The 45,573-nt window shown below is 74.9% G+C and carries 42 protein-coding genes and 1 pseudogene; 17 read left to right on the top strand and 26 right to left on the bottom strand.

The window, feature by feature from the left end; all coding sequences use genetic code 11:
• The 6 genes and pseudogenes from ACGIF2_RS16915 to ACGIF2_RS16890 all read right to left on the bottom strand — a co-directional run.
• Positions 1-296: pseudogene (locus tag ACGIF2_RS16915) on the bottom strand (hypothetical protein); the annotation flags it as partial.
• Between the two features lie 74 nt (positions 297-370).
• The gene (gene pstA / locus ACGIF2_RS16910; RefSeq protein ID WP_396048280.1) at positions 371-1,513 is read right to left on the bottom strand and encodes a phosphate ABC transporter permease PstA; all 1,143 of its coding nucleotides are present in this window, start codon (positions 1,511-1,513) and stop codon (positions 371-373) included.
• Complete coding sequence (gene pstC, locus ACGIF2_RS16905; protein WP_396048278.1) at positions 1,513-2,526, bottom strand: phosphate ABC transporter permease subunit PstC; 1,014 nt, start codon at positions 2,524-2,526, stop codon at positions 1,513-1,515. Before pstC ends, pstA begins: the two co-directional genes overlap by 1 nt.
• 151 nt (positions 2,527-2,677) lie before the next feature.
• Complete coding sequence (locus ACGIF2_RS16900) at positions 2,678-3,076, bottom strand: hypothetical protein (protein ID WP_396048276.1); 399 nt, start codon at positions 3,074-3,076, stop codon at positions 2,678-2,680.
• A gap of 201 nt (positions 3,077-3,277) precedes the next feature.
• The gene (locus ACGIF2_RS16895; RefSeq protein ID WP_396048274.1) at positions 3,278-5,107 is read right to left on the bottom strand and encodes a protein kinase; all 1,830 of its coding nucleotides are present in this window, start codon (positions 5,105-5,107) and stop codon (positions 3,278-3,280) included.
• The gene (locus tag ACGIF2_RS16890; protein WP_396048272.1) at positions 5,104-5,991 is read right to left on the bottom strand and encodes a lytic transglycosylase domain-containing protein; all 888 of its coding nucleotides are present in this window, start codon (positions 5,989-5,991) and stop codon (positions 5,104-5,106) included. The genes ACGIF2_RS16895 and ACGIF2_RS16890 overlap by 4 nt, the downstream gene beginning before the upstream one ends.
• A 357-nt stretch (positions 5,992-6,348) precedes the next feature.
• Here ACGIF2_RS16890 and ACGIF2_RS16885 point away from each other — a divergent pair, with 357 nt between their 5' ends.
• The 5 genes from ACGIF2_RS16885 (at position 6,349) to ACGIF2_RS16865 (ending at position 11,922) form a co-directional block, all read left to right on the top strand.
• Entirely contained in the window at positions 6,349-7,665 is a 1,317-nt protein-coding gene (locus ACGIF2_RS16885) for a bifunctional o-acetylhomoserine/o-acetylserine sulfhydrylase (RefSeq protein ID WP_396048270.1), read from the top strand.
• A 109-nt stretch (positions 7,666-7,774) separates the two neighbouring features.
• Positions 7,775-8,986: a homoserine O-acetyltransferase gene (locus ACGIF2_RS16880; protein WP_396048268.1), complete on the top strand. Its 1,212-nt coding sequence runs from the start codon at positions 7,775-7,777 to the stop codon at positions 8,984-8,986.
• A 57-nt stretch (positions 8,987-9,043) separates the two neighbouring features.
• Positions 9,044-9,853, top strand: a complete 810-nt coding sequence (locus ACGIF2_RS16875; protein WP_396048266.1) for a maleylpyruvate isomerase N-terminal domain-containing protein — start codon at positions 9,044-9,046, stop codon at positions 9,851-9,853.
• A gap of 82 nt (positions 9,854-9,935) precedes the next feature.
• Entirely contained in the window at positions 9,936-10,898 is a 963-nt protein-coding gene (locus ACGIF2_RS16870) for a zinc-binding dehydrogenase (RefSeq protein ID WP_396048264.1), read from the top strand.
• 55 nt (positions 10,899-10,953) lie between these two features.
• Positions 10,954-11,922 (top strand): alpha/beta hydrolase, encoded by a 969-nt coding sequence (locus ACGIF2_RS16865; protein WP_396048262.1) that lies wholly within the window; start codon positions 10,954-10,956, stop codon positions 11,920-11,922.
• A 38-nt stretch (positions 11,923-11,960) separates the two neighbouring features.
• Here the strand turns inward: ACGIF2_RS16865 and ACGIF2_RS16860 are convergent, their stop codons facing one another.
• The 3 genes from ACGIF2_RS16860 to ACGIF2_RS16850 form a co-directional block, all read right to left on the bottom strand.
• A complete protein-coding gene (locus tag ACGIF2_RS16860; protein WP_396048260.1) occupies positions 11,961-13,640 on the bottom strand; it encodes a hypothetical protein in 1,680 nt (559 codons plus the stop codon).
• A gap of 250 nt (positions 13,641-13,890) precedes the next feature.
• Positions 13,891-14,187, bottom strand: coding sequence for an MTH1187 family thiamine-binding protein (locus ACGIF2_RS16855; protein ID WP_396048258.1), 297 nt, complete (start codon positions 14,185-14,187; stop codon positions 13,891-13,893).
• A 144-nt stretch (positions 14,188-14,331) separates the two neighbouring features.
• The gene (locus ACGIF2_RS16850) at positions 14,332-17,262 is read right to left on the bottom strand and encodes an FAD-binding and (Fe-S)-binding domain-containing protein (protein WP_396048256.1); all 2,931 of its coding nucleotides are present in this window, start codon (positions 17,260-17,262) and stop codon (positions 14,332-14,334) included.
• Between the two features lie 143 nt (positions 17,263-17,405).
• On the opposite strand from ACGIF2_RS16850, the gene ACGIF2_RS16845 reads away from it, so the two are divergent.
• Positions 17,406-17,957, top strand: coding sequence for a hypothetical protein (locus ACGIF2_RS16845; RefSeq protein ID WP_396048255.1), 552 nt, complete (start codon positions 17,406-17,408; stop codon positions 17,955-17,957).
• Positions 17,958-17,981: 24 nt separating this feature from the next.
• On the opposite strand, the gene ACGIF2_RS16840 is transcribed toward ACGIF2_RS16845, so the two are convergent.
• The 5 genes from ACGIF2_RS16840 to ACGIF2_RS16820 form a co-directional block, all read right to left on the bottom strand.
• Entirely contained in the window at positions 17,982-18,236 is a 255-nt protein-coding gene (locus ACGIF2_RS16840; RefSeq protein ID WP_396048253.1) for a hypothetical protein, read from the bottom strand.
• Positions 18,233-20,449 (bottom strand): ferrous iron transport protein B, encoded by a 2,217-nt coding sequence (feoB, locus tag ACGIF2_RS16835; protein WP_396048251.1) that lies wholly within the window; start codon positions 20,447-20,449, stop codon positions 18,233-18,235. Before feoB ends, ACGIF2_RS16840 begins: the two co-directional genes overlap by 4 nt.
• A complete protein-coding gene (locus tag ACGIF2_RS16830; RefSeq protein ID WP_396048249.1) occupies positions 20,446-20,694 on the bottom strand; it encodes a ferrous iron transport protein A in 249 nt (82 codons plus the stop codon). Before ACGIF2_RS16830 ends, feoB begins: the two co-directional genes overlap by 4 nt.
• 102 nt (positions 20,695-20,796) lie before the next feature.
• On the bottom strand, positions 20,797-21,234 hold the full coding sequence (locus ACGIF2_RS16825) for an OsmC family peroxiredoxin (protein WP_396048247.1): 438 nt from the start codon (positions 21,232-21,234) through the stop codon (positions 20,797-20,799).
• Between the two features lie 184 nt (positions 21,235-21,418).
• Positions 21,419-23,146 carry a D-alanyl-D-alanine carboxypeptidase family protein gene (locus ACGIF2_RS16820; protein WP_396048245.1) on the bottom strand — a complete coding sequence of 576 codons (1,728 nt, stop codon included), beginning with the start codon at positions 23,144-23,146 and terminating at the stop codon, positions 21,419-21,421.
• A gap of 137 nt (positions 23,147-23,283) precedes the next feature.
• Here ACGIF2_RS16820 and ACGIF2_RS16815 point away from each other — a divergent pair, with 137 nt between their 5' ends.
• From ACGIF2_RS16815 to ACGIF2_RS16805, 3 genes are all read left to right on the top strand, one after another.
• Positions 23,284-23,616 (top strand): hypothetical protein, encoded by a 333-nt coding sequence (locus tag ACGIF2_RS16815; RefSeq protein WP_396048243.1) that lies wholly within the window; start codon positions 23,284-23,286, stop codon positions 23,614-23,616.
• A 16-nt stretch (positions 23,617-23,632) separates the two neighbouring features.
• Positions 23,633-24,208: a protein-L-isoaspartate O-methyltransferase gene (locus tag ACGIF2_RS16810; protein ID WP_396048241.1), complete on the top strand. Its 576-nt coding sequence runs from the start codon at positions 23,633-23,635 to the stop codon at positions 24,206-24,208.
• A 184-nt stretch (positions 24,209-24,392) separates the two neighbouring features.
• On the top strand, positions 24,393-28,556 hold the full coding sequence (locus ACGIF2_RS16805; RefSeq protein ID WP_396048239.1) for a S8 family serine peptidase: 4,164 nt from the start codon (positions 24,393-24,395) through the stop codon (positions 28,554-28,556).
• Between the two features lie 101 nt (positions 28,557-28,657).
• Here ACGIF2_RS16805 and ACGIF2_RS16800 read toward each other — a convergent pair whose 3' ends face one another.
• A complete protein-coding gene (locus ACGIF2_RS16800; protein WP_396048237.1) occupies positions 28,658-29,146 on the bottom strand; it encodes a ribonuclease H in 489 nt (162 codons plus the stop codon).
• A gap of 80 nt (positions 29,147-29,226) precedes the next feature.
• A complete protein-coding gene (locus tag ACGIF2_RS16795; RefSeq protein WP_396048234.1) occupies positions 29,227-30,183 on the bottom strand; it encodes a 5'-3' exonuclease H3TH domain-containing protein in 957 nt (318 codons plus the stop codon).
• 144 nt (positions 30,184-30,327) lie between these two features.
• On the opposite strand from ACGIF2_RS16795, the gene ACGIF2_RS16790 reads away from it, so the two are divergent.
• On the top strand, positions 30,328-30,576 hold the full coding sequence (locus tag ACGIF2_RS16790) for a hypothetical protein (RefSeq protein ID WP_396048233.1): 249 nt from the start codon (positions 30,328-30,330) through the stop codon (positions 30,574-30,576).
• Positions 30,577-30,606: 30 nt separating this feature from the next.
• Here the strand turns inward: ACGIF2_RS16790 and ACGIF2_RS16785 are convergent, their stop codons facing one another.
• The 4 genes from ACGIF2_RS16785 to ACGIF2_RS16770 form a co-directional block, all read right to left on the bottom strand.
• Complete coding sequence (locus ACGIF2_RS16785; RefSeq protein ID WP_396048231.1) at positions 30,607-31,059, bottom strand: hypothetical protein; 453 nt, start codon at positions 31,057-31,059, stop codon at positions 30,607-30,609.
• Between the two features lie 105 nt (positions 31,060-31,164).
• Positions 31,165-32,574 (bottom strand): hypothetical protein, encoded by a 1,410-nt coding sequence (locus tag ACGIF2_RS16780; RefSeq protein WP_396048229.1) that lies wholly within the window; start codon positions 32,572-32,574, stop codon positions 31,165-31,167.
• Between the two features lie 95 nt (positions 32,575-32,669).
• Positions 32,670-33,203 carry an RNA polymerase sigma factor gene (locus ACGIF2_RS16775; protein WP_396048227.1) on the bottom strand — a complete coding sequence of 178 codons (534 nt, stop codon included), beginning with the start codon at positions 33,201-33,203 and terminating at the stop codon, positions 32,670-32,672.
• A 165-nt stretch (positions 33,204-33,368) separates the two neighbouring features.
• Positions 33,369-34,718 carry a MinD/ParA family protein gene (locus ACGIF2_RS16770; RefSeq protein ID WP_396048225.1) on the bottom strand — a complete coding sequence of 450 codons (1,350 nt, stop codon included), beginning with the start codon at positions 34,716-34,718 and terminating at the stop codon, positions 33,369-33,371.
• Positions 34,719-34,854: 136 nt separating this feature from the next.
• On the opposite strand from ACGIF2_RS16770, the gene ACGIF2_RS16765 reads away from it, so the two are divergent.
• Positions 34,855-35,583: a glutamine amidotransferase gene (locus ACGIF2_RS16765; RefSeq protein WP_396048223.1), complete on the top strand. Its 729-nt coding sequence runs from the start codon at positions 34,855-34,857 to the stop codon at positions 35,581-35,583.
• 50 nt (positions 35,584-35,633) lie between these two features.
• On the opposite strand, the gene ACGIF2_RS16760 is transcribed toward ACGIF2_RS16765, so the two are convergent.
• Positions 35,634-36,305 (bottom strand): hypothetical protein, encoded by a 672-nt coding sequence (locus ACGIF2_RS16760; RefSeq protein ID WP_396048221.1) that lies wholly within the window; start codon positions 36,303-36,305, stop codon positions 35,634-35,636.
• 58 nt (positions 36,306-36,363) lie between these two features.
• Here ACGIF2_RS16760 and ACGIF2_RS16755 point away from each other — a divergent pair, with 58 nt between their 5' ends.
• Complete coding sequence (locus ACGIF2_RS16755) at positions 36,364-37,143, top strand: endonuclease/exonuclease/phosphatase family protein (protein WP_396048220.1); 780 nt, start codon at positions 36,364-36,366, stop codon at positions 37,141-37,143.
• Here ACGIF2_RS16755 and ACGIF2_RS16750 read toward each other — a convergent pair.
• A complete protein-coding gene (locus ACGIF2_RS16750; RefSeq protein ID WP_396048218.1) occupies positions 37,121-37,564 on the bottom strand; it encodes an ATP-binding protein in 444 nt (147 codons plus the stop codon). The genes ACGIF2_RS16755 and ACGIF2_RS16750 overlap by 23 nt on opposite strands.
• Before the next feature lie 283 nt (positions 37,565-37,847).
• Between ACGIF2_RS16750 and ACGIF2_RS16745 the strand changes: the two genes are divergently transcribed.
• Positions 37,848-39,263: a DHA2 family efflux MFS transporter permease subunit gene (locus ACGIF2_RS16745; RefSeq protein ID WP_396048216.1), complete on the top strand. Its 1,416-nt coding sequence runs from the start codon at positions 37,848-37,850 to the stop codon at positions 39,261-39,263.
• 14 nt (positions 39,264-39,277) lie between these two features.
• Entirely contained in the window at positions 39,278-39,529 is a 252-nt protein-coding gene (locus ACGIF2_RS16740) for a hypothetical protein (RefSeq protein WP_396048214.1), read from the top strand.
• Positions 39,530-39,553: 24 nt separating this feature from the next.
• Here ACGIF2_RS16740 and ACGIF2_RS16735 read toward each other — a convergent pair whose 3' ends face one another.
• From ACGIF2_RS16735 to ACGIF2_RS16720, 4 genes are all read right to left on the bottom strand, one after another.
• Positions 39,554-39,808 carry a PspC domain-containing protein gene (locus ACGIF2_RS16735; RefSeq protein ID WP_396048212.1) on the bottom strand — a complete coding sequence of 85 codons (255 nt, stop codon included), beginning with the start codon at positions 39,806-39,808 and terminating at the stop codon, positions 39,554-39,556.
• A 202-nt stretch (positions 39,809-40,010) separates the two neighbouring features.
• Positions 40,011-40,142, bottom strand: a complete 132-nt coding sequence (locus ACGIF2_RS16730; protein WP_396048210.1) for a hypothetical protein — start codon at positions 40,140-40,142, stop codon at positions 40,011-40,013.
• Between the two features lie 201 nt (positions 40,143-40,343).
• Positions 40,344-40,643 carry a hypothetical protein gene (locus tag ACGIF2_RS16725; RefSeq protein ID WP_396048208.1) on the bottom strand — a complete coding sequence of 100 codons (300 nt, stop codon included), beginning with the start codon at positions 40,641-40,643 and terminating at the stop codon, positions 40,344-40,346.
• Between the two features lie 28 nt (positions 40,644-40,671).
• Complete coding sequence (locus ACGIF2_RS16720) at positions 40,672-41,382, bottom strand: HAD-IA family hydrolase (protein WP_396048206.1); 711 nt, start codon at positions 41,380-41,382, stop codon at positions 40,672-40,674.
• Between the two features lie 242 nt (positions 41,383-41,624).
• Between ACGIF2_RS16720 and ACGIF2_RS16715 the strand changes: the two genes are divergently transcribed.
• The 3 genes from ACGIF2_RS16715 (at position 41,625) to ACGIF2_RS16705 (ending at position 45,551) form a co-directional block, all read left to right on the top strand.
• Complete coding sequence (locus ACGIF2_RS16715; RefSeq protein ID WP_396048204.1) at positions 41,625-41,804, top strand: hypothetical protein; 180 nt, start codon at positions 41,625-41,627, stop codon at positions 41,802-41,804.
• Between the two features lie 20 nt (positions 41,805-41,824).
• On the top strand, positions 41,825-44,749 hold the full coding sequence (locus ACGIF2_RS16710; RefSeq protein ID WP_396048202.1) for an AAA family ATPase: 2,925 nt from the start codon (positions 41,825-41,827) through the stop codon (positions 44,747-44,749).
• Between the two features lie 73 nt (positions 44,750-44,822).
• Positions 44,823-45,551: a DUF5701 family protein gene (locus tag ACGIF2_RS16705; protein WP_396048200.1), complete on the top strand. Its 729-nt coding sequence runs from the start codon at positions 44,823-44,825 to the stop codon at positions 45,549-45,551.
• Positions 45,552-45,573 lie beyond the last annotated feature (22 nt).

The following is a 45,573-nucleotide window of genomic DNA, read 5'->3' as shown; positions in this document are numbered from 1 at the left end:
TACGGGATCTCACTGATCGCGAAGTCGTCCGTCGAGTTCGCGAAGCTCTTACGACCCACCGACGACCCACCACCCGAGTACACGACCTGGATCCCGTTCGCAGCCACGTCCGACACCCACTGGTTGAAGATCACCTGGCTCCACGTCGACCCGTCCCCCTCGATCAGGCCGTAGTCGGCGAACGCCGGCGCCGCACCCCCCGCCAGGACGCCCACCAGCGCGACGACGGCCACCCACGCCGATCGGCGCGCCCGCGATCGTCGCGTGCGCGTGCGTGGTTCCGTCTGCGGGCTCATCTGCGTTCTCCATCGACGTGCGAACTGGCGGGGTGACACGAGGAGTCGCACGCGGGCGGCGTGCCGGGGACCGCTCATCTGCTCGAGCGCTGTCGGGCGAGCAGGCGCGCGACGACGAAGAGCACCAGCACGAGCGCGAGGAGGACCGTTGCCGCCGCGAACCCGCGCTGGATGTAGAGCGGCTCACCGCTGCGCACCGTCGTGAAGACGAAGAGCGGCAAGGAGTTCATCGCGTTGGAGAAGGGGTCGGTCACGAGGTAGGTCGAGGCACCGGAGGTCAGGAGCACCGGGGACGTCTCACCGACGCCGCGTGCGACGCCGAGGATCAGCGCGGTCGCGAGCCCGGGGCGTGCGGTCGGCAGGACGACGTGCCACACCGTGCGCCACCGTGACGCACCGAGCGCGAGGCTCGCCTCGCGCAGCCCGCTCGGCACCACCCGCAGGACGACATCGGCAGCGCGGGCGATGATCGGGAGCATCATCACCGCGAGCGCCATCGAGGCTGCGAACCCCGATCGCGGGATGCCGAGACCGAGGATCAGCACCGTGTAGATGAACAGGCCGGCGACGATCGACGGCAGCGCCGTCATCGCCTCGACGACGGTACGGACGACCCGGGCGAACCGGCCGCCGACCTCCGTCATGAACACTGCCGTTCCGAGCGCGAGCGGCACGGTGACCACCACGGCGATGCCGACCTGGATGAGCGATCCGACGATCGCATGCACGATGCCGCCCTGGGTCAGAGGGTCGCGCGGCCCCGTGCGGGACATGTCCTGCGTGAACATGTTGAGATGGGGCAGGGCGCCCATGCCCCGCACGAACGTGAACACGACGGTCGTGACGAGGGCCAGACCGACCACGGCGGCACCCCCGGTGACGAGCGCACCCGCCAGCCGATCGGCGACCGCGGGCCCCGGGCTGACGGTGACCGTGGTGACCGTCACGACCGCCAGGAAGAGCACGAACGCCACGAGGGTGAGTGCCAGCGGGCTTCCCCAGGGCAGCAGCCGGAAGCACAGCACCCACGCGAGCGCCAGGGCGGCCACCATCGAGCCGAGCAGGATGACCCGGTCTTCCGCGGTCGCGCTCGACGGGCTGCGGCGCCGCGGCGGGGGGCCTGACGGCAGGTCCTCGATCGAGCGCACCCACGTTCGTGGGGCGTCTCCCTCCGGGGTGTGCGAGCGGTCCGAGGAGACCAGGGTCACCGTGCTCATCAGATGTCCGTCCCTGCGCCCGAGCGGCTTCGGCCGACGATCAGCGACGCGATCGTGTTGATGACGAGCGTGATGACGAACAGCACGAAGCCGGCCGTCAGCAATGCTGCGAGCTGCGACGTCGACGCCTCGCCGAACCGACCCGCGATCAGCGCGGAGATGGTGTTGGTCCCGATCTCGAGGGGTCGGAGCTTGAGGTCGAACGCGGGCGAGATGATGAGCACCACGGCGATGGTCTCGCCGAGCGCCCGCCCCATCCCGAGCATCGTCCCGCCGATGATGCCCCCGCGGCCGAACGGGAGCACGACCGCGCGGATGACCCCCCAGCGCGTCGAACCGAGCGCGATCGCCCCCTCACGCTCACCAGGGGGCGCCTGCGAGAACACCTCCCGCATGACCGACGACGCCATCGGGAGCACCATCATCGCCACGGCGATGCCGGCGATGAAGGCCGACGCGGTGTAGCGCGTCTGCTCCCACATCGCGGCGTGCGGGTCGGTGTCCACCTTGAAGAACGGGAGGAAGCCGAGGTTGGTGTGGAGCCACCGCGCGATCCTGCTCGCATACGGCTGGAGCAGGAAGAAGCCCCAGAGCCCGTAGATGATGCTGGGCACCGCGGCCATGAGGTCGACCATCGACACGAGCGTCGACCTGAGGCGTGGGGGGGCGTACTCGCTGATGTACAGCGCCGTGGCGAGCGCGAGCGGGAACGCGAAGGCCATGGCGACGAGTGCCACCGTGAGCGTTCCCAGCAGCACCGAGGCGATGCCCACGGTGTCGACCTCCGGCTGCCACTCGCTCGTCGTGAAGAAGCTGAACCCGTAGTGCCGCAACGTCGGCACCGCCTGGAGCGCCAGGAACAGGCCGATGCCCCCGGTGATGGCCAGCACCGTGCCGCCGACGGTGCGGGCGCCGATCGCGAAGACCCGGTCGCTGCCGCTCTCGGTGCGCGCGAGCTTGCGGGGCTTCGCGGCGGTCACCGAGGGCTCCTCGACGCGGACGGTGGTGCTCACGGTCGGACACGCCCTCTCGAGTCGTCGGGCATCAGGCCAGCAGACGCGGACCGGGTGCAGGCCCCGCAGCGCGGGACGACGTGATCGAACCGCGCCCCGGAGACCGCGGGGCCCCCACGCGGTGAACGAGGGACGAACGGGGCGAACAGGCTCACACCGACCCCCGCAGCGACATCAGCCGGGGCTCGCCGGCGATTCGAAAGGTGTGCACGACGGGGTCGACCGAGGCCGTCGGCGCGAGGCTCACGAAGTTCCGCCACGCGTGGTCGCAGCGCACCCGCCTGTCGAGGTCCCCGGCGCTCTCGACGAGGGGCTGGCCGTCGAGGCAGAGGGTCCAGCGCCAGCGCGCACGCTCCGTGAGCCGCAACGACGCCTCGAGCTGGTCGACGCGGAGCCGGACGACCGCGATCGCCACGTGCGCGGCGTCGACCGTCGCGTGCGGGGCGACGGTGCGCGCGAGCCCGCGGCCGTTCGGGCTGACCATGCGCCACCAGACGGGCTGGTCGGCACTCAATCGGTACACCTGGAACACGGGTGCGACCGCGCGCATCGGATCCGTCCTTGTCATCCCGGCAGCGGCGCGGCGGGTGACGCACCTCACGGATCAAAGGGCCGCCAGGCAGCCTGGGAACCCCCTCCGGGTGTCCTGAGGATGAATGGATGCCGCGTTCGTCCGGTAGTGGTAGCGTTTCACCCGTTTGCCTGGCCCGGACGGGTGAACTGGCACTGCTCGCCTGCGCCGCGCCGCGCCTCAGGAGGATCCCTCGGTCGCCGCGCCGCTCGGGTACGGCACGGCGGACGGGCCGGGCGCGGTCGCGGTGGGCACCGGCACGGGCACGGGTGCGATGACGCGTTCGACGAGCACGACCACACCCCCACCGAACACGGCGCGCCCACCCGCGGTCGGCATCGTGCCGGTCACGCGGGGCGCGGGCGCGTCACCCGTCGCACGCGCGACCACTGTCGTCTCGCGCTCGGAGACCACGAGCCCGGCGGACTCCAGGAGGACCCGCGCAGCGACCGGTCCGAGACCGACCGCGTCGGGCACCACGACGTCGCCCGACGCGAGGACGAGGTCGACCGCACTTCCGGGGGCAGCCCGGCCACCGGTTCCGGGCGCGGCGCTCAGCACCGTGTCCAAGGGCGCCGGGGCATCCGAGCGCGCGAGGACGCCGACCGCGAGACCGGCCTCGGCGAGCGCCCGAGACGCGGCCTCGAACGTCAGCCCGACGACCGACGGCACGTCCACCAGCTCGACCGCCGGCTCGGACGAGGGCGTCGGCACGGTCGCGCTCGACGCGTCGGACGTCGGGATGCTCGGGGATCCGGCCGGGGACGGGGCCGCAGCCATGACGACCGGGCCGGGCTGGGCGGATGCGTCGCCCTCCCCGGTCTGCTGCCACGCGACCACCGCCCCGACCACGAGCGTGAGCGCGACGAGCAGTCCGACCACTCCCCCACCGGTGCGCGCGTCGTCGACCTCTCGTGGTTCGGGGCGCGGGCCCCGGTGATCGGTGTCGCCGGGTCCGACACCCGACGCTCCGCCCGGCACGCCGCCCGGCACGCCGCCCGGCGCCGCCGCACGCGCCGTCACGACGGGAACGGGCACGCGGATCGGCGACGGCCCGGGCCCCCTCCCACCCGCCGGCGGAAGCTCGAGCGTCGACCCGCCCGGGCGGTCGGGGTCCAGGGCCGCCCGGCAGCGCACGACAGCGACCCGCATCTCCTCGGCCGTCGCGAACCGGTCCCGCGGGGACTTCTCGAGCGCGCGCAGGACGAGCACGTCGAGGTCGCGCGGCACGCCGCGGCGACGCGCCGACGGCGGGACCGGGACGGTGTGCACGTGCGCCTCGAGCACGGCCCGCGGGTCGACGCCGTCGAAGGGCGGCGCGCCCGTGAGCATGAGGTGCACGAGCGCGCCGACCGCGTAGAGGTCGCCGCGCGCGTCTGTCGGCAGGCCCTGCGCCGCCTCGGGGGACGCGTAGTGCGGGCTCACGCGGACGAGCGGTGTCGGGCCACCCCCGACGAGCGTGGGGGCACCGGGCTCCGGCGGCGCGCCGACGTCGAGCACGAGGGCCCCACCGAGGTCGAGGCCCGCGTCCCCGCGCGGCACCATGACGTTCGTCGGCGAGAGGTCCCGGTGCACGACGCCGTGCGCGTGCGCGTGCGCGAGCCCCGCGAGCACCGCGGCGGCCACGTCGAGCGCGTCCTCGCACCGCATCGGCCCTGCGTCAGCGACGAGAGCCGCGAGCGTGACGCCGTCGACCAGCTCGAGGACCATCCACACGGCCGGCGGGCCGGCAACGACCCGCCCGCCGGAGCCTGTGCCTGCACCCGGGCCCGGGTCGACGCCCGCGTCGAGCACGCGCACGACGTGCGGGTGCTGCAGCCGTGCCGACGCGCGCGCCTCGGCCAGGACCCTCGCGACCACGCCGTCGTGATCGCTGAGGTGGGCGTGCACGACCTTGACGGCGACCTCGCGTCCGAGCCGTTCGTCGGTCGCGCGGAACACCGCGGCCGTGCCGCCGGCGCCGAGCAGCTCGCCGAGCCGGTACCTGCCACCGAGCAGGTCCCCGGTCATCCCCCGTCGGCCGTCCCCGCCGCCTGGCGCCCCGTCGTGGCTGCCGACGCCGAGCCCGTCGCGTACCGGTTGGCCGCGCCGAGCACGTCGGCGACGTACTGCTCGGAGTGGTTGTAGGAGAACACCGCCGCGTGCCACGCGTCAGCTCCCGTGAGATCGCCGCCCGACGCGCACAGGTAGCGCCCGGTCGCGAGCGCCGCGTCGTCGACGTCGTTCGGGTCGGCAACGCCGTCACCGTCGCCGTCGGACCCCCAGCGCTCCCACGAGGACGGCAGGAACTGCATCGGCCCGACCGCGTGGTCCCACGTCGCGTCGCCGTGCCAGGCGGTCGACTCGGCGGTGGCCGGGATCGCCGCGAAGCCGGGCCGGCCGTCGAGCGCAGGCCCGAGGATGCGGATGCTCGTGGTGCCGTCGGCCCGCAGCGTCGCCCCGCCGTGCGTGCCGTGCCCCGACTCGATCCCGCCGATCGCGGCGATGGTCGTCCAGCCCACCCGGCACCCGGGCTGGGAGGCCCCGAGCGTGAGCGTCGCGTCGGCATAGGCCCGCAGGGCGACGACGGGGATCGCCGTCGCGAGCGACACAGCGTCGACCCACGCCGCAGATGCGCGCGGGACGGCAGGTGCCGTCGGTTCGGCGCCCGCGAGGGTGTTGTCGGTGAGCTCGAGCCCGGAGGTGTCGACGCCCGCGTGCGGCTGTGCGGTAGCGCCGGGCATCGACGCTTCGAGCTCGGGCGCCGGCACGGTCCAGGCGACTGCCGGCCGGTCGGTCCGGTCGAGGACCGTCGCGGCTCCGACCCCGAGCGCGAGAAGCACAGCGATGACGGCCACGGGAGGCAGGCCTGTCGGTCCGCCGGAGCGGTCGGGGGTCGTGCGGGGCGCGTCCATCGCGGAGGAGCCTGCGCCGCCGAGGCGTCCGGCACGGAAGATCCGGATGACCCAGGGATGAACGCCCCGCGTGCTACCGCCCTGCGGGACGCCACGCCGGATCGTCTCAGATCATGAGAAGGGGTTTCCCATGCTGGACAGGGTCGACCTACTGTCGCCCCATGACCTGCCGCCGAATGTGTCGTTGACCGACGCACTTCGGCTGCGCCCGCAGACTGGACCTGACAGAGCGACGTCGCTCGCCCAGGTGACCTCCGGCTGTGTCTGGCGCCCCCGTCCGTGCGAACCCCACCCCATCCCCGCGGGATCGGTTCGGCACTCCGGCCTACGCCACCCGCAGCCTTCCGAGGAGTCCCCATGAGCAGCACCTGGTCCTTCGAGACCCGCCAGATCCACGCCGGCCAGACCGCCGACCCCACGACGGGCGCCCGCGCCCTCCCCATCTACCAGACGACGTCCTTCGTCTTCCCGGACGCGACCGTCGCGGCCGACCGGTTCGCGCTCAAGGACCTGGGCCCCATCTACACGCGCATCGGCAACCCCACCCAGCAGGTCGTCGAGGACCGCGTGGCGTCGCTCGAGGGCGGTGTCGGCGCGCTGCTCGTCGCCTCGGGCCAGGCCGCCGAGACCATCGCGATCCTCAACATCGCCGAGGCGGGCGACCACCTCGTCGCGAGCCCGAGCCTGTACGGCGGCACGTACAACCTGCTGCACCACACGCTGCCCAAGCTCGGCATCACGACCACGTTCGTGACCGACCCCCACGACCCCCAGGCCTGGGCGGACGCGGTCCAGCCGAACACCAAGCTGTTCTTCGCCGAGACCATCCCCAACCCGCGCTCGGACATCCTCGACATCGAGGCCGTCGCGGAGGTCGCGCACGCGTCCGGGGTGCCGCTGGTCGTGGACAACACGGTCGCCACGCCCTACCTCGTGCGCCCCATCGAGCACGGGGCCGACGTCGTGGTGCACTCCGCGACCAAGTACCTGGGCGGCCACGGCACCGCGATCGGCGGCGTGATCGTCGACGCCGGCACGTTCGACTACGCCCAGCACCCCGAGCGCTTCCCCAACTACAACACCCCGGACGCGAGCTACCACGGGCTCGTCTACGCCCGTGACCTCGGTGTCGGCAGCCCGTTCGGCGCGAACCTCTCGTTCATCCTCAAGGCCCGCGTACAGCTGCTGCGCGACCTCGGTGCGGCGATCTCCCCGTTCAACGCGTTCCTCATCGCGCAGGGCCTCGAGACGTTGTCGCTGCGCATCGAGCGTCACGTAGAGAACGCGCAGAAGGTCGCCGAGTGGCTCGAGGCGCGCGACGAGGTCCGCACGGTGCACTACGCCGGGCTGCCGTCGAGCCCCTGGTACGAGCGGGCGCAGAAGTACGCCCCGCGCGGCGCGGGGGCGGTCCTCGCGTTCGAGCTCGACGGGGGCAGCGACGCCGGCCAGGCGTTCGTCTCGGCGCTCGAGCTGCACTCGAACGTCGCGAACATCGGCGACGTGCGCTCGCTCGTCATCCACCCCGCGTCGACCACCCACAGCCAGCTCACCGCCGAGGAGCAGGCGCTGTCGGGCGTGACCCCCGGGCTCGTCCGGCTCGCGGTCGGCATCGAGGGCATCGACGACATCCTCGCGGACCTGGACGCCGGCTTCCGGGCAGCCAAGGGCGTCTGAGACCGACGTGCCGCACCAGCCTGACGTCGCACCCGCGGCGGGCGCCCGGGTCGGTCCCCGGGTCCCCGCCGCGGGCGGCCCACGCGCCGTCCTCGTAGATTGGGACGCGATGTCCTCCGAACCCGCAGGCCGGAGCACAGCTGCCGGTCCGTCGGCAGCCGTGGGCGGACGTGGCGCCCCCACGGCCCCCGGGCGAGCCCCCGCACGGGCCAGCAGCGCCTGGCACGAGGGCGACGACCCCGGACGTCGCCGGTTCGAGGACGTGGGACCGCTCGAGCTCGAGGGTGGCGGACGCCTGCCCGCCGTGCGGCTCGCGTACGAGACGTGGGGCACGCTCGACGCGGCGGGCAGCAACGCTGTGCTCGTGCTGCACGCCCTCACGGGCGACTCGCACGTGACCGGCGAGGCCGGCCCCGGGCACCCGACACCCGGGTGGTGGTCCTCGCTCGTCGGCCCCGGCGCCCCGATCGACACCGACAGGTACTTCGTGGTCGCCCCGAACGTGCTGGGCGGCTGCCAGGGCTCGACCGGCCCGTCCTCGACGGCCCCCGACGGGCGGCCGTGGGGCAGCCGGTTCCCGCACGTGACCGTGCGTGACCAGGTCGCTGCCGAGGTGCGGCTGGCCGACGCGCTCGGCATCACGTCCTGGACGCTCGTGATCGGCGGGTCGATGGGCGGCCAGCGGGTGCTCGAGTGGGCCGCCACGGCCCCCGAGCGGGTGCGCGGCATCGCCGCGATCGCGACGTCGGCCCAGACGTCGGGCGACCAGATCGCGAGCTTCCACACCCAGCTCGCCGCGATCACGGCCGATCCCGGTTTCGCCGGCGGCGACTACTACGACGCCCCCGACGGCGAGGGGCCGCACGTGGGCCTGGGCATCGCCCGCCAGATCGCCCACCAGACCTACCGCTCGGCCTTCGAGCTCGACGCACGGTTCGGCCGGATCCCCCAGGGCGGCGAGGACCCGTTCGAGGGGGGTCGGTTCGCGGTGCAGTCGTACCTCGACCACCACGGCGACAAGCTCGCCCGCCGCTTCGACGCCAACACCTACGTCGTGCTCACCCGCACCATGATCACGCACGACCTCGGTCGCGACCGCGGCGGCGTCGAGGCCGCGCTCGCGAGCATCACCGCGAAGGCCCTCGTGGTCGCGGTCGACACCGACCGGCTGTTCCTGCCCGCGCAGTCCGAGCGGATCGCGGCGGGCATCCCCGGCGCCGGCCCCGTGCGCACCATCCGCTCCGACTTCGGCCACGACGGGTTCCTCATCGAGGCCGACCAGGTGGGCGCTGCCGTCCGGGAGTTCCTCACGGGGCTCTAGCCGGCGGCCCTTGATGAGGTGCTGCCCATCGGGGGCGAACTCCGACAAGATGGCCGGATGACCACGACCCCGCAGCCGCCGTCCCCCGAGCTCGCCGCAGCATCCGACGCGCTGCGAACCCAGTGGGCCACGCTGCGCCCGTGGGTCGCGGAGCACGTCGACGCGTCCACCGGCACCCTGCCCAGCATCCTGGCCGGCTGGGACGTGGCCGACCTCGTCGCGCACGTCGGCCGCGGCATGAGCGCGCTGACGGCGGTCGAACCCGCCCCCGCGGGCACGGTGCCGCTCGCGCTCGGCGAGTACCTCGCGGGCTACGGGGCCGGGGCCGCCGTCATCGCCCGGACCACCCGCGAGCTCACAGCGACGATCGCCTCCGACCCGCTCGCGGCGATCGACGCGTTCGCGGCGGCGGCGTTCGCCCGGCTCGACGAGCTGGGGACGCACGAGCAGGTCGTCGTCGCGCGGCGCGGCCCGATCCGCCTGAGCGACATGGTGGTCTCCCGCGTCGTCGAGCTCGTGGTGCACGCGGACGACCTGTTCCGCTCGCTCGACGCCACCCGCACCGGCGCGGCACCGGCAGCGCCGGGGTACGCGAGCGCCGTCGAGGAGCTGGACCGCGGCATCCTCGACGACGCCGGCGGCCGCGGCGTGCTCGACCCGGCAGCGCTCGACCTCGTGGCGCAGGCGCTGCTCGACGTCCTCGTCGCGCGCGGCGGCTTCGTCGTCGAGCTCGGCGACCCGCTCACCTGGGTGCGGCTCGCCGCGGGCCGCATCCCGTACGACGTCGACGCGGTCGCGGTCGCGCTCACGGCCCCCTACACGTCCGACGCCGTGCCGGACCTGGGCCGCGTGCTGCCGCTGTTCTAGGAGCCGTCTGCGCGCGTCGGCGCGACCCACCCGGCACCACCCCGGCCACACGTCACTCCGGGCCGCGCGGTACGGTGCACGGATGCTCGCCGCGTACGCCGCCCGGACCAGTCCCCACGACCCCCTCGGTGCGCTCGAGGTGGGCGAGCAGCCCGCCCCGGTCGCCCGCGAGCACTGGACCACCGTCGACGTGCGGGCCGCGAGCCTCAACCACCACGACCTGTGGTCGCTGCGCGGCGTCGGGCTCCGCGGCGACCGGCTGCCGATGATCCTCGGCACCGACGCGGCGGGCGTGACGGCCGACGGGCGCGAGGTCGTGGTGCACTCGGTCATCGGCGGTGCGAGCGGGCACGGCGTCGGGCCCGACGAGCCCCGCAGCCTGCTGTCCGAGCGCTACCCCGGCACGCTCGCCGAGCAGGTGGCCGTGCCCACGTGGAACCTCGTCGACAAGCCCGCCGGGCTGTCGTTCGTCGAGGCGGCCTGCGTGCCGACGGCCTGGCTCACGGCCTACCGGATGCTGTTCACGAGCGGCCGCGCCACGCCCGGCCAGCGCGTGCTCGTGCAGGGCGCCGGCGGTGGTGTCGCGACCGCCGCGGTGCTGCTCGGCGCCGCGAGCGGGCTCGAGGTGTGGGTCACGAGCCGCGACGAGGGACGCCGCGAGCGGGCCCGCGAGCTCGGCGCCGCGGGGGCCGTCGCGCCCGGCGAGCGGCTGCCCGTCAAGGTCGACCTGGTGCTCGAGACCGTCGGGGCCGCCACCTGGGCGCACTCGGTCGCCGCGCTGCGACCGGGCGGCACCGTCGTCGTCGCGGGGGCCACGACGGGCGACCCCGACGCCGCCCAGCTCCAGCGCATCTTCTTCCTCGAGCTGTCGGTGGTCGGCGTGACCATGGGCTCGCGCGAGGACCTGGTGCACCTGCTGAACCTGCTGGACCGCACGGGTCTGCGCCCCCTCGTGGACGCCACCTACCCGCTCGAGCACGCCCGCGCGGGCCTCGAACGGCTCGCGCAGGGCACGCAGTTCGGCAAGATCGTCGTCGAGGTGTGACCCGGAGCGCACCCGGCTCACGGCACGGGCGCAGAGCATCGCTGAGGAGGCCTACATGACGGGTCGGTCGAGACCCGACGTGCTGGGGCCGGACTACCGCGCCCGGACGCTCGAGCTCGCGCCCGACGACGAGGGAGAAGTCGTCGCGACGCTCGTGCGCTACGCCCCGCCCTCCCCCGAGGTGCTGCGCCCGTCGCGTGCGCTGCTCTACCTGCACGGCTGGTCCGACTACTTCTTCCAGACCGAGCTGGCCGAGTTCTGGCACCGGCAGGGCGCCGCGTTCTACGCGCTGGACCTGCGCAAGTACGGCCGCAGCCTGCTCCCGCACCAGACCCCCGGGTACGTCGAGGACCTGCGCACGTACGACGAGGAGATCGAGGCGGCCGTCGCCCAGATCCGCCGGGACCTCGGCACCCGGTCGCGCCTGATGCTCATGGGCCACTCGACCGGCGGTCTCGTCTCGGTGCTGTGGGCCGACCGTCACCCCGACGAGGTCGACGGGCTCGTGCTCAACAGCCCGTGGCTCGAGCTGCAGGGATCGGCGGTGCTGCGCCACGTCAGCACCCCGGCGATCCACCAGCTCGCCCGGTTCCAGCCCAAGGCCGCACTGCCGAACATCGACCCGGGCTACTACGCCCGCACGCTGCGCAAGGCCGACGGCGGCGAGTGGGAGTACGACGAGCGGTGGCGACCCGTGCCGGCCTTCCCGGTGCGTGCCGGATGGCTGCGGGCCATCATCGAGGGCCACGCGCAGGTGGCCCGAGGGCTCACGATCGAGGCGCCCGTGCTCATGGCGGCCTCGACCCGCTCGACGATCAGCCCGCGCTGGAGCGAGGCCATGCGCGCCTCGGACTCGGTGCTCGACGTCGAGCTGCTCGCACGCCGCGCGGTGCAGCTCGGCACCACCGTGACGATCTCCCGGATCGCCGGCGGGATCCACGACCTGACCCTGTCACCCCCGCTCGTGCGGGCGCGCTTCTACGGCGAGGTCAGCCGGTGGCTGGCCGCCTACGGCTGGGGCTGACCCTGATCCACCCCGACCGCCTGCGGCGGACCGCGGCGTCAGCGGGTGCCGGTGGCCTCGGCGAGCGTCGGTCCGGCGTCGCCCAGCCGCCACGAGCGCCAGCCGTCGACGGTGCCCTCGGCGTTCGCGGCATCGGCCGCGGCGTCGTCCGGGTCTGCGTGCAGGCGGCCGTCGGGCAGCTCGATCAGGCCGTCGGTCCGCAGCGTCGCCACGAGCCGCTGGCCGCGCCGCGCGCGGAACCACACCAGCGTGGCGATCGTGCCGCGCGACGCGGACAGGGCGCTCAGCGCGGGGTGCGGTCGAGGTGCGGGCAGCCCGTGACCACCCGTCCACGGCTCGAGCCCCGCGGGTGGCGGCACGGCCGACGCGGTCCTCGACGCACGGAGCTCAGGCTCGGGCACGGGGCGGGCGACCACGGGGTTCGCCGTCACCGTGGGGGTCGGTGACGTGGCGGGGGCGGACGACCAGCTCGTCGCGGACCGGCCCACCGGTTCGGGCCAGTCGCCGTACGGGTCGCGCCGGGCCGGTGCGTCCGGCTGACGCGGCGACGGAGCGACGTCGAGGAGCCCGGGCGGCGCATCGGGAAGCCAGGCGAGCGAGGTGGCGCCGGTCGGCGGCTGCCAGCGGGCCTCCGCCTCGGACCGGGCGGCGTCGGGCGTCGTACGCGTCAGGGCGTCCCAGCGGTCGACCGCGGGCCGGGTGCGAGCCACGTCCTCGTCGAGGTCGTCGAGGTCGACGAAGCCACCGGGCAGCACCACCGTCTCGTCGACCCGGGCGCTCGCGGGCGTCGGACGGGCCGGGCTCAGGGCGGGCTGGCCGTACCGTCGGCCCTGCTCGGGCCGCGGCTCGGGCACCGTCACGGGCCGGGGTGCGTCGATCGGCTGGGGTGCGGCGGTCGGCTCGGGAGCGACGGTCGGCTCATGGTCGGCGCCGGTCACCGGAACCGAGGTGAACGGGATCGAGGTGAACGGGATCGCCGTCGTCGCGGTCGGCAGCGGCGCCGACGTGGCGCCGGACGGGGCACCGGAGGGTGCGGGCTGGCCCTGGGTGGGCACCTGGGGCTGCGCGCCGGTGAGCACGTGGACGACGTCGAGCCGCACGCCGTCCGCCGAGGACGCCCGGTGCGGCAGCGCGGGCTCGACCGCCCGGCGGGCCCCGCTGTCGTGCGACCAGGCCGAGACCTCGACGAAGCGTCGGCCGTCGGCGCCCTGCACCACCCCGGTCTGCAGCACCTCCACGTGCCGGCCCGTCGAGCGCAAGAACGTGACCGCCGCGCTGACCTCGGGCGCGACCTCCGCGCACACGATCACGAGCCGCACCGAGGTGCTCGGTGCCGCGCCGCCGCGCATCGGGACCCGCTCGCGGAAGCTCGCGAGATCGGCGTCGAACGCGCTGCGTCCGCCGTCGTACGCCCGGACGAGCTCCCCCCGCGTGCTCGTCGCCGCGGCGCCCGCGTGGTTGAGCGCCCGGACGAGGGTCGTGACGTCGAGCACGGGCACGGTCTCGACGACGACCGGACGGATCGCGGCGTCGAGCGCGAGGAGCTGCACGCCGTCGGGGCCCACGGTGCGGGTGTGGACCGGGAAGAGCTCCTCGCCGACGAGCGCCTCGAGGTGCTCGGTGACCAGGGCGGCACTGTCCGGCGCGAACGTCCCCGCAGCGGGCTGCATCGGCTGGACGAGGAGCGGACGGCCCTCGTCGAGCTCGAAGATGGGCATGTGCTCCTGCTTCCTGGGCGCGGGACGACGGCCGTCGCGCCCGCCGTCGATCGCACCTGCGGACGGGCTCGGGCCCTGCCTGTTCGGCAGTCTTTCACGTCCGCGCGGTGCAGCCGGGTCGGGTCCACGCGCGGTGCACGAACCTCCACAAGACGTCCGCTGAACGTTCGTCCAGGATAGCCCGCAGGCCCCCGCGGCCGGCCTGCGCGCACGGCGCGGCGGCGACCGGTCACCCGGTTGCCGCCGAGCGTCACCCGTCGGCGAGCCGCTCCTCGAGACGCGCGACCTTGCCGTCCAGCTCACCTGTGTGCCCGGGCCGGATGTCGGCCTTGAGCACCAGGCTCACGCGGTGGCCGTGGCGTCCGACGGCCTCGGTCGCGCGGCGGACCACGTCCAGGCACTCCTCCCAGTCACCCTCGATCGTGGTGAACATCGCGTCGGTGCGGTTCGGCAGGCCGGACTCGCGCACGACGCGCACGGCGTCGGCCACGGCATCGACCACGGACTCCCCACCCCCGAGGGGTGAGATAGAGAAGGCAACCAGCATCCGCCCACCCTGCCACCCCCGCGCACGCCCCACCCGCCGACACCCCCGCCCGCCGAGACCCCCGTCCGCAAAGACCCCGTCCGCCGAGATAGAGCGTCCGCGCCCAGATAGAGCTGTCCAGGGCACTATCTCGGCGCGCAGGCACTATCTCGGCGAAGGGGACGGGGAGGGGGTGGGAAGGTGCGCGGCGAGCAGCTCGGCCAGGTGCACGCCCTGCACGTCGGCCAGCTGGTCGGCCTGGGTGCGGCAGCTGAAGCCGTCGGCCAGGAACACGTCCCCGGGCGCGGCCTCGCGCAGCGCGGGCAGCAGCTCGTGCTCCGCGACGGCCACCGACACGTCGTAGTGGCCCTTCTCCATGCCGAAGTTGCCCGCGAGCCCGCAGCAGCCCGCGAGCGTGCGGAAGCTCGCCCCGGCCCGCGTGAGCAGCGTGCGGTCCGCGGTGTACGTCATGACCGAGTGGTGGTGGCAGTGCGGCTGCACGACGGCCGTGACGTCCGACAGGTCGGGCAGCGTCCAGCCAGCGTCGGGGTCGGGGCCGGTCGGCGCCGGGGCCATGAGCAGCTCGGCGAGCGTGTGCGTCGCCCGGGACACGGCGACGGCACGCGGGTCGTCGGGCAGCAGGTCGAGCAGGTCGGAGCGCAGCACCGCGGTGCAGGACGGCTCGAGGCCCACGATCGGGATGCCGTTGACGGCGTACGGGGCGAGCACGCCGAGCAGCTGGGTCAGGTGCTTGCGCGCCGCCGGCAGCTGGCCCGTGGTGATCCAGGTGAGCCCGCAGCACGCGTCCTGATCGGGCACGAGCACGTCGTAGCCCGCGGCGCGCAGCACCCGCACGGCGGCCTGCGGGACGGACGGCGAGAGCGAGTCGCTGAACGAGTCGGTCCACAGCACGACCTTCGGGCGCGGCCGGGTGTCGGGCGCGGTCGGGGTCGACGTCGCAGCACGCCCCTCGCGGCGCCACCACGTGCGGAACGGGGTCGGGGCGAACCTCACCATCGAGCGTCGGGGGTCCATGCCCCCCACGGACAGCACGACCTTCGCGAGCGGCCGCCAGCCCAGCAGGGTGTTCGCGACCCGCGCGAGGCCGGGCACGCCCGTGACGAGCCGGGTCCAGCGCGGCAGCCAGCCCAGCACGTAGTGCGTGACCGGGCGCAACCGGCGGCGGTAGCGGCGGAACAGCACCTCGGACTTGTACTGGGCCATGTCGACGCCCGCGGGGCAGTCCGACGAGCACGCCTTGCAGCTCAGGCACAGGTCGAGGGACTGCTCGACCTCGGGGGCCGACCAGCCGCGCGTGACCAGGGTGCCGTTCGCCAGCTCCTGCAGCACGCGCGCACGGCCGCGGGTCGAGTCCTTCTCGTCGCGCGTCGCGAGGTACGACGGGCACATGAAGCCGCCCGACGCTGTCGTGTCGGCCCGGCACTTGCCCACGCCGACGCAGCGGTGCACGGCCGTCGTCAGGTCGCCCGCGTCGTGCTCGAACGCGAAGCCGCCGTCGCGGCCCCCGAGGGCGGGCAGCGGGTGCGCCGCGGGCCGGCGCAGGTCCGCGTCGAGCGGGCGCGGGTGCACCAGCACGCCCGGGTTGAGCAGGTCTCGCGGGTCGAAGAGCTGCTTGAACGCCTCGAACGCCCCGATCGCGCGCGGCGAGTACATGACCGGCAGCAGCTCGCTGCGGGCCCGTCCGTCGCCGTGCTCACCCGACAGCGAGCCGCCGTGCGCGGCGACCAGGTGCGCCGCATCCGTCATGAACGCGCGCAGCGGCTCGCCCGAGCGCTCGAGCGGCACGTCGAGGCGCAGGTGCACGCAGCCGTCGCCGAAGTGCCCGTAGGCCAGGCCGTCCACGTGGTGCGAGGCCATGAGCGCCTCGAGCTCGCGCAGGTAGCCGCCGAGCCGGGCGGGCGGCACCGCGGAGTCCTCGAAGCCGGGCCAGGCCTGCGCACCCGAGGGCGTGCGACCGCCCAGACCTGCGCCGTCCTCGCGGATGCGCCACATGGCGGTGGCGTCGGGGCCCGGCGGGTAGAGCTGGACGGCGTCGGTGGCTGCGTCGGCCGCGAGGGACCGGGCGTTGTCGAGCGCCTCGTCGAGGCTCGCGCCGCCGACCTCGACGAACAGCCAGCCGGCCCCCGTGGGCAGGTGCGGCACCGCGCTCGCGCCGCGGACCCGGCGCACCACGTCGACGAGCCGGGCGTCCATGCCCTCGATCGCGAGCGGCGAGTGCGCGAGCAGCGCGGGCACGGCGTCGGCGGCCGTGGGCATGTCCGGGTAGCCGAGCACCACGAGCACCGGCGTGGCCGGCACGGGCACCAGGTTCACGGTGGCCCCGACGACGGTCACGAGCGTGCCCTCGGTGCCGACGAGCGCCTTGGCCAGGTCCGCGCCCTTCTCGGGCAGCAGGTGCTCGAGCGAGTAGCCGGACACCTGCCGGCCGAACCGGCCCAGCTCGGTGCGGATCATCTCCATCTCGCTGCGCACCAGCGCGTCGAGGCCGGGCACGACGTCGAGGCCGCGGCCCGCGGTGAACCGCCGGCCCGTGCCGTCGACCACGTCGAGCGCGAGCACGTTGTCGGCCGTGCGGCCGTAGGCCACGGCGCGCGGCCCGCACGCGTTGTTGCCGATCATCCCGCCGAGCGTCGCGCGGGCCTGGGTCGAGGGGTCCGGCCCGAAGCGCAGCCCGAACGGCGCGGCCTGCTTCTGCAGGTCCGCCATGATCACGCCCGGCTCGATGCGCGCCGTGCGCGCCTCGGGGTCGATCTCGAGCACCCGGTTGACGTGCCGTGAGAAGTCGATGACCACGCCGGGGCCGATCGCGTTGCCCGCCACCGAGGTGCCGCCGCCGCGCGACGTGATCGGCGCGCCGGCCTCGCGGGCGACCTCGAGCGTCGCGAGCACGTCGTCGACGTCGCGCGGGAGCACCACGACCTCGGGGACCACGCGGTAGTTCGACGCGTCGGTCGAGTACTCCGCGCGGCGACGCGTCGAGTCGTCCACCGACCCCCGGACGACGGCGCGCAGCGCGTGCACGAGGTCGGTGGTGGGCGGCAGCTCACGGGACGTGGGGTCGGTCACGGTCGACACGGGGTGCAGTGTCCCACCGTCGACCGCGTGCCCGACCGGGACACCGCCCCTCGGACGCGGAACGCCCCGGGAGCCCGTGGCGGTCGGGAGGTTCACCCTGCCGGGGGCTCGACCACGGGGTCACGGATGCCGATGCCTGCGGCATGACCGCCACGGCACGGCACGCGCGCGACCGGCGCGGCCTGGTGCCGTCCCCGCGCGGCGCCGAGGGACGGGTGGCCCCCGACGTCCGCGCCGCGGTGCGTCCGCCCGACCCCGCCGAGCTGGTGTGGATGGAGGAGTGCCGCCGTCACCTGCGGGGCTCGGACACCGACCTGACGGACGTCGTCCGGCTCGGCGAGCTCGTCGACTCCTACGCGGCCGACTGGCACGCCACCCCGGCCCACCTGCGCTGGGACCCGCGCCCCACGACCCGCGCCGCGGGCATCGCCGTGGGCGACCTGGTGCTCGGGCGGGTGCCCGGCACCACGTGGGTGGTCGTCGAGGCCACCGGCACGCTCGCGATCACGCACCCCGCGACGTCGACGCTCGAGCTGCCGCTCACGGCGGCGGCCGCGGCGTGGGTCGAGGGCAGGCCCCGGATGCTGCCCGACCTCGTCGAGCTGCTGGTCGAGCGGACGCTGGCGCGCACGGGTGCGCTCGCGGAGCCGCCGCGGCTCACGGGTGCGCTGCGGCTGCTGACGCTGCGGCGCTGAGCACCCGACCCGGGCGAACCGCCCTCAGCGTCGGGCGATCGGGCAGCCCGCGCACCCGGCCGGCACGTGGGCGGTGCCGGTGCCGTCGCCCCCGGCCGGCGAGCACGCGCTGCCGCACCGCTGGCCGAGCACGTCGCCCGCGCGGTGCACGACGCCGAGCCGCTCCCAGTGGTCGACCATCGCCTCGACCAGGCCCGGGTCGAGCCCGAGCCGGCGCGCGACAGCGTCGCTCGTGGCACCGGCGCTGACCTCGCGCAGCACGTCGTCGAGCACGCTCACAGCAACCTCCCCACCTGGAACACGGCGACCGCGAGCGCCCAGGCCACCGCGAGCTGGACCACCATGGCTCCGAGGGTCCACCGCACGCCGAACAGCCGACGCTGCTCGGCGAGCGTCGCGACGCACGGGGTGTACGCGAGCACGAAGACCATGAACGCGGCCGCCGCCGCCCCGGCGTGCCCGCCCGACGACTCGTCGAACGTGGCGCGCATGCGCGCACCGAGGTCGCCCGCGTGGGTCGGGTCGTCGGGCTCCTCGACGGCGTAGGTCTGGGCGAACGAGCCGACCACGACCTCCTTCGCCACGAAGCCCGTGATGAGCGCCGACGTGGCGTGCCACTCGCCGAAGCCCGCCGGGCTCAGCACCGGGGCGATCGCCTGGGCCGTGCGGCCGTAGAGGCTGTCTGCGACGGGCACGTCACCCGGGGTGTGGTCCGACGTGACGGGCACGGCCATCAGGACCCACACGACGGCGAGGGTCGCGACGATGATGCGTCCGGCCTTCGTGACGAAGCCCTGCGTGCGCAGCGCCGCCGAGAGCCCCAGGGCGCGCAGCCGGGGCCGCTGGTAGGCGGGCAGCACGAGCACGAACGGCTCGTGCTTCAGGTCACGGAACGCGGTGCGCCGCAGCGCGAGCCCGCCGAGCACGATGAGCGCCACGCTCGCGACGTACATCAGGAAGATCGCCGTCCCGGCGTGGTCCGGGAAGAACACGCTCGCGAGCAGCAGGTAGACGGTGAGCCGTGCTGTGCACGACGCGTACGGCACGAGCAGGCCGGTGAGCAGCCGCTGGCGTGCCTGCGGGAGCGTGCGGGTCGCGGACAGCGCGGGCAGGTTGCAGCCGAACCCGACCACGAGCGGCAGCACGGCGCGCCCGTCGAGACCCACCGCGCGCATCGCCCGGTCGGCGACGAACGCGGCCCGGGCCAGGTAGCCGCAGTCCTCGAGCACGGCGATGGCCACGAACATCACGGCCATGAGAGGCGCGAACGAGAGCACGGTTCCCACGCCCGCGAGCACCCCGTCCACGACGAAGCCCTCGAGCCACGCCGGCCCGGGCAGCAGCGCCCGCACGACGTCGGCGACGGGTCCGTCCATGAACCCGGCGACCAGGTCCATCAGGGGTGCGGCGATCGTGGTGGCGAGCTGGAAGAGCAGCCATGCGACCGCGAGGAAGACGGGGACACCGACCCAGGGGTGCAGCAGCACGCGGTCGACCTTGTCGGACAGCGTGCGGACCGAGGCCTCGGACGCGGTGGCCGGGTGGGGCACGGTCCGACCGTCGCCCTGGGCACCGGCTGACGGCGTGGCGGTCCGGGCGCAGCGGCCGTCGCACGTGCCCGCGTGGGGACCGGTTCGACCGTCGTCGCAGACGGCGGTCACCTGGTCCGTGCCCGCCGGGGCGGTGAGCCGGTGCTGCACGTCGTCGACCCACCGGAACAGCGCGTCGGCCCGGGCCAGCTCGGCCGCGACGTCCGGGGCCGCGGCATCGGCGACGCCGCCCGTCGGCACGGGCCGGTCCACGACCTCGATGCCGTGGACGGTGCCCGCGCCGTCGGCCAGGGCGGCCTCGACCGTCCGGGTGAGCTCACGCACGCCCGCCCCCGTGCGCGGGTCGGTCGCGACGACGGGCACCCCGAGCACGCGGCTCAGGTGCGCGGCGTCGACGTGGATGCCGCGCGCGGCGGCGACGTCGGTCATGGTCAGGGCGACGACCGCGGGGCAGCCGGTCTGCGCCACCTGGGCCAGCAGGTACAGCGAACGCGCGAGGCCCGCGGCCTCGACGAGCACCACCGCGAGATCGGCGACGCCGAGCGGCCCGGTGCCGGCGACGGCCTCGGCCGCGACGCGCTCGTCGGGCGAACGCGCGAGCAGGCTGTAGGTGCCGGGCAGGTCGATGAGCCGCACGGGTCGTTCGGTGGCCTCGGAGGCGGGGCCGGTCGTCGGCGCGGTGGCCAGCGCGTGGCGCCACGTCCCGACCTGCAGCTCGACGGTGGTGCCGGGGGCGTTCGTGACCTGCTGCCGGGCGCCTGTGAGGAGGTTGAAGAGGGTCGACTTGCCGACGTTCGGGTTGCCCACCAGCAGCACTGCCGCGGGCTGCGTCCGGGGGCCGGTGCCGCGGCGGTTGCGCCCGTGGCGGCGCACCCGCCCACCGTCGTGCGGGGCCGCGCGCACCAGGTCCACGTCGACCGGGCCGGGTCCGTGACAGCTCACGCGCCGCTCCCCTGCTCGGCCGTCGTCACCGGGGCGATCTCGATGCGGGTCGCGGTCTGCGAGTCGACGGCGAACCGCTGGGCGCCGATCGCCACGACGCGGCCGCCGAAGGCCGCCCGCTGGGTCACGTGCAGCACCGCCCCGGCGCGCAGGCCGAGCTCGCTCATGCGCAGCCGCATCGACTGCTCGGCGTCGACGGCCACCACGCGGGCGCACGCGCCGACGGGCCACTCGGCAAGGTTCATGGCACGACGCTACGACTGAGGCAAGGCTTCCCTCAGGGACCGAGGTCCCGCCCGGCAACGCCGGCAACGCCCCCGCGGGCCGCCGGCCGTCCGGCGTCGTGCTCAGCCCAGGGCGGCGTCCACGGCGATGGTCGTCCCGGTGAGCGCCTTGCTGACGGGGCAGGTCGTCGAGGCGAGCTGGGCCGCGGCGACGAACTGGTCGCCGTCGAGCCCGGTGACGGTGCCGCGCACGGTGAGCTTGATGTCGGTGATCCGAAGCCCGCCCTCGGGGTCCGGACGCAGCGTGACGTCGGCCTTGACGTCGAGGGTCTGGGGGGTGCCGCCCGCCTCGGCCAGCACCCCGGAGAGCTGCATCGCGAAGCACGACGAGTGCGCGGCGGCGATGAGCTCCTCGGGGCTCGTGATCCCGTTGGCGTCCTCGGCCGTGCGGCGGGGGAACGACACGTCGAACGAGCCGACGCCCGAGCTGACGAGGTCGACGGTGCCGCTGCCTTCGTCGAGCGACCCCTTCCAGGCGGTGCGCGCGGTGCGAGTAGCCATCTCATCCTCCGGATTCGGTGCGGACGGGGACCGGGCGACCCCTGTCCCACCGTAGGCCGGGCCGCGCGACGGGGCGCGGCGGTTGCCCGCAGACGACGACGGGCCCCGGTGGGAGGTCATCCCACCGGGGCCCGTCGATCGTCGTTGGTGAACGTGTTGCCTTCCGTGACCGGTCGGCCGCAGGTCAGCCCACGAACTCCCAGTGCCAGGCCTCGGGCTTGCTGCCCGTGGTCTGCGCCCAGCCGGGGTGCGCCCAGTGCTGGTTGACGGCGTTGGCCTGCATCCAGCGGTGCTGGGCCGACCCGGCGGTCTGGATGCCACCGCCGAGGTCGAGGGCGACGCCCCAACCGTGGTTGGACGTGCCCGGGGTCGTGGCCAGGTACGGCTTGGCCGCCTTGACCCGGACCTGGGCGTCGTACGAGCGGTACGAGTCGGTGATGCTCATGTTCGTCCCGAACGTGCGGCGGTAGTCGATGTTCAGCATCTCGATCGCCGCAGCGGCGTCGCACCGCAGCGCCTGGCCCGGCGCGAAGCTCAGCGAGCACAGCGCCGAGTCGGGGATCTGACCGTTGGCGAAGTTGAGCGAGCCCTGGGCGGCAGCCTTGGCCGAGTGCTCGGCCGCGGCGGCCATCGACGCGTCGTCGGCGGCCTGACGCTGGGCCTGCGCCGCAGCAGCAGCCTCGGCGGCAGCCTGCTCGGCAGCCGCCTGCTCGGCAGCAGCCTGCTCGGCGGCGGCCTGATCGGCAGCGGCCTGGGCGGCGGCGGCGGCGTCAGCAGCAGCCTGCTCGGCAGCGGCGATGGTCTCGGCCGACGGGACGGTGCTCTCGGGCACCTGGCCCAGCACCGCGGTGCCGGTCGTCGAGATGCCCGTGGCACTGCTGACCTTCTCGGTCAGACCGGTGACCTGGCGCAGCGCGGACTGCAGCTCGGCGGCCGTCTGGGTGTCCGTGCCCGTCGCCGCCGACGTGGTCAGCACGTCGGCGATCGACGCCGTGGCAGAGGTGTCGGTGCTGAGAGGACCGACGGAGGTCTCCTCGGTCACGGCGCCCAGCGGGCCGGACGTGGCGGTCGCCGCGTCGGTGCCCTCGACCTGCTCGGTGCCGGCCTCGGCCAGCTTGGCCTGCAGGTCCTCGAGCCGCTGGGCGGCCTCCTGCGCGACAGCGGCCGTGGTGGCCGCGAGCGTCGCGGTGTCGGTCGCGGTCGTCGCGTCGGTGGGGGCACCGGTCGCTTCGACCGGCTCGGTCGTCGTGTCGGAGAGGACGCGGTTGAGCTCTGCCGTGGCGGCCTCGAGGTCACCGGTGGGGAGCTCCGCAGCGTTCGCTGCGTCACCGACCGCCTGGGCGTGCGCCAGGGTGCTGGCGGCCGCCTCGGCGACCGTCGCGAGACGCGCGTCCTGCTCGACCGCGGAGATCGGCTCCGACTCGAGCTGGGGGGCGGCGACAGCCGTGCCGCTGATGCCCATCAGGACTCCGGCGACCAGAACACCCTGCGCGAGCGGACGTGCCCGCAGCGCCTGGGTGATCTGGTGCATCCGTATGGACTCGGCCGTGCGGCGCGAGTGGTTCGCGACGAGCTCGGCGTTGGTCCGGACGACCGCGTACGCGCGGCTGGACCGCACGGCCTGTGCAGCCTGGCTCGACAGCACGGCCCGGGCCTGGTCCTGCGCCCAGTCACGCAGCCGCACCCACTGGGCACGGAGCGTCTCGAGGGCGTCGGACCGCCGGACTATGCCGACGAGCGTCGCGAGGCCCACGATCTGGGCCAGTCGCTGCAGCTGGAGCGCGGGGCGCTTCCAGGTCGTGAGGGCCGCCTCGACGAGGCGGGTCGTGGGGTGGGTGGCGCCTGGTCGCGGCGCCCGGTGATCGGCGCGACCTCGGTGAGGCCAGCCGGGTATTGGCTTTCTGTTACTCACGCGTAACACGATAGGGAGGCGGACGGCCGTCCAACAACCACCCTGACTGATTTACCGGTGAGACATCTGTCACGTTCGCGTGTCAGATAGTGCTGTGAGCCGCCTGGGAGGATCGCGGGCGGCTACGCTCGACGACCGTGACCCCCGCAGAACCGGCCGCCTCCTCGTCCGACCCCCACAGACGGCCCTCGGGGCTCGACGACCTCTACGACATAGCGCGGCTGGCAGCCCGCCTCGAGGTCGAGAACGCCACCATCCGCGTGTGGCTCTCGCGCAAGGTCCCGTGGCTCCCCGCGCCCGACGGCCGCCTCAACGGCGGGGCCGTGTGGCGTGCGTCGACGCTCGAGGGGATCGAGGAGCGCCGCGCCCCCGGCCGCCCCGGCCGCAAGCCCCGCGGGGTCATGGTGCACGTCCCCACGCCCGCCCACGGCATCGAGCTGCCCCAGCAGATCGCGCCACCGCAGGCCTGATGCCTACGCTCGGAGGATGACAGGGTCCGACACCCCGGACGCGGTCGCCGAGGCCATGTCGGCGATCCGACGCCAGTCGTTCCTCCCTCCCGCGCAGCGTGCGCACGCGCACGAGGACCGCCCGCTGCCGCTCGGCCACGGGCAGACCAACTCCCAGCCGAGCACGGTGGCCGCGATGCTGCGGCTGCTCGAGGTGCCGCTCGGCGCCCACGTCCTCGACATCGGCTCCGGGTCCGGCTGGACCACAGCCCTGCTCGCGCGGCTCGTCGGGCCGGGCGGCAAGGTGCTCGGGCTCGAGCTCGAACCCGAGCTCTCGGAGTGGGGCGCCGACAACCTGGCGGCCTGGGGCATGCCGTGGGCGCGGATCGAGACCGCGCGACCCGGCCTCCTCGGCCGCCCCCAGGTCGGCGGGTGGTCACGCATCCTCGTCTCCGCCGCGGGCCGAGACCTGCCCGACGTGCTCGTCGCCCAGCTGGCCGACGGCGGACGCATGGTGCTCCCGGTGCGCTCGACCATGTGGCTCGTCGAGCGGCGTGGCACGCACGTGGACCGCACCGCGTGCGGCGCGTACGCGTTCGTCCCGCTGCGCTGACCTCGACGCTCACCCTCGGACGAACCAGGACGTACGACCCGGTAGCCATTTCGCTCGAACGAGTGACGAACCACCCGTTCGTCAGTACGGTGCACACGGAGGCACCCTCCCGAGCCAGTGGGACCCGGGGTAGAGGACGGAGCCACCGACCCCGTCCGCTGCTGCCGCCCCGCTGGAGTGACCCATGACGCGTCGTCCGTTGCCCGCCGCCCTCACCGCCCTCGCCCTGGTCGCCGCCGCGCTGCTCGGCGCGACGCCCGCCGGGGCCGCGCCACCCCGTCCCAGCACCGCAGACCCCGGCTCGCCGGGCGGCGCCGTCGCGTCGGCCGAGGCGCTCGCGGGGGCCAAGGTGGCCGAGCAGCTCACCACGGCCAGCGGCGAGGTGACAGCGTTCGTCCAGCTCGACACCCCGTCGGCGCTCGACGTGGTCGAGGACGGCGGCAGCACGCGCGACGTGCAGGCCGCCACGACCAAGGTCGAGGAGCTCGCCGCGGACGTCGTGCCCGACGCTGCGGGAGCACGTTCGGCGACGCCCGACGCACCCCAGCGCATCTCGACCCTGACGAACGTCGTCTCGGGCACCCTCGTCTCGGGCGACGCGGCACGGATCCGCGAGCTCGCCGCCCGCGACGACGTCGTGGCCGTCTACCAGGTCACCCCCCGCACGGTCGACAACTCGAGCAGCGACGCGTTCACGCGCGCGCTCGAGGTGTGGCAGTCCACCGGCCAGACCGGCGAGGGCGTGCGCATCGGCGTGATCGACACGGGCCTCGACTACACCCACGCCGACTTCGGCGGACCCGGCACCGCCGAGGCCTACGCCGCGGCCTACGGCACCGACGGCACCGGCGCGATACCCGCCGGCCTGTTCGACAGCACCAAGTTCCTGGGCGGCCACGACTTCGCCGGCACCTTCTACGACGCCGACCCGGACTCGACCCTCGAGGGCGCCACGACCGTGCCGGCCCCCGACGACAACCCGATCGACAGCCTCGCCACGAGCCCCAACAGCGGGCACGGCACGCACGTCGCCGGCACCGCGGCCGGCTTCGGGGTCACCGCCGACGGCACCACGTTCCGCGGCGACTACGCGAGCCTGACGGACCTGAGCGGCTGGGAGGTCGGCCCCGGATCGGCCCCCGGCGCGGGGCTGTACGCGCTCAAGGTCTTCGGGGACATCGGCGGCTCGACCAACCTCTCCGCGCAGGCCCTCGACTGGGCCGCAGACCCCGATGGTGACGGCGACCTCAACGACCACCTCGACGTCGTGAACCTGTCCCTCGGCGCCTCCGCGACCCCGTCGGACGACCCCGACAACATCATCGTCGACCGGCTCGCCGACCTGGGCGTGCTCGCTGTGATCTCCGCGGGCAACTCGGGCGACATCACCGACGTCGCCGGCTCACCCGGCAGCTCGGCGAGCAGCCTCACGGTCGCCAACTCGGTGGGCAGCCCCCAGACCTTCGACGGCGTCGAGGTCACGGCGGCCCCCGACGCCGCGCTCGTCGGCACCTACCCGGCGCAGAGCTCGATCGCGTACACCGGGACGGCCGACGTGAGCGCCCAGGTGGCGTTCCTGGGCGAGCAGGTGAGCGGCTGCTCGTCGCTCACGTCCCGCAGCGCGGAGATCACCGGCAAGATCGTCTACCTCTGGTGGGACGACGACGACGCGACCCGCGCGTGCGGCAGCGCCGCGCGGTTCCGCAACGCCGAGCTCGCGGGCGCGGTCGGCGTGCTGCTGGGCAGCACCCGGACCGTCTTCTCGGCCGGCATCGCGGGCACCGCGACGATCCCCGGTGCGCAGCTCACCGCGACGTCGACCGCGGCGCTCCTGCCGGCGATCCGCACGGGAGGCGTGAGCGCCCACTTCGGCCCGTCGCTCGCCTCGTCGGTCACCGACGACGCCGCGGGAGACGCCCTCAACCCGGGCTCGTCGCGCGGCTCGCACGGCTCGCTCGGCATCTCCAAGCCCGACGTCGCCGCACCCGGCACCGGCATCCTGTCTGCCGCGTCGGGGGGCGGCACCGCCGCGCACCCGCTCTCGGGCACCTCGATGGCCGCGCCCCACGTGGCCGGCATCGCCGCCCTGGTGCGCGCCGCCCACCCGGGCTGGACGCCCGCCGAGGTCAAGGCCGCGGTCATGAACACCGCGACGCACGACCTGTACACGGGGGCGCACCAGACCGGTGAGGTCTACGGCCCTCAGCGGGTCGGCTCGGGCCGGGTCGACGCGGTCGCCGCCGTGGCCGACCCGGTGCTCGCCTACGCCTCCGAGGACCCCGACCAGGTGTCGGTGACCTTCGGGGTGGTCCCCGTCGGCGCGGAGAAGGTCGTCCAGCGCAAGACCGTCACGGTGCGCAACACGGGCAGCTCGGCGGCGCGGTACACGACGTCGTTCGCGGCCGCGACCACGACCGGCGGCGCGACCATCACCACGTCGCCCGCGTCGATCACGGTCCAGCCGGGCCGCTCGCAGCTCGTGACCCTGACCCTCACGGTCGACCCGACCACGCTCGAGCGCGAGCTCGACCCGACGTCGGACGCCGCCCAGGGCGGGCTGCCCCGCGAGTACGTCGCCGCGCTCTCGGGCCGGCTCGTGCTGACCTCGGGCGCGACCGAGCTGCGCGTCCCGGTGCAGGCCGCACCCCGGCTCGTGAGCGACCTCACCGCGGCCCCCGTGACGTTCGCGAACGCGGGCGCGACCGAGGCCGAGCTCTCCCTGACGGGTCGCGGGGTGGCCTCGGGCGGCTGGTACTCGCTCGTCGCGCCGCTCCAGCTCGCGGCCACGAGCCCCCGGCTCGAGAAGACGCCCGGGCTCGTCACGTCCGACTCGTCGGTCGCCGCGGGTGATCTCCGGTCGGTCGGCTGGACCACGACCGCGCCGCAGCGCACCGCGGCCGGGCAGGACCCCGCAGGCGGCTACCTCGGCGTCGGCATCGCCGTGGACGGCGAGTGGGCCACCCTCGGGCAGTCGGTGCTCCCCGTGATCGACCTCGACATCGACGGCGACGGCACGTACGACCGCCAGACCGTGGTGCAGAAGCTCAACGAGTCGGTCGACGTCACGGTCCAGCTCACCTACGACCTCGCGACGGGCGACATGGTCGACGCGCAGCCCGTCAACGGGTTCTTCGGCGACGTCGACACGACCGTCTTCGACAACAACGTGGTCGTGGTCCCGCTGAGCCTGGCGGACGTGGGCATCACGCCCGGCACCACCCCGACCGTCAAGGTGTGGACGTACTCCGCGTACGCGCCCGACGCGAGCCGGGTGGTCGACGAGGTCGAGCCCTTCACGGTCGACCCCTACGCCCCCGCCGTCTGGTTCGGCGACGGCACGACCGACGCGCTCTGGTACGTCGGCGCACCGGGGGCCACGGCCACCGTGCACCGGGCGGCCACGACCACCGTGGTGCCGCAGCTGCTCGTGCTGCACAGCCACAACGCGACCACCACGACCCGCAGCCAGGTGCTCGACGTCACGGTGCCGCCCGCCACGCCCACGACCACGACGCTCGCGGTCACGGGCTCGGCGAAGGTCGGGAGCGACCTGACCCTCACTGCCACGGTGACCCCGGCGCAGGCCACCGGGACCGTCCGGTTCCTCGACGGGACCACCGAGGTCGCCACGGCACCGCTCGCCGGCGGCAAGGCCACGGCCACCGTCCGGCTCGGCGGCGGCAAGCACACGCTGACCGCGGTCCTCACGCCCGACGGCGCGTGGGCGGCGTCGACGTCGAAGGCCGTGACCGTCGACGTCGCGCGGACGACCTCGACCACCAAGGCGACGATCTCGCCGCGGAGCGGCACGTACGGCTCCGCGGCGAACGTCGCCGTCGTCGTCACGGGCGGCACCGTCGCCCCGACCGGCACGGTCGAGGTCCGTGAGGGCAGCACAGTGATCGCCACGGGCACCCTCGCGGTCGACGGCCGCACGGGCACCGCGACCGTCGCGCTGCCCCGCGACCTGGGTGCCGGGGTGCACCGGCTCGCTGTCGCCTACCCGGGCAGCGCCGACGTCGCGGCGTCGTCGTCCGCCACCGCGACCTACACCGTGGTCCCCGCCGTCACGCGGCTCACGCTGACCACCTCCTCGTGGTCGGTGCCACGCGGCTCGACGCCGAGCGTGACGGTCACCGCGGCCGGCCCGCAGGGTGCACCCGCGCCGACCGGGAAGGTCACGGTGCTGGTCAACGGCCGCAGCGTCGCCACCCCGACGCTCGGCCAGGACGGCACCGTGACGCTCACGCTGCCCGCTGTCAGCAAGGTCTCGGCCGTCACCGTGCTCTACGGGGGCGACCGCGGCTACCTGCCGACCGCCACGCTGGGGGTGCTCACCGCACGCTGAGCGGGGCACAGAGCGAGCCGGGCCGTCGGGGTCAGTCCCCCGGCGGCCCGGCTCTGTGCGTCAGGCCGATGGGGCGGCGTCAGAAGACGATGCGGTCGCCGTCAGAAGAGCAGGTCGGGCACCGGCTCGGCGCGCGGCGCGACGGGCTGCTTGGGGCCACCCGCGAGCGCGGCCCGCGCGGCCTGGCCCGCGAGCACGTCGGCGCGCTCGTTGAACGTGTCCCCCTGGTGGCCGCGCACCCAGTGGAAGACGACCTGCCCGGGCCGGTCGGCGATGGCCTTCTCGATGGCCTGCACGATGGCCAGGTTCTGCACGGGCGAGCCGCTCGCGGTGCGCCAGCCCTTGCGCTTCCAGCCCGCGACCCACTCCGACGCGCACTTGATCGCGTACTGCGAGTCGGACTCGATGCGCAGCAGCTCGTCGCCCGGGTGCGCGAGGATCGCCTCGAGCACGGCCAGGAGCTCACCGATCTGGTTGGTGCCCGAGGCCAAGCCGCCCGACTCGCACGTGCCGTCGTGGTTGACCCAGGCCCAGCCCGTGGCCCCTCCGGGGTTGCGCAGGCAGGAGCCGTCCGTGCTGACCGTGATCACGGAGAGCATTCTGCCTGCCGGGTCGGCAGGGGGACGACTCGGCCGATCAGACCCTGCGGCGGGTCAGGCCCCGGGGTGGGTCAGGCTGCAGCGGCCAGCGCGTCCACGACGCGGCGCACGCTCGACGCGAGCCCCCACCGCTCAGCGAGCGCGACGAGCGTCTCGGGGTCGGCCGGGGTCGCGGGCAGCGCGTCGTCGACCTCGCCCACCGGTGCGTCCGACGCGACCTGCACCACGAGCGGCGCAACGTCGAGGTACGCCGCGGACTCCTGGAGCCGGCGACGCTGCGTGGCCGTCAGCCCCGGGTCGCCCGCGTCCCGCGCCGCGAGCACGCCCGCGAGGCTGCCGTACCGGTGGATGAGGGTCGCGGCCGTCTTCTCCCCGATGCCGGGCACCCCCGGCAGCCCGTCGCTCGGGTCGCCGCGCAGCACGGCCATGTCGGCGTACGCGCCGCCCGATCCGACCGCGTACCGCTCCGCGAGCCGGGCATCGTCGATCACCTCGAGGTTCGTGATCCCGCGCACCGTGTACAGCACGCGCACGCCCGCCTCGTCGTCGACCAGCTGGAACAGGTCGCGGTCCCCCGTCACGACGTCGACCTGCGAGCGGCCGACGTCGGAGCGCTCCTCCTCGCGCGCCACGAGGGTGCCGATCACGTCGTCCGCCTCGTAGCCCGGTGCCCCGACCCGCGCGATGCCGAACGCCGCGAGCACCTCGGCGATCAGCGGGACCTGCGGCACGAGCGCTTCGGGCACGTCCTCGACGCCCGTGGTGCCCGGCACCTCGGTCGCCACCCGGTGCGCCTTGTACGACGGGATGGCCGCGACCCGGAACTCCGGGCGCCAGTCGTCGTCCCAGCACGCCACGAGCCGCGACGGCCGGTGGTCGTCGACGAGCCGCGCGATCATGTCGAGCAGCCCGCGCACAGCGTTGACCGGCGTCCCGTCGGGCGCGCGGACCGAGTCGGGCACCCCGTAGAACGCCCGGAAGTACAGCGACGCGGTGTCGAGCAGCATCAAGGGCCCCGGGTCGGTCATGCGGTCACGCTACGGGAGATCGTGCAAAACGCATGTGGCCGTTCGGCGGACGCCGGGCACCTCCCCGTGATGAGGTCCAGGTGTCGGGTCGGGGACACGGCCCGACCCGACACCTGACCGATCGGGGCAGTCGTGAGCACGGGCATGGCGATCCTTCTCGGAGCGGTGCTGGGCGCTCTCTGCGGGCTGGCGGCCCTCAGCACGCGCAACCGTCGTGACATCTGGCGACGACTCTCCGGAGCGGGCGTCCCGCTGGTCTTCGCGGTCGCGTCGACGGTGACCGACCTGTCCTCCGCGTTCTGCGCGACGCTCCTCGTCGCGTGGGGGGTCCTCTACTTCGTCGGCGGCTCGTTCCTCGACTCGCGCGAGCTGGCGCGCCGCCGGGCGGTGTGACGGGTCAGGCCCGCAGCGTGCTGGTTGCTGTCAGGTCCGGACCGCGAGGCAGGCGAGCCCCACGGCCACGACGTCCTCGGCGACCGCCGGCTTCCAGTCCGCGGTGCGGGCGTCGGCCCACGCCCGCCAGGCCGCGCCGCCGTAGATCCCGGCCAGTGCGCCCGCGACCCCCGCGAGCGCGGGCAGGTACGGGCTGGCGTGCGCACGGCGCGCGAGCAGCACCCCGCCGCTCGCCCCGCTCCCGGCGCGCAGCACCGGTCCCGGGGGGTCGAGGCGGCTCGGGGTCCTCGGCAGCTTGTCCCCCACGAGCTCGCCGAGCACCCCGAGCAGTGCGAGCACCTGGCCGGACCTCGTGGTCCGGGACCGTGTGCCGTCCTCGGGGGTCCGCGCGGTGAGCACCGGAGCCGCGACCCCGAGCGACGAGCGCGAGCCCGCCGCAGCGCCCAGCAGGAGGCACCGCACCACGACCGCGCCGGATCCCATGGTCCACGGTCGCCCGACGACGCCCGACCGGCAACCGGGACATGGGCACCACCGGACCGGGAGCGCCCTCCGCGCTCCCGGTCCGGTCGTCAGCCCCGCCGCGGCTCAGCCGGCGGGCGAGAAGTCCAGGTGCGAGTCCGCGACCGCGACGACGCTCCACGAGCTGCCGTCGGCGCCGGTGAGCTCGTAGCTGGGCAGGAGCACGCTCGCCCCGTCGGGCAGCGTCGTCAGGCCGAGCCCGAGTCGCGCCGAGGTCAGGGTGACCTGGGTGACGGCCCACGGGAGCCGCACCCCCGGGCTCAGGGTCGAGGGAACGGCCGGGGGCTCAACCTCGAGCGCCGTGTTCTCGTCACGCGCGAGGTCCGATGCGGCCATCACGCCGACCCCGCCCCACGAGGCGCCGAAGCGGGGGTCGGTGAGCCGTTCCACGGCCACCGCGGGGCTGACCACGTCGTAGGTGCCGAGGTCCACGAGCGGCGCGAGCGAGCCCCAGAGGGACTGCACGCCGTCTGCTGTGAACGACGCGTTCCACTGGATCCCGGTGCGCTGGCCGTCGACGACCTGCTCCGCGACGACGCTCGTGACCGCTGTCGAGCCGCTGTCCTGGACCGTGAGCTCGAAGCCGTCGACATCGACACCGAGCCCGTCCATGACGTCCCGGAGCCGCGCGGTCGCGTCGTCGGCCGAGGGTCCCGGCTCGTTCGCGGCGTCGGTGCACTCCCCGGGTGCGAGCTCGAGCGTCGCGGGCGCGTCCGCGGCGCCGTCCGCCGGTTCGGCGGGTTCCGCCGTGGCACCCCCGCACGCCCACGGGTCGATCGTCGGGTCGTAGTAGCTCACGTTCGCGAGCCCGTCCGGCTGGACCTGCACCACGGGTCCCGAGCCGTCGTCGGCGCCGACCTTCCACGAGCCCCACTCGTCGAGCACCGGCTCACCGCTCACCCCGAGCAGGCCAGCGACACGTGCCGCGCTCTCGGCCGTGACGACCGACGCGGCGTCGAAGCCCCACGCGGTGGCCGTCCCGCCCTCCTCCGAGAGACCCGACGCGGTGAAGACCGTGCGGCCCCCGGAGCCGCCGATCATCCGGTCGGAGACCTTGGCCGAGTCGGCCGCCATGGCGCTCTCGGCGCCGCCCCCGCCGCTCGTCGTCCCGGCGTCGCCGAGCACGATCGGGGCCTGAGCGGTCGACGCGACCTGGGTGCCGTCGCCCGTGCGACCGAGGGCGAACCCACCCCCGCCCACGACCGCGATCCCCACCACGGCGGCGGCGACCTGGAGCCAACGGGCCGGGCGCCCCGCACGACCGGCCCGCCGCACGGCGAGCTCGTCGGGCACCGCGGCGTCGGGCGATGCCACGCCAGGCCCGGCAGCACCGTCGGGCCCGGCGGCGAGGTCGCCCGTGCGGGCCGTGACTGCCGCGCGCAGCCGCGCCGTGTCGGGCTCGGCCGTCGCACCGGGGTCGGCCGCGCGCACACGGTCGAAAGGCTCGTCGGGGGACGTGGGAGGCGTGCTGGTCATCGTGACCTCCAGGGGTCAGGGCATGTGGTGCAGGGGCGGATGTCTCTGCCCCTTCTGTGTCGCTCGGGGCGTCCGGCTTGCAGGGCGGCCGGTCCTCAGGTGAGGACCCGCTCGTCCCACGCCTCGCGCAGCCGGGCCCGGGCACGCGACAGCGCCGCGTCCGCCCCGCCGCGCGAGATGCCCAGCACCTCGGCGAGGGCGTCGCCCGAGAGCCCTTCCCACGCGCCGAGCAGCAGGATGCGCCGGTCCCGGGGGCTCAGGCGCGCGAGGACGTCGCGCACCTGCTCGTCGGCGACCGCGAGGGTCGCCGGGTCGTCGTCGTCGATCACCTCGGGCAGCACGTCGACCGGCGTCGGGCGGCCCTTGCGCCGATGGTTGGCCAGCACGAACCCCGCCGTGCGGTACAGCCACGGCAGCTCGGCGCCGTCGGGCACGTCGGCACGGCGACGCCACGCGACGGCGAGCACGTCGGCCGCAAGATCCTCGGCCTCGCCGTGGCCCGCGCGGCGCACGAAGTAGCGGAAGACCGCGGTGCCGTGCACGTGCACGACGTCCTCGAACCAGGCCGCGTCGTGCACGGGCGTCCCGCTCGTCGGGTCGTCGGGCTCCTGCTCGGTCCGCGGCGGCACGGCGACTCCTGGGTTCCGGGGGCTTGGTCGGACGACAGCTCCTGCACCTGGCCTGTGTCACGGCCTGGCTGCATCTTGCACCCTGCCCCGGAGATCTCTCAGCGGACGCTCAGGACCCCCGTGGCGTCGGCCACGGGGGTCCTGAACCGTCCTGCGCGGCGGCCCCTACAGCCCGTCGGCCACCTCGGCCGTGACCTGCAGCCACGCCTCGCGGGTGCGCCGCGACAGCGCGTCGTACCCGATGGGTCCGCCGCTCACGAGCCCCCGGTCGTGCGGGACGTCGACCACGGTGCGGGTCAGCGCACCGAAGTGCTCGTGCAGGCGCCGGCGCAGCCGCCGGTCGACGCGCGATTCGGGCGCCGAGAGCACGGTCACGGCCTGCCGCACCAGGTCCTGGTGACCCGTCGCCCGCAGCGCGTCGATCGCCCACGCCGCCGACTGCGCGGTGTCCTCGCGCACCGTCGACACGAGCACGAGCTGATCGGCCACGTCGATCGCGGCCTGCCAGTTCGAGGCGCGCATGTTGTTGCCAGTGTCGATGACCATGACCCGGTAGAACCGCTCGAGCGTGCGGTGCAGCTCCGAGAACGCGGCCGCGTCGACCGACGCGGCGGACGCGGCGTCCTCGTCCGAGGCGAGCACGTCGAACTGCGACGAACCCTGCGAGCGCACGTAGTTGTCGAGGTCGCCCACGCGGGCCACCTGCAGGTCGGTGAACCGCGAGAGGTTCTGCAGCAGGTTGACGGCTGTGTTCGTGTGCCGCGCGTGCTCCGAGCGCCAGCCGAGCGTGCCGCGCGTCTCGTTGTTGTCCCACGCGAGCGTGTACCCGCCCCGGTGGATGCCGAACGTCGAGGCCAGCAGCAGCGTCGCTGTCGTCTTGTGCGCGCCCCCCTTGGGGTTGATCACGACGATCGTCTTGGGCCCGTCGAGGCTGCGCTGCACCGCCCGCACGGCGTCGCGGTGCCGGTGCTCGTCCCGCCCGGGGCGCAGCGTGACCAGCCCGAGCGTTGCCCGGCGCACCCCCCCGCGCCAGCCGTGCTCGGCGGGGCCGTGCGGGCTCTGCGAGCGCGTCGCGAGCAGGTCGTCGAGGGTCGGCAGCGTCGCGGCGTCGTCGTCGGGGGCGGCCGCGGGACGCCGGGTGGTGCGCGTGGACCGCAGCCGGGGCGACGGCGCCGCGTCGGGCACCACCGGGATCGTGCGGGTCTCGTCGTCGAGCTCGGTGGACGGTTCGGGATCCGCGCCCGGTATCGCCTCCTCGACCCGCCCGTCGGGGTGGATCACGAGCGACCACAGCCCGTCCGGGTCCTCGACCTCGGCCGCGAGCGGCCGCCCTGCGCGTCCCGCGAGCTCGGCGATCAGCCCGGTGACGGCGGCCCCGGCCTCCGACATGCTGCCCGTGGCGACGCGCTGCACGATGCCCTCGATGACGATCTCGCCCGTGCCGTCCGCCCGGACCACGGCCTGCACGGCCTCCGACGGGTGCACGTCCTGCGCAACGGATCCTGGTTCACTCATGAGTCAGGCCTTCCATCGTCGACGGTGAGATGCCGGACCGAACCTACGCTGCCCGGGACATATACGCCTAGTCAGGGGCATATCAGACACCGTTTCGCCGGGCCGGGCACGGTGCGCGCGCCTACGCTCGGGACGTGTGAGGCCATTCCTGCTGCTGGCGTCGAGGGGGGAGCAGACCGCGGCCGACGACGAGTACGCCGCGTTCCTGAGGTTCGGTGGCCTGACCCCGGACCGTCTGCACCGTGTCCGCATGGAGGCCGGGCCGCTGCCCCCGATCGACCTCGACCGCTACGCGGGCGTGCTCGTGGGCGGCAGCCCGTTCAGCTCGTCGGACCCGGAGCAGGCCAAGCCCCCCGTGCAGCGCCGCGTCGAGGCCGAGCTGCGCCCTTTGCTCGACGAGATCGTGGCGCGCGACACCCCGTTCCTGGGGGCCTGCTACGGCGTGGGGACGCTCGGCGTGCACCAGGGTGCGGTCATCGACGCACGGTTCGCCGAACCCGTGGGTCCCGTGCCCGTCACCCTGACCGACGAGGGCGTGGCCGACCCTCTCCTGGCCGGGCTGCCGCGCACCTTCGAGGCGTTCGTGGGGCACAAGGAGGCCTGCTCGGTGCTGCCGCCCGGCGCGACCCTGCTCGCCTCGTCACCGACGTGCCCCGTGCAGATGTTCCGGGTCCGCCGGCACCTGTACGCGACGCAGTTCCACCCCGAGCTCGACGTGGCGGGCATCCTCACGCGCATCGAGGTCTACCGCCACGCCGGGTACTTCGCCCCGCACGAGGCCGACCGGGTCGCGGCCGGGGTGCGGGCCGCCGACGTGCCGTGGCCGCACCTCGTGCTGCGCAACTTCGTCCGCCTGTTCGGCTGACGGTGCGACCCAGCGTCGCGGGGTCGCACCGTCCGTGCGGCGGTGCGTGCTCATCCGTGCGGAAGGGACCCGTGCGGGTCCGACGCCGTGCCGGACGCCGGGTCGGGGCGCGGCTCGGGGCCCACGGGGCTCACCCCCAGCTCGTGCAGCAGCGAGAGGAACGCTCGCGCGTACGGCTGACCGCGGACCTCACGCTCGAGCCGCGACCAGTCGACCTGCTCGCGCAGCGCCCGGGCGATGGGCAGCAGCCGCGTGTAGTCGCAGAAGTGCTCGCCGAGCACCCGCAGCTTGGCGGAGAGCACGTCGGTCGTGTCGAGCACCGGCATCCGCACCGCGAGCACCTCGAGCACGTCGCTGCGCGCGATCATCTCGTGCGTCACGGGCTCGCCGACCATGCGGAACAGGACGTCCACGAGCGCACCGTGGTGGTACGCCTTGAACAGCCAGTCCTCCGCCGGTTCGACCACGTCGAGGCCGGCTCCCGCGACGGCCGCCATGGCCGCGCGCACGTCGACCTCGGCGACCACGAAGTCGGCGTCGTGGCTCGGTTCAGGTGCGCCCCGGGCCCAGGCCGCGTACCCGCCCACGAGCGCGAACGGGATGCCCGCCCGACTCAGCGCGACGGCCGTCCGGCGCAGCCCGTCCTGCAGGTCCGCTCGACCGTCACCAGGGTCGGCGCGCGGGCCCACCGCAGGCTCGCTGCCGGGGTCGCTGCCCTCCATGAGCCCGTGTGTACACGACGCCGCGCGCAGCCGCAGCCCGGACGGGAGAATCGAGCCGATGCGCCTCGCGACCTTCAACATCCTGCACGGACGGGCCCTGACCGACGGCCGGGTGGACCTCGACCGCTTCGGTGCGGCCGTGCGCGCGCTCGACGCCGACGTGCTCGCGCTCCAAGAGGTCGACCGCGACCAGCCCCGGTCGCACGGGGCCGACCTGACCGAGGTCGCGGCCGAGGCGATGGGGGCCGACGCGCACCGTTTCGTCGCGACGATGCACGGCGAACCGGGGATGTGGTCGGCAGCGACGGGCGACCGGCAGCCCGCGACCGCGAGCTACGGCATCGCGCTGCTCAGCCGCTTCCCGGTCCGGTCGTGGCGGGCGGTGTCGTTGCCGTCGCTGCGTCCGCCCGCGCTCGTGCGGTTCAGCGGCACCTGGCGTGCGGGGCTGGTGCGGGACGAGGCCCGCGCCGCGCTCGCCGCTGTCGTCGAGACCCCCGACGGGCCGCTCACCGTCGTCGCGACCCACCTGACGTTCATCCCCGGCTGGAACGTGGTCCAGCTGCGCCGGCTGGTGCGGGGGCTGCGCAGCCTGCCGCGTCCGCTCGTGCTCATGGGCGACCTCAACATCGAGCTGCGTCGGGCCGCGCTGCTCTCGGGCCTGCGACCGCTCGCCCGAGGTGCCACGTTCCCGCTCGAGGCACCGCGCCACCAGCTCGACCACATCCTGGCCGACGGTGCGATCACGGCCCGCTCGGACGCCGCGTCGCTCGACCTCGGGCTCTCCGACCACCGCGCGCTCGTGGTCGACGTGAGTCTCAGTCGAGCGTCTCGACCGTGAACCAGACCGTCTTGCCGCCCTCGTCGAGCCGCTCGACCCCCCAGGCCGAGGACAGCGCCTCGACGAGCGCCATGCCGCGACCGCTCGGCGCGGTGGGCTCGGGGTGCTGCACCCGAGGACGCGCGGCGCTCTCGTCGGTCACCTCGACGCGGACCTCGTCCTGGTAGATGCGCACGTGCACCCGGACCTCGCCGTCGGAGGGTCCGTGCAGCACGGCGTTGGCCACGAGCTCGCCCGCGAGCAGCTCGACCACCTGGTTGGAGGCGCCGTGCACGCCTGCGGCCGCGACGGCCCGCATGATCCAGTGCCGTGCCGCGCGCGGTGCCGATCGTTCGGCGCGCAGCACCAGCTCGCCGGTCTCGGCCAGCGCCTCCCGGCGCCGCACGCTGCCGGCGCTTCGCAGCTCTCGGACGTTGCCCACCGGTCCACTGTGCCCGACGTGAGGACGCTTCGCCGCACGAACCGGGGGGTCGATCTGTACCCGTGTCCAACTTGCCGTACTTGCGACCGCGGGGTAATGCCCGGGTCGTCCGACCTGCCCGGGGACGTCCCCCGGGCGTCGCGCCGGACGCGCGTCAGCCGCCCCCGGGCCCTAGCCTGACGGGATCCGGGCGGGGCCGGGAGACGAGCTCTCGGCACCCGACCGGCACTCACGGGCAGGGGGGTGCGAGCCGGTGCCAGGGACGCGCGCGACCCCCGATCCGTTGAGCTACCGGAGCCCGCGCGGCCGCTGGGTGCTGCTTGCGACCGTGCTCGGGTCGGCGCTCGCGTTCGTCGACGCGACCATCGTCACGATCGCGCTGCCGCGCATCGGCACCGAGCTCGGCGCGGGCACCGCGGACCTGCAGTGGACAGTCAACGGGTACGCCCTGACGCTCGCCGCGTTCCTGCTGCTGGGCGGTTCGCTCGGTGACCGGCTCGGGCGCCGACGGGTGTTCGTCGTGGGGGTGGTGTGGTTCGCCGCGGCGTCGCTGCTGTGCGCGCTCGCCCCGACCGTGGGCACGCTGATCGGCGCGCGAATCCTGCAGGGCGTGGGCGGCGCGCTGCTCACGCCGGGCTCGCTCGCGATCCTCCAGTCGTCGTTCGCGGAGGCCGACCGGGGCCGGGCGATCGGCGCCTGGTCGGGTCTGGGCGGCATCGCAGGGGCCGCCGCTCCGTTCCTCGGGGGGTGGATCCTCGAGGTCGCGAGCTGGCGGTGGATCTTCCTGGTCAACCTCCCGCTCGCCGCCGTCGTCGTCGTGGTCGCGCTGCGGCACGTCCCCGAGACGTCCGACCCGGACGCGACCCCCCACCTGGACGTGGGCGGGACCGTGCTCGGCGCGGTGGGTCTCGCGGGCCTGACCGCGGGGTTCACCGCGTGGCCCGACCTGGGCCCGGGCGACGTGCGCGTGTGGGGCACGCTCACCCTGGGGGTGCTCGCACTCGTCGCGTTCGTGCTGGTCGAGGCCCGCTCGGCGCACCCGCTGCTGCCCGTGCACCTGTTCGGCTGGCGCCCGTTCAGCGCGACAAACGCCGCCACCTTCGTCATCTACGCGGCCCTCGCCGGGGTCTTCTTCTTCCTCGTCGTGACCCTGCAGGTCGTCTCCGGGTACTCGCCGCTCGCGGCGGGCCTGGCACCCCTGCCCGTCACGCTCCTGATGCTGCTGCTCTCCCCGCGCGCGGGAGCGATGGGCACCCGCATCGGCCCGCGGCTGCCCATGAGCCTTGGCCCGCTGGGCTGCGCGGCGGGGGTTCTGTGGCTCGCACGCATCGGGCCCGACGCGCCTTACGCGACGGCCGTGCTGCCCGGCGTGATCGTGCTCGGGCTGGGGCTCTCGCTGACCGTCGCGCCGCTCACCTCGACGGCGCTCGGCGCTGCCCCCGACCACCTCGCCGGGGTCGCGAGCGGGGTCAACAACGCCGTGGCGCGCATCGCGAGCCTGCTGGCCGTGGCCGTGCTGCCGCTGGTCGCGGGGGTCGGGGCCAGCCTCAACGACGCGGCAACGCTCGCCCCCGCGAACCGCACCGCGATGCTCGTGTGCGCCGGGCTCATGGTCGCGGGCGGGGTGGTCTCGCTCGTCGGGGTGCCCTCGTCGGTCGCCGCGGTGCGCCCTCCCGACGGCCGCACGTCGGTGGCATGAGACACCATGGGTGCGTGCCCGACTACCTCGCCCTGATCACCGTCCACGACGTGCCCGACGAGGACGTGCGCGCGGGCATGTCCGACGCGCTGGGCGCGACCGGCGACGACCGCACCCACGACCCGCTGCCCCCGACCGGCGGGCGCGTGACGTTCGAGGTGCCCGGCGAGGCCCCCGACCTCGCGACCGCGATCGACACCGCGCACCGGCACGCGGCGGAGCTGCTCGACGGCTTCGTGTGGGAGGTCGAGGTGGACCCGCGCTGACCGTGCAGCCGTGCGCGGTCCGGCTCAGTGCGCCGGGTGCCCCGGCTCGGGTGCCGGGCGCCACACGCGCGACTCGGACGGCATGAGCACCCACAGGATCGGGTAGACCAGCAGCTGGCTGCCCGGCACCACCATGAGCAGCAGCACGAAGAGCAGCCGCGCGGCCCACGGCCCGATGCCGAAGCGCCGGCCGAGGCCCGCGCACACGCCGGCGACCACCCGGCCGTGCACGGGCCGGATGAGGCCTTCGCGGCCGAGGGTCTGGTGGAGGTCGTTCATGTGCCCGCTCTCGTCTCCGGTGCCGTGAGGATCCGCCGGCCTGGTCGTCGTGCACCGTGACGACCCGACCGTTCCAGCGTGCCGCGCCGTGCACCCCGTCCGCATCGGGGACGTCCCCCGGCAGACCCTGAGCGGGCCCTGAGCCGGCAGCGCGTCCGCACCGGGGAGTCCCCCCGACCCCCGGTGCGGACGTGCAACCGGCTCAGGACACCGGGGTCACGTCCTGGCGGTAGACGGTCCCGGGATCGGCCCGGAGCCGGGGCACGAGCTGGGCGACGACCGTCGGTGCGCGCGTCGTCCACGAGGACCCGCACGCGGTGTCTGCCTCGTTCATGTCCCACCCCCCGACAGCGTGCCCCCGCCGCCTGTCGTGGGCCCCGCGGCCACCCGCACGCCGCCCCAGACCCGATGCTGCGAATCTAGACCGGGTGGACATAGGCCGCGATTCGACGCCCCTCCCCCAACCCCAACCCCGCGAGATAGAGCGTGCGCGCCGAGATAGAGCCCTCCCCCGCTCTATCTCGGCGCGCAGGCACTACCTCGGCGAACGGGTGGGTGAGGGGGTTGCGTGGACCGGGGTCCAGCGGGGCCCGGCGCGGCGGGTCAGGGTGGGGCGGGCCGTGACGGCGAGACGCTCGACGGTTGCGACGACGTGCTGCGCGACGGCGAACGCCCGGTCGTCGTCGGCCACCGTGAACCGGACCGTGATCCTGGCCTCGCCGCTGACCACGCCGATGTCGGAGGCCTCGACGGTCGCCAGGGTGCGGGCCGCCGCGGCGGCGGAGGGCAGCACGTCGGCGGGCTCGGCGCCGGGACGCAGCAGGCCGACGCCCATGGCGACGCGGTAGGACGGCACGCGGGCGTCAGGCGGCGACGACGCGCACGCCGCCGGCCACGAGCTCGAGGTGGACGGCGCCGAGGTCCGCGACGACCAGGTCGGCGTCGAGCTCGTCCGCGGGGTGCGTCGTGGCGAGGCCCAGCGTCGTGGCGCCCGCCCGACGTCCCGCCAGGAGGCCCGCCGGCGCGTCCTCGACGACCAGGCAGCGTGCGGGGTCGACGCCCAGCAGCTGCGCGCCACGCACGAAGGGCTCAGGGTCGGGCTTGCCGCGAGCGACGTCGTCCCGGGTCACGACGACCACCGGGCGACGCACCCCGCCCGCACCGAGGCGAGCCTCGGCGAGCGCGGTGCCGCACGACGTGACGACGGCGCACAGCCCCGCGGGCACCAGCAGGTCGAGCGCGGCCCGGACCCCGGGCAGCAGCACGACGCCCTCGGTGTCGGCGACCTCGAGCTCGGCGATCCGCTCGAGCGCGAGCGCACGGGTGCGTGCGTCGCGGTCGGCGAGGAGCACGTCCAGGGTGTCGGCAGCGGGCATGCCGTGGAACGCGAAGCCGTCGCTGACGAGCGCGGGGATGTCGAGCTCGCGCCCGAGCTGCCGCCAGGACCGCTCGACCGCGGCGGTCGACGACACGAGCGTGCCGTCCATGTCGAACAGCACCGCCTCGAACACCCGCCCCTCGAGCAGCACCCGTCCACCGGCCCCCACACCCGACCCCACCACCGCACCCGTCACCCCCTCACGATCCCACGCCCCACCCCGGTACCCGCCGAGGTAGAGCGTTCGCGTCGAGGGAGAGCCCCGGGCCGCTCCAGCTCGACGCGAACGCTCTACCTCAGCGATCTGGGGGGTGGGCCTTAGGGGTGGGGGTGGCGAATCGGGGTGGGCTCGGGGCGGGTGACGGATGTGGGGGGTGGGGGCTTAGGGCGAGCGTGGGAGCAGGCAGAGAGCCTGGGGCGCGAGGGAAGGACAGGGCGATGAGCGACATGTGGGGGCAGGGCGAGGCTTTCGAGGCGGAGATCGCCTACCGGCGCGAGCGGCTGTACAACGACACCGTGGGGTCGGGACCGCGTCGGCCGGCGGCACGTCACGGCAGGGACCCGCGCGTGCGGGTGCGGCTGTGGCGCGTGCTGCGAGGTGCGGCGGTACGTGGGTGACCGCTGACAAGATCGGGGGCATGAGCCGCACAGCGACACCGACGCCGTTCGTGGCCCGCGCGGAGCAGGTCGAGCAGATCGTCGCCGCGCTCGGGCGTGCGGCGCAGGGCCGCCCCGGCATGGTGCTCGTGGGCGCCGACGCCGGGGTCGGCAAGACCCGGCTGCTGCAGCGCGCGGGCGAGCTCGCCGCGCAGGCCGGCGCGACCGTCGTCACCGTGCACTGCGTCGACCTGGGCGAGATAGGCCTGCCGTACCTGCCGTTCGCCGAGGCGCTCGCCCAGCTGCGCGTCGACGCCGCCGACACGGTCGAGCACGCGCTCGAGTCCCGGCCCGCGCTCGGACGGCTGCTGCCCACCGGGAACCACGAGCTGCCCGACGCCGAGGACCAGACCAGCCGGCTCCAGCTCTTCGACGGGTTGTCCGCGGTGCTCGCCGCCGCCGGACGGCCCGGGGCGCCGCTGCTGCTGCTCGTCGAGGACCTGCACTGGGCCGATGCGTCGAGCCGGGACGTGCTGCGGTTCCTGCTGGCCCGCATGCGCGCCGAGCACGTGCTCGTGGTCGCGAGCTACCGCACCGACGACCTGCACCGCCGCCACCCGCTGCGCCCCATGCTCGCCGAGATGACGCGCCACCCGCGGGTCGAGCGGATCGACCTGGCGCCGTTCACCGCCGACGAGCTCCGCGAGTTCACGACCGCGCTGCTGGGCCGGGCGCTGCCCGAGGCCAGCCTGCTGCGGGTCAGCGAACGCTCCGAGGGCAACGCGTACTTCGCCGAGGAGCTGCTCGAGGCCGGCGCCGCGGAGGCGCACCTCCCGCTGACCCTGCGCGAGGTGCTGCGGGCGCGGCTCGAGCAGCTCGACCCGGCGGTGCAGCGTCTCGCCCAGGTCGCGTCGGTCGCGGGCCGACGGGTCGGCGAGCCGCTGCTGCGTGCTGTCGCGCTCGACGTGGCCGGCCAGGACCCCGGCGCCGCGGACGCGTTCGACACCGCGCTGCGTGAGGCTGTGGCCCATCACGTGCTGCACGGCGAGGACGGTCGCATCGCGTTCCGGCACGCGCTGCTCGCCGAGGCGGTGTACGCCGATGTGCTGCCCGGTGACGTGGTCGCCCTGCACCGCAGCTACCTGCGGGCGTTGGCCGCCGACCCCCGTCTCGGGCCGCCGTCGCGCGTCGCGGTGCACGCGCTGCGGGCTCACGACCTGCCGACGGCGCTGCGCGCCTCGCACGCGGCCGCCCGCGACGCGGCCCAGGTGCTCGCCCCCGCCGAGGAGCTGCGCCAGCTCGAGACCGTCCTCGAGCTGTGGGACGCCGTGCCCGACGCACCCGAGCTGCTGGGCGAGGACCGCGTCGACGTCACGATGGCCGCGGCGGGCGCGGCCAGCCGCGCGGGCGAGCTCGAGCGGGCGATCGCCCTGACCCGGCTCGCGGTCGACGCCTCGGCCGACGGCGACCCGACCCGGCGCGCCCAGGTCCGCACCATGCTCGCCCGCCACCTGCTCTCCGCGGAGCACCTCGAGGAGGCCTACGACGAGTCGACGCGGGTCCTCGCAGACCTGGGCACCGACGCCCCGCCCGACGCGCTGCCGTGGGCCCTCGCGACGCATGCGCGCGCCGCATCCAACCTCGACCGTGACGAGGAGGCGCTGCGCAGCGCCGACGCCGCCGTGGCCAGGGCCCGCGAGGTCGGCGACGCCGCCGCGGAGGCCGACGCCCTCGCGACCCAGGCCGTGCTCGTGGTCGACGACCCGGAGCACGCGGCCGAGCTGCTCGCCCAGGCCGTCGAGCGCGCCCGCGAGGCCGGTGACCTGGGGACCGAGCTGCGTTCGAGGTACAACCTGACGACCACCCACTACTACGCGGGGCGCCTGACCGAGGCGTTCGACGACGCGACCCGCGCGATCGGGCTGGCCCGGGACAGGGGGCTGTCGCTGAGCCCCTACGGCTCCGACGTGTGGATCTTCTCCGAGATCATCCGCTACGCCCTCGGCGACCTCACACCCGCACCCGTCGACCACCCGCCCACCGGTGGCGCCTCGACGTCGCTCATCACGGCGATCGGGCTGTACTCGGCGGTCGCCCGCGGCGACGCGGACGTGATCGACAGGGGCCGGGCGCTGCGCACCGAGTGGGACCGCGACGGTCAGCTCGCCCTGATCGCAGGCAGCTGCACGATCGAGGCCCTCACCTGGGCGGACCGGCTCGACGAGGCCCTCGAGCTCGCGGTCGAGCTGCTCGACCACCTGGGACGGACCTGGGACGACTGGTTCCTGGGCGGCATCCGGCTGGCGGCGCTGGCCCTGGCCGCGCTCGCCGACGGCGCCGCGCACGATCGGCTGGTCGGTCGCGAACCCCAGGGGCGGATGGCCGCCGGGGAGCCGCTCCTCGCGCGTGCCGTGGCGACCGCCGAGCGGGGGCGCCCGCGTGGTGGCCAGCTGGGCCCCGAGGGCCGGGCGTGGTTGGCCCGCGCGCACGCCGAGCACTCGCGGCTCACCGGGGTCAACGACCCCGCGCTCTGGCGGGCGGCGACCGGTGCGTTCGCCTACGGCCACCGCTACGACGGCGCCCGCACCCGGGCCCGGTGGGCCGAGTCGCTGCTCGAGGCGGGTGACCGCGACGGCGCACTGACCGAGGCGACGACGGCCCTGCTCGACGCACGCGACATGGGCGCTGTGCCGCTCACCGAGTGGGTCGAGGCGCTGGGCCGTCGCGGACGGCTCGACCTGCCCGGGGTGCGGGCGGCTGCGACCGACGTGCTCACCGCGCGCGAGGCCGAGGTGCTCGCCCTCGTCGCGCAGGGGCTGACGAACCGGCAGATCGGCGAGCGGCTGTACATCAGCGGCAAGACCGTGAGCGTGCACGTGTCGAACCTGCTCGCCAAGCTCGGGGCGTCGGGGCGGGCCGAGGCCGTGACGGTCGCGCACCGGCGTGGGCTGATCGGGGTGGGCTGATCGACGCGGGCTGATCGGCGTGGCTGACCGGCGCAGGCGGGAACATCTCGGGCAGCACGGCCGTTCTGCTCGGATGGCTACCGTCGTGACGTCCGCCGATCCAGCCCTTCCCACCGTCCTCGCGGAGGCCTCCCCTGCCGCCCTCGGCTTCGATCCGACCGCCGACGCGTCGGCCGAGCTCGACAGGCAGGTGCAGGCGTACGTCGAGCTCGGGCTGCCCGCGCTGCTCGGCCTCGACGTCGACGGGCTGCGGGCCGCCGCGGAGCCGTTGCGGCCGATCGTCGCCGACCTGCCGCTCGCCCCTGCGGACGCCGGCCCGGACCACGTGCCGTTCGTCGTGGTGCTGCATCCCGGGGCGTACGCCCCGGGGTTCGACGTCGACGACGCCGTGCCGGCGATGCGCCGGCGGGCCCGGCGCGGGGTGAGCGTGATCGGGCACGCGGAGCTCAGCACGTACCGGCCCATCGAGGGCGTCACGGTGCCCGACGGCACCGCCTACCTGCTGCTCGACGTCGACACGGGTTCGGAGCTGTGCAACGTACGCCCCGAGGACGCGCTGGTCACCGTGCAGGGCCGCGGCCGCACGCCGCTGACGATCGCCGAGGGGGTCGCGCTGACCACGGTGCGGCCCGACATGCTGCGCCCGAACAGGTGCTACTCGCTGATGGGTTCGCGCGCCTCGAACCAGCGGGTGCCCGCGGTGTGGATCAGCGAGCGCCGGGCGAAGCTGGGCTGGTGCTGGGACCGCAACCCCCACACGTGGCTCGGTGCCGCGTCGGCCGCCGGGCGTGCGGGGGCCTGACGTCTCCCTGTGAGCGCCTCGC

The sequence above is a fragment of the Cellulomonas sp. P22 genome, assembly GCF_044392165.1.
This window is presented reverse-complemented; position numbering and strand designations above follow the sequence as displayed.

Coding starts and splice junctions, on each gene's coding strand:
- pstA (WP_396048280.1), bottom strand. CDS start 1,513: ATGAGCACGGTGACCCTGGTCTCCTCGGACCGCTCGCACACCCCGGAG.
- ACGIF2_RS16900 (WP_396048276.1), bottom strand. CDS start 3,076: ATGCGCGCGGTCGCACCCGTGTTCCAGGTGTACCGATTGAGTGCCGAC.
- ACGIF2_RS16895 (WP_396048274.1), bottom strand. CDS start 5,107: ATGACCGGGGACCTGCTCGGTGGCAGGTACCGGCTCGGCGAGCTGCTC.
- ACGIF2_RS16890 (WP_396048272.1), bottom strand. CDS start 5,991: ATGGACGCGCCCCGCACGACCCCCGACCGCTCCGGCGGACCGACAGGC.
- ACGIF2_RS16885 (WP_396048270.1), top strand. CDS start 6,349: ATGAGCAGCACCTGGTCCTTCGAGACCCGCCAGATCCACGCCGGCCAG.
- ACGIF2_RS16880 (WP_396048268.1), top strand. CDS start 7,775: ATGTCCTCCGAACCCGCAGGCCGGAGCACAGCTGCCGGTCCGTCGGCA.
- ACGIF2_RS16875 (WP_396048266.1), top strand. CDS start 9,044: ATGACCACGACCCCGCAGCCGCCGTCCCCCGAGCTCGCCGCAGCATCC.
- ACGIF2_RS16870 (WP_396048264.1), top strand. CDS start 9,936: ATGCTCGCCGCGTACGCCGCCCGGACCAGTCCCCACGACCCCCTCGGT.
- ACGIF2_RS16865 (WP_396048262.1), top strand. CDS start 10,954: ATGACGGGTCGGTCGAGACCCGACGTGCTGGGGCCGGACTACCGCGCC.
- ACGIF2_RS16860 (WP_396048260.1), bottom strand. CDS start 13,640: ATGCCCATCTTCGAGCTCGACGAGGGCCGTCCGCTCCTCGTCCAGCCG.
- ACGIF2_RS16855 (WP_396048258.1), bottom strand. CDS start 14,187: ATGCTGGTTGCCTTCTCTATCTCACCCCTCGGGGGTGGGGAGTCCGTG.
- ACGIF2_RS16845 (WP_396048255.1), top strand. CDS start 17,406: ATGACCGCCACGGCACGGCACGCGCGCGACCGGCGCGGCCTGGTGCCG.
- ACGIF2_RS16830 (WP_396048249.1), bottom strand. CDS start 20,694: ATGAACCTTGCCGAGTGGCCCGTCGGCGCGTGCGCCCGCGTGGTGGCC.
- ACGIF2_RS16825 (WP_396048247.1), bottom strand. CDS start 21,234: ATGGCTACTCGCACCGCGCGCACCGCCTGGAAGGGGTCGCTCGACGAA.
- ACGIF2_RS16810 (WP_396048241.1), top strand. CDS start 23,633: ATGACAGGGTCCGACACCCCGGACGCGGTCGCCGAGGCCATGTCGGCG.
- ACGIF2_RS16805 (WP_396048239.1), top strand. CDS start 24,393: ATGACGCGTCGTCCGTTGCCCGCCGCCCTCACCGCCCTCGCCCTGGTC.
- ACGIF2_RS16795 (WP_396048234.1), bottom strand. CDS start 30,183: ATGACCGACCCGGGGCCCTTGATGCTGCTCGACACCGCGTCGCTGTAC.
- ACGIF2_RS16790 (WP_396048233.1), top strand. CDS start 30,328: ATGGCGATCCTTCTCGGAGCGGTGCTGGGCGCTCTCTGCGGGCTGGCG.
- ACGIF2_RS16785 (WP_396048231.1), bottom strand. CDS start 31,059: ATGGGATCCGGCGCGGTCGTGGTGCGGTGCCTCCTGCTGGGCGCTGCG.
- ACGIF2_RS16780 (WP_396048229.1), bottom strand. CDS start 32,574: ATGACCAGCACGCCTCCCACGTCCCCCGACGAGCCTTTCGACCGTGTG.
- ACGIF2_RS16770 (WP_396048225.1), bottom strand. CDS start 34,718: ATGAGTGAACCAGGATCCGTTGCGCAGGACGTGCACCCGTCGGAGGCC.
- ACGIF2_RS16760 (WP_396048221.1), bottom strand. CDS start 36,305: ATGGAGGGCAGCGACCCCGGCAGCGAGCCTGCGGTGGGCCCGCGCGCC.
- ACGIF2_RS16755 (WP_396048220.1), top strand. CDS start 36,364: ATGCGCCTCGCGACCTTCAACATCCTGCACGGACGGGCCCTGACCGAC.
- ACGIF2_RS16735 (WP_396048212.1), bottom strand. CDS start 39,808: ATGAACGACCTCCACCAGACCCTCGGCCGCGAAGGCCTCATCCGGCCC.
- ACGIF2_RS16730 (WP_396048210.1), bottom strand. CDS start 40,142: ATGAACGAGGCAGACACCGCGTGCGGGTCCTCGTGGACGACGCGCGCA.
- ACGIF2_RS16725 (WP_396048208.1), bottom strand. CDS start 40,643: ATGGGCGTCGGCCTGCTGCGTCCCGGCGCCGAGCCCGCCGACGTGCTG.
- ACGIF2_RS16715 (WP_396048204.1), top strand. CDS start 41,625: ATGAGCGACATGTGGGGGCAGGGCGAGGCTTTCGAGGCGGAGATCGCC.
- ACGIF2_RS16710 (WP_396048202.1), top strand. CDS start 41,825: ATGAGCCGCACAGCGACACCGACGCCGTTCGTGGCCCGCGCGGAGCAG.
- ACGIF2_RS16705 (WP_396048200.1), top strand. CDS start 44,823: ATGGCTACCGTCGTGACGTCCGCCGATCCAGCCCTTCCCACCGTCCTC.